Annotated in this window: 48 protein-coding genes; 40 read left to right on the plus strand and 8 right to left on the minus strand. The window is 66.7% G+C overall.

The window, feature by feature from the left end; translation table 11 throughout:
• The 4 genes from ACHWVH_RS18185 to ACHWVH_RS18200 all read left to right on the plus strand — a co-directional run.
• The coding region (locus ACHWVH_RS18185; protein WP_394687706.1) for a hemagglutinin repeat-containing protein at positions 1–423 on the plus strand (423 nt) is incomplete at its 5' end.
• A 21-nt stretch (positions 424–444) separates the two neighbouring features.
• Positions 445–756 carry a hypothetical protein gene (locus ACHWVH_RS18190; protein WP_295936035.1) on the plus strand — a complete coding sequence of 104 codons (312 nt, stop codon included), beginning with the start codon at positions 445–447 and terminating at the stop codon, positions 754–756.
• Between the two features lie 168 nt (positions 757–924).
• Entirely contained in the window at positions 925–1146 is a 222-nt protein-coding gene (locus tag ACHWVH_RS18195) for a hypothetical protein (protein ID WP_295936033.1), read from the plus strand.
• A 19-nt stretch (positions 1147–1165) separates the two neighbouring features.
• Positions 1166–1816, plus strand: coding sequence for a YceH family protein (locus tag ACHWVH_RS18200; protein WP_295936030.1), 651 nt, complete (start codon positions 1166–1168; stop codon positions 1814–1816).
• 159 nt (positions 1817–1975) lie between these two features.
• Here the strand turns inward: ACHWVH_RS18200 and ACHWVH_RS18205 are convergent, their stop codons facing one another.
• Both ACHWVH_RS18205 and ACHWVH_RS18210 read right to left on the minus strand, forming a co-directional pair.
• Positions 1976–2518 carry a DinB family protein gene (locus ACHWVH_RS18205; protein WP_267084035.1) on the minus strand — a complete coding sequence of 181 codons (543 nt, stop codon included), beginning with the start codon at positions 2516–2518 and terminating at the stop codon, positions 1976–1978.
• Between the two features lie 2 nt (positions 2519–2520).
• On the minus strand, positions 2521–3057 hold the full coding sequence (locus tag ACHWVH_RS18210; RefSeq protein WP_295924207.1) for a GNAT family N-acetyltransferase: 537 nt from the start codon (positions 3055–3057) through the stop codon (positions 2521–2523).
• 215 nt (positions 3058–3272) lie between these two features.
• On the opposite strand from ACHWVH_RS18210, the gene ACHWVH_RS18215 reads away from it, so the two are divergent.
• The 9 genes from ACHWVH_RS18215 (at position 3273) to ACHWVH_RS18255 (ending at position 19125) form a co-directional block, all read left to right on the plus strand.
• Entirely contained in the window at positions 3273–5054 is a 1782-nt protein-coding gene (locus ACHWVH_RS18215; protein ID WP_295924210.1) for an autotransporter assembly complex family protein, read from the plus strand.
• Complete coding sequence (locus ACHWVH_RS18220; RefSeq protein WP_394687707.1) at positions 5051–8890, plus strand: translocation/assembly module TamB domain-containing protein; 3840 nt, start codon at positions 5051–5053, stop codon at positions 8888–8890. The genes ACHWVH_RS18215 and ACHWVH_RS18220 overlap by 4 nt, the downstream gene beginning before the upstream one ends.
• 468 nt (positions 8891–9358) lie before the next feature.
• Positions 9359–13519 (plus strand): RHS repeat domain-containing protein, encoded by a 4161-nt coding sequence (locus ACHWVH_RS18225; RefSeq protein ID WP_295924216.1) that lies wholly within the window; start codon positions 9359–9361, stop codon positions 13517–13519.
• A 99-nt stretch (positions 13520–13618) separates the two neighbouring features.
• On the plus strand, positions 13619–13963 hold the full coding sequence (locus ACHWVH_RS18230) for a hypothetical protein (RefSeq protein ID WP_295924219.1): 345 nt from the start codon (positions 13619–13621) through the stop codon (positions 13961–13963).
• Positions 13964–14064: 101 nt separating this feature from the next.
• Positions 14065–14373, plus strand: a complete 309-nt coding sequence (locus tag ACHWVH_RS18235) for a hypothetical protein (RefSeq protein ID WP_295921357.1) — start codon at positions 14065–14067, stop codon at positions 14371–14373.
• A gap of 86 nt (positions 14374–14459) precedes the next feature.
• The gene (locus tag ACHWVH_RS18240) at positions 14460–15467 is read left to right on the plus strand and encodes an RHS repeat-associated core domain-containing protein (RefSeq protein ID WP_295924222.1); all 1008 of its coding nucleotides are present in this window, start codon (positions 14460–14462) and stop codon (positions 15465–15467) included.
• Complete coding sequence (locus ACHWVH_RS18245) at positions 15468–15839, plus strand: hypothetical protein (RefSeq protein WP_295924225.1); 372 nt, start codon at positions 15468–15470, stop codon at positions 15837–15839.
• Positions 15840–16131: 292 nt separating this feature from the next.
• Positions 16132–18201: a S46 family peptidase gene (locus tag ACHWVH_RS18250; RefSeq protein WP_295924227.1), complete on the plus strand. Its 2070-nt coding sequence runs from the start codon at positions 16132–16134 to the stop codon at positions 18199–18201.
• 309 nt (positions 18202–18510) lie between these two features.
• Complete coding sequence (locus ACHWVH_RS18255) at positions 18511–19125, plus strand: DNA-3-methyladenine glycosylase (RefSeq protein ID WP_295924230.1); 615 nt, start codon at positions 18511–18513, stop codon at positions 19123–19125.
• A gap of 240 nt (positions 19126–19365) precedes the next feature.
• Here ACHWVH_RS18255 and ACHWVH_RS18260 read toward each other — a convergent pair whose 3' ends face one another.
• Positions 19366–19911 carry a gluconokinase gene (locus tag ACHWVH_RS18260; protein ID WP_394687753.1) on the minus strand — a complete coding sequence of 182 codons (546 nt, stop codon included), beginning with the start codon at positions 19909–19911 and terminating at the stop codon, positions 19366–19368.
• A gap of 453 nt (positions 19912–20364) precedes the next feature.
• Entirely contained in the window at positions 20365–22791 is a 2427-nt protein-coding gene (locus ACHWVH_RS18265; protein WP_394687708.1) for an AAA family ATPase, read from the minus strand.
• A 746-nt stretch (positions 22792–23537) separates the two neighbouring features.
• Between ACHWVH_RS18265 and ACHWVH_RS18270 the strand changes: the two genes are divergently transcribed.
• The 5 genes from ACHWVH_RS18270 (at position 23538) to ACHWVH_RS18290 (ending at position 32843) form a co-directional block, all read left to right on the plus strand.
• Entirely contained in the window at positions 23538–26969 is a 3432-nt protein-coding gene (locus tag ACHWVH_RS18270) for a NahK/ErcS family hybrid sensor histidine kinase/response regulator (protein WP_394687709.1), read from the plus strand.
• A 122-nt stretch (positions 26970–27091) separates the two neighbouring features.
• Complete coding sequence (locus tag ACHWVH_RS18275) at positions 27092–28948, plus strand: sulfotransferase (protein ID WP_394687710.1); 1857 nt, start codon at positions 27092–27094, stop codon at positions 28946–28948.
• A 322-nt stretch (positions 28949–29270) separates the two neighbouring features.
• On the plus strand, positions 29271–31982 hold the full coding sequence (locus ACHWVH_RS18280; RefSeq protein ID WP_267113592.1) for a TonB-dependent receptor: 2712 nt from the start codon (positions 29271–29273) through the stop codon (positions 31980–31982).
• Between the two features lie 143 nt (positions 31983–32125).
• Positions 32126–32605, plus strand: coding sequence for a hypothetical protein (locus ACHWVH_RS18285; protein ID WP_150409502.1), 480 nt, complete (start codon positions 32126–32128; stop codon positions 32603–32605).
• A 103-nt stretch (positions 32606–32708) separates the two neighbouring features.
• Positions 32709–32843 carry a hypothetical protein gene (locus ACHWVH_RS18290; protein ID WP_394687711.1) on the plus strand — a complete coding sequence of 45 codons (135 nt, stop codon included), beginning with the start codon at positions 32709–32711 and terminating at the stop codon, positions 32841–32843.
• Between the two features lie 92 nt (positions 32844–32935).
• Here ACHWVH_RS18290 and mntP read toward each other — a convergent pair whose 3' ends face one another.
• From mntP to acs, 3 genes are all read right to left on the minus strand, one after another.
• On the minus strand, positions 32936–33511 hold the full coding sequence (gene mntP / locus ACHWVH_RS18295) for a manganese efflux pump MntP (RefSeq protein ID WP_017915357.1): 576 nt from the start codon (positions 33509–33511) through the stop codon (positions 32936–32938).
• 622 nt (positions 33512–34133) lie between these two features.
• Positions 34134–34799 carry a response regulator transcription factor gene (locus ACHWVH_RS18300; protein WP_010342764.1) on the minus strand — a complete coding sequence of 222 codons (666 nt, stop codon included), beginning with the start codon at positions 34797–34799 and terminating at the stop codon, positions 34134–34136.
• A 144-nt stretch (positions 34800–34943) separates the two neighbouring features.
• Positions 34944–36887 (minus strand): acetate--CoA ligase, encoded by a 1944-nt coding sequence (gene acs / locus ACHWVH_RS18305; protein WP_394687712.1) that lies wholly within the window; start codon positions 36885–36887, stop codon positions 34944–34946.
• Positions 36888–37102: 215 nt separating this feature from the next.
• On the opposite strand from acs, the gene ACHWVH_RS18310 reads away from it, so the two are divergent.
• The 11 genes from ACHWVH_RS18310 to ACHWVH_RS18360 all read left to right on the plus strand — a co-directional run bounded on the left by ACHWVH_RS18310 (position 37103) and on the right by ACHWVH_RS18360 (position 48488).
• Entirely contained in the window at positions 37103–38515 is a 1413-nt protein-coding gene (locus ACHWVH_RS18310; protein ID WP_394687713.1) for a DcaP family trimeric outer membrane transporter, read from the plus strand.
• A gap of 32 nt (positions 38516–38547) precedes the next feature.
• Positions 38548–38865, plus strand: a complete 318-nt coding sequence (locus ACHWVH_RS18315) for a DUF485 domain-containing protein (RefSeq protein ID WP_017915354.1) — start codon at positions 38548–38550, stop codon at positions 38863–38865.
• Positions 38862–40592 carry a cation acetate symporter gene (locus tag ACHWVH_RS18320; RefSeq protein ID WP_394687714.1) on the plus strand — a complete coding sequence of 577 codons (1731 nt, stop codon included), beginning with the start codon at positions 38862–38864 and terminating at the stop codon, positions 40590–40592. Before ACHWVH_RS18315 ends, ACHWVH_RS18320 begins: the two co-directional genes overlap by 4 nt.
• Positions 40593–40771: 179 nt before the next feature.
• Complete coding sequence (locus ACHWVH_RS18325; RefSeq protein WP_267098867.1) at positions 40772–41269, plus strand: M35 family metallopeptidase; 498 nt, start codon at positions 40772–40774, stop codon at positions 41267–41269.
• 96 nt (positions 41270–41365) lie between these two features.
• Entirely contained in the window at positions 41366–42055 is a 690-nt protein-coding gene (yjjG, locus tag ACHWVH_RS18330) for a pyrimidine 5'-nucleotidase (RefSeq protein WP_394687715.1), read from the plus strand.
• 305 nt (positions 42056–42360) lie between these two features.
• Positions 42361–43797, plus strand: a complete 1437-nt coding sequence (locus ACHWVH_RS18335) for a coniferyl aldehyde dehydrogenase (RefSeq protein WP_295924260.1) — start codon at positions 42361–42363, stop codon at positions 43795–43797.
• A 478-nt stretch (positions 43798–44275) separates the two neighbouring features.
• Positions 44276–45379 (plus strand): glycerophosphodiester phosphodiesterase family protein, encoded by a 1104-nt coding sequence (locus ACHWVH_RS18340; protein ID WP_017908349.1) that lies wholly within the window; start codon positions 44276–44278, stop codon positions 45377–45379.
• 93 nt (positions 45380–45472) lie between these two features.
• Positions 45473–46360, plus strand: coding sequence for a peptidylprolyl isomerase (locus tag ACHWVH_RS18345; protein ID WP_394687716.1), 888 nt, complete (start codon positions 45473–45475; stop codon positions 46358–46360).
• 11 nt (positions 46361–46371) lie between these two features.
• A complete protein-coding gene (locus ACHWVH_RS18350; protein ID WP_394687717.1) occupies positions 46372–47205 on the plus strand; it encodes a hypothetical protein in 834 nt (277 codons plus the stop codon).
• A 78-nt stretch (positions 47206–47283) separates the two neighbouring features.
• Positions 47284–48060, plus strand: a complete 777-nt coding sequence (gene xth, locus ACHWVH_RS18355) for an exodeoxyribonuclease III (RefSeq protein ID WP_267104171.1) — start codon at positions 47284–47286, stop codon at positions 48058–48060.
• On the plus strand, positions 48057–48488 hold the full coding sequence (locus ACHWVH_RS18360; RefSeq protein ID WP_267113585.1) for a GFA family protein: 432 nt from the start codon (positions 48057–48059) through the stop codon (positions 48486–48488). The genes xth and ACHWVH_RS18360 overlap by 4 nt, the downstream gene beginning before the upstream one ends.
• A gap of 64 nt (positions 48489–48552) precedes the next feature.
• On the opposite strand, the gene ACHWVH_RS18365 is transcribed toward ACHWVH_RS18360, so the two are convergent.
• Positions 48553–48804, minus strand: coding sequence for a GlsB/YeaQ/YmgE family stress response membrane protein (locus tag ACHWVH_RS18365; protein ID WP_017908994.1), 252 nt, complete (start codon positions 48802–48804; stop codon positions 48553–48555).
• 129 nt (positions 48805–48933) lie between these two features.
• On the opposite strand from ACHWVH_RS18365, the gene ACHWVH_RS18370 reads away from it, so the two are divergent.
• From ACHWVH_RS18370 to ACHWVH_RS18420, 11 genes are all read left to right on the plus strand, one after another.
• The gene (locus ACHWVH_RS18370) at positions 48934–49557 is read left to right on the plus strand and encodes a 4'-phosphopantetheinyl transferase family protein (RefSeq protein ID WP_394687718.1); all 624 of its coding nucleotides are present in this window, start codon (positions 48934–48936) and stop codon (positions 49555–49557) included.
• A 120-nt stretch (positions 49558–49677) separates the two neighbouring features.
• Positions 49678–51006 (plus strand): Fic family protein, encoded by a 1329-nt coding sequence (locus ACHWVH_RS18375; protein ID WP_267084011.1) that lies wholly within the window; start codon positions 49678–49680, stop codon positions 51004–51006.
• An 88-nt stretch (positions 51007–51094) separates the two neighbouring features.
• Positions 51095–51736: a 16S rRNA (guanine(527)-N(7))-methyltransferase RsmG gene (gene rsmG, locus ACHWVH_RS18380; RefSeq protein ID WP_267084010.1), complete on the plus strand. Its 642-nt coding sequence runs from the start codon at positions 51095–51097 to the stop codon at positions 51734–51736.
• Between the two features lie 89 nt (positions 51737–51825).
• On the plus strand, positions 51826–52623 hold the full coding sequence (locus ACHWVH_RS18385; RefSeq protein WP_017913880.1) for a ParA family protein: 798 nt from the start codon (positions 51826–51828) through the stop codon (positions 52621–52623).
• Positions 52623–53543, plus strand: coding sequence for a ParB/RepB/Spo0J family partition protein (locus ACHWVH_RS18390; protein ID WP_394687719.1), 921 nt, complete (start codon positions 52623–52625; stop codon positions 53541–53543). Before ACHWVH_RS18385 ends, ACHWVH_RS18390 begins: the two co-directional genes overlap by 1 nt.
• A gap of 36 nt (positions 53544–53579) precedes the next feature.
• Positions 53580–53888, plus strand: coding sequence for a helix-hairpin-helix domain-containing protein (locus ACHWVH_RS18395; RefSeq protein ID WP_017917017.1), 309 nt, complete (start codon positions 53580–53582; stop codon positions 53886–53888).
• A 40-nt stretch (positions 53889–53928) separates the two neighbouring features.
• Complete coding sequence (locus ACHWVH_RS18400) at positions 53929–54639, plus strand: suppressor of fused domain protein (protein ID WP_394687720.1); 711 nt, start codon at positions 53929–53931, stop codon at positions 54637–54639.
• A gap of 61 nt (positions 54640–54700) precedes the next feature.
• Complete coding sequence (locus ACHWVH_RS18405) at positions 54701–55666, plus strand: NAD-dependent epimerase/dehydratase family protein (RefSeq protein ID WP_017908745.1); 966 nt, start codon at positions 54701–54703, stop codon at positions 55664–55666.
• An 86-nt stretch (positions 55667–55752) separates the two neighbouring features.
• Positions 55753–56475, plus strand: coding sequence for a glycosyltransferase family 2 protein (locus ACHWVH_RS18410; RefSeq protein WP_010342743.1), 723 nt, complete (start codon positions 55753–55755; stop codon positions 56473–56475).
• Between the two features lies 1 nt (position 56476).
• Positions 56477–56818, plus strand: coding sequence for a lipid-A-disaccharide synthase N-terminal domain-containing protein (locus ACHWVH_RS18415; RefSeq protein ID WP_152244240.1), 342 nt, complete (start codon positions 56477–56479; stop codon positions 56816–56818).
• Positions 56819–57140: 322 nt separating this feature from the next.
• The gene (locus ACHWVH_RS18420) at positions 57141–57665 is read left to right on the plus strand and encodes an REP-associated tyrosine transposase (protein ID WP_394687721.1); all 525 of its coding nucleotides are present in this window, start codon (positions 57141–57143) and stop codon (positions 57663–57665) included.
• The last annotated feature ends 6 nt before the right edge of the window (positions 57666–57671 follow it).

A 57671-nucleotide genomic window follows, 5' to 3' on the forward strand; every position in this document is an offset into this window, starting at 1 on the left:
CAGGACATCGACCAGCAGGCGCTCACCGCCGGCGGCAACCTGGTGCTCAGCGCCGGCCACGACGTCAACCTGACCGCCGCCAAGCTCGACGCCGGCAAGGGTTTGGCGGTGGTCGCAGGCAACGACCTCAACAGCACCACGCTGACCACGGTCGACAGCAGCACCACCCTGGAGACGCGCAAGCGCTTCAAGCAGACCACCAGCACCCGCGACGAAACCGTCCACGGCAGCGAGTTCACCGCCGGCGGCGACATCGCCCTGCAGGCGGGCAACGATGTGAACCTGACCGCGGCCAAGGCGTTCACCGAGACCGGTGCGTTGGCGGTGTCCGCCGGCAACGACGTCAACCTGCTCGCCGCACAGGAGCAGCACGACGCCGTGCAGGACATGCAGAAGAAGAAAAAGGGCTTCTTATCCCACTAACACACCAAAGAATCCAAAGCCATGAAGTTTGATTTCGAGTTGATTGAAGAAAATCTACTTGCCATTATTGGTGAGTTGGCTGAGCAGACAGAGGTTGGTGCCGAATTTGCGGGTGATGAAATGTCACTAAGTGACCAAATAGAGCAAATGACGGAATGGGTTGAAGGCGCGGGTGAATACGGCTTGGCTTATGAAAACATTGTGTGCTTATTGGAGGGTTGTCCTTTTATTTTGCGAGGGCGTAATGCTGTCAAGTTATTAGAGCTGGGTCTTATATTTGGATTTAAAACAGATATGGATAGAGATAAAAATTTTGATAGGCGTGAGAGTTGATTTTTAAATGCCATCTGATCCATAAAATTTATAGCGGTATTATCGAATGCTGCCCGTCATGCTACATTTTTCAGCAGCGACCAGACCCGCCAGGGCAAGACCAGGGTCGTCACGACCACCACGACCCAGGACATCGAACAGCAAGCACTCACCGCCGGCGGCAACCTGGTGCTCAGCGCCGGCCACGACGTCAACCTGACCGCCGCCAAGCTCGACGCTGGCAATGGCCTGGCGGTGTTTGCCGGCAACTACCTCAACAGCAGCACCCTGACCACGGTTGACAGCAGCACTACCCTGCAGACGCGCAAGCGTTTCACGGGCACGGCACCAAGATCGGTACGGCAGCAGCCCGCAGAGCCGAAACTCTCAAGCAGTATGCTTCGCCCCTGACCAGCAAGACGCCAATACCATGACCGACACCCCCGCCGTCCCCGTCCTTTCCACCATCGAAGCCCGCGCCCTCGGCTGCCTGATCGAGAAGGAGGCGACCACGCCGGATGCGTATCCGCTCACAGTCAATGCGACGGTGGTGGCGGCCAATCAGAAGACCTCGCGTGAGCCGGTGATGACCTTGAGTCCGGGCGATGTGCAGCATGCGCTGCGGCAACTGGAGGGGCGCGGGTTGGTGCGGCAGCAGTTCTCTTCGCGCGCCGAGCGCTACGAGCATCGTTTGGCGTCGGCGCTGGATCTGACCCAGCAACAGGTGGCCTTGCTCGGCCTGCTGCTGTTGCGCGGCCCGCAGACGGTCAATGAGTTGCTGACGCGCGCCGAGCGCATGGCGCGCTTCGCCGATGCGGACGACGTCCGCCACCAGTTGGAACGGCTGGCGCAGCGTCAGTTGGCGGTGCAGTTGCCGCGTGCCAGCGGGCAGCGCGAGGACCGTTACATGCACTTGCTTGCCGGTCCGGTGGACGCGGAGGCACTGGCCGCCACGTTCAAGGCGCGGCCGACCGCACCGGGCAACGAGGAGTTGGAAGGGCGGGTGCAGGCGCTGGAGGCCGAGGTGGCAGAACTGCGCGAGATCGTGGCGCAGTTGCAGGCGCAGCTCGCGCACGAGTGACGCTGCGTGGATGGGCTTCTAAACGAAGCCTCTGGTTAACCAAAGAACGCTCATGTAGGAGCGGCGGCAGACCCCCCGCAAAACCGCGGCAAGGCGCGTTACTACAGGTGCCCTAAACATCAAGGCACGCACCAAGCGCAGCGCCCCGCGATCGCAGGATCACTCCACCTCCACCTGCGGAATCACCGCCAGCATGTCGGTGACACCGACATCGGCACCCGCCTGGCTGAGCAGGGTGGTCGCCTGCCCGCGGTGGTGAGTCTGGTGGTTGAAGAAGTGCAGCAGCAGGTCGCCGAAGCGCCGGCCGTGCGATTCGCCACGGGTGTTGCGATAGCGCAGCGCCACGTCGAGGTCGTCGGCATGCAGTTGCGACATCCACTCGGCGATCGTCGCATCCAGGGACTCGCGTTGCGTCCGCAGGTCCGCCAGGCAGTCGGCCTGCGGCGCATCCAGGGCGGTGGGGACCGGCTTGGCGGCGATGGCCTGCAGCGCCGGGTGCCGTGCCGGATGCTGGGCGAAGCGCTGCAGCCAGATCGTATCGGCCACCACCAAATGGTTGAGCGTGCCCAACAGCGACCCGAAGAAGGCGCCGCGCGGCTCGGTGATCGCGGCGTCCGGCAGGGTTGCGGCCGCGGCGTAGAGACGCTGGTTCATCCATTGGCTGTAGTTGGCGAACAGCCGCAGTGTGTGCAAGGTGTCCATGCTCAGGCGTGCTCCTCGGGTGCATCCAGCTCGCAATGATACAGTTCGACCTCGGCTGCCTCCGGACTCAGGCGCACCCGCCCCTGGGCGACGAAGCCCAGCGTGGCGAGCAGCCGCAGCGAGCGCGCATTGCCCGGAGCCACGATGGCGTAGACGCGCGGCAGCGCGAGCACGGTGCGCGCGTAATCCAGCACCGCGCGCGCCGCCTCGCTGGCGTAGCCCTGGCCCGCATAGGGTTGCAGCAGGGCATAGCCCAGATCAGGCGCGGGCAGGGTCGGACGCAGCACCAGCCCCGCCACACCAAGCCAGGCGCCGTCGTCGCGACGCTCCACCGCATACAGGCCGAAGCCGTGCTCGGCGTAGCTGCGCACCGAGCCATCGGCGAGATAGCGGCTGGCCTGCGTTTCGTCGCGCACGCCGCGGTCGCCGATGTGCGCCAGGAAGCCGGGGTCGTTGAGCAGGGCCAGCATCGGCGCGGCGTCGCGCTCGGGGTCCAGTCGGCGCAGTACGAGGCGCGCGGTGGCGATCACGGTGGACATGCGGCGTTCCTGCGGGTCGAGGCGTCAGCGTGGCGCCGTCGCCGTGGCTTGGCAAGGGCGCAGGCGCAGCGCGGTTCCCGGCGTAGACGCTCCGAATGCCGTGAGTCCGGAAAGCACGGATGCCCCTGCGCAAATGCCGTGCACCCGACATCCCGGTCACATGTAACAAACGTCTAGTTAACAGCTTCACATGGGGTGCCGGTATTCTGACGCCCATGCGACCCATCCCCCGTCTCGCCACCGTCCTGTCCCTGCTCTCCCTGGCCGGCCTTGCCGAGGCCCGCGGCGTCATCGAAAAGGTGCAGATCCAGGGCCTGAACAAGGACGAGGACGCAGCGATGATCGAGAACATCCAGGTCTCGCTGTCGCTGTACGACGCCATCGGCAAGGACCAGGGCGAGTCGCGCCTGGAGTACCTGCTGAGCCAGGCCGAACGGCAGACCCGGCAGGCGCTGGAGCCGTTCGGCTACTTCACTCCCAAGATCACCGTCGACGCGCCACGCCAGGACGACAAGCTGACCGTGGTGGTGCACGTGGACAAGGGCGAGCCGGTGCGGGTGCGCAATTTCCAGGTGGGCATCACCGGCCCGGCCGAGGACGACCGCTACCTGGGCGAGGACCTGAAGAACTTCCGCCCGCGCAAGGGCGACGTCTTCGTCAGCAGCGTCTACGAGACCAGCAAGGTCACCATCACCCGGCGCCTGGCCGAGCGCGGCTACTTCGATGCCGACTTCACCCAGCGCAAGGTCGAGGTGACCCGCGCCGACCACGCCGCCGACATCGACCTGAGCTGGGACAGCGGCCGCCGCTACAACATGGGTCCGATCCGCTTTCACCAGGACTACTTCAACCAGAAGCTGTTCGATCCGCTGGTGTACTGGAAGGAGGGCAGCTACTACCACGAGGGCAAGCTCGACCGCCTGCGCGAGTCGCTGGTCAAGCTCGACTACTTCAGCGTCATCGACATCCAGCCCAAGCCGGAAGAAGCCGACGCCAACGGCGATGTGCCGGTGGACGTCAATCTCACCCGCGCCAAGCGCAGCATCTACACCGCCGGCCTCAGCTACGGCAGCGAGAGCGGCGCCGGCGTGCGCCTGGGCGTGGACCGCCGCTACGTCAACGCGCGCGGGCACAAGCTCAGCACGCAGCTGGACTACGCGCAGAAGCGCAAGAGCTTCATCACCAGCTATCGGATCCCGGCGTTCCGCTGGCTCGACGGCTGGTACACCACCTCGCTGCGCGTCTACGACGAGCAGACCGATTACATCGATCTGCGCAACGTCAAGCTCACCGGTAGCCGCAGTGGCCAGATCAACGAGCACTGGACCGCGATCGCCTCGATCAACGCGCTGCGCGAGCGCTGGCGCTACGCCACCGACGAGGTGTTCGACGGCGCGCTGTACCAGACGTCGACACTGTTCTATCCGCAGATCGAAGCCGACTACGTCGGCGTGGACGACAAGGTGTTCCCGCGCAAGGGCTTCAGCGGCAACATCAGCTTGCGCGGTGGCGCCGAGGGTGTGGGCTCGGATGCCAGCTTCGTGCAGGCGCACATGCGGGTGAACTGGTTCCACGGCATCGGCGACAACGACCGCCTGATCCTGCGCGGCGAAGCCGGCAGCACCTGGACCGACGCGCTGGTGGCGATGCCGCCGAGCCTGCGGTTCTTCGCCGGCGGCGACAACAGCATCCGCGGCTATGCGTTCCGAGAAGTCGGCCCGCGCACGCCGCGGCCGGACCGTTTCGCGCTCGGCGCCAAGCATATCCTCACCGGCAGCGCCGAGTACGAGCATTACTTCAAGGGCGGCCCGTGGGGCGGCGCGGTGTTCGTCGACAGCGGCAGCGCCTTCGACGACACGCCGGACTGGCACACCGGCGTCGGCTTCGGCCTGCGCTGGCGTTCGCCGGTCGGCCCGGTGCGGGTGGATATCGCCCATGGCTTGAACGATCCCGATTCGCAGTTCCAGCTCTATCTCAACATCGGAGCCAACCTGTGAGCGCGCCGCTGGAGCCGACGTCGCCCACCGCACCGCCGCCGCGGCGCCCGCGCTTCTACCGGCGCAAGCGCTTCTGGTGGGGCTCGGCGCTGACCGTGGCCGGCCTGGTGCTGCTGGCGGTCATCGCGCTGTACTGGCTGCTGCAGACCGTGGCCGGGCGCGACGTGCTGCTGGCGCAGGTGGTGGCGCGGCTGCCGGCCGGCTCCACGCTCACCTGGGAGCGCGCCGAAGGGCCGCTGGCCGGTCCGCTGACCCTGCACAACCTGGACTTCCGCTACAACGAGATCCACTTCACCGCCGAGCGCGCCTATCTGGAGCCGGACATCCGCCCGCTGCTCGGGCGCAAGCTGCAACTGGATGCGCTGGAGCTGACCAACGCCACGCTCAACCTGGCCAAGAGCGACGAGCCGTTCGAACTGCCGCGCTGGCCGCAGTCGCTGCCGCAGATCGAAGTGCCGCTGGCGCTGCAGGCCGACCGCATCGCCATCGACGGCCTGCGCATCACCCAGGCGCAGCAGCCGATGATCGACATCCGCACGCTGCGCGGCGGCGTGGAAGTGGCCAGCGGCGAGTTCCACGCCACCCAGGTGGTGGTGAACAGCGACCGCGGCGATTTCCGCGTCAATGGCGATTACCTGCCGGGCCAGGACTACAAGGCCGACCTCACCGCCAGCGCGGTGCTGCCGGCCGCGCGCGGCCGCACCCCGGCGCGCCTGGGCCTGGTCGCGCGCGGCGACCTGGACAAGATGGAGGTGGCCATCGCCGGCAACGCCCCGGCGCCGCTGCGTGCCACCCTGGTGTTCACCGGCCGCACCGATCCGGTGTGGGAGTTCGCCGCCAGCAGCAAGGCGCTGGATCCGTCGCTGTTGGTGCCGCCGGCCGACGATGCGCCGGCGTCCGTGCCGCTGGCCTTCGATCTGCGTGCCAAGGGCAAGGGCGGCAATGCCGACCTGCAGGGCGAACTGTCGCGCGACGGGCAAAAGCTCGTGCTCGATCCCTCGCACCTGAGCCTGGACAACCAGGTGCTCACCGTCGCACCGCTGCAGCTGCGCGCCTTCGACGGGCAACTGCGCCTGCGCGGCACCGCCGATCTGCGCGACCCGGACAACGCGCAGCTGCGCTTTGCGGTCAACGCCAGCGGCATGAGCTTCGCCAGCGCGCCGGATCCGTCCACCCCGGACGCACCGGCGGTGCCGATCAAGCTGGTCGAGGCCAACCTGGGCGTGGCCGGCACGCTGAAGCAATGGGCCACCTACGGCGAGGCCAGCGTGGCCCGCGGCAAGGACAGTGCCAACCTGCTGCTGGACGTGCGCGGCGACGATCGCCAGGCGCAGCTGAAGCAAGTGCGCGCGACCATGCCCAGCGGCACGCTCGACCTGGACGGCAACGTGGCCTGGGTGCCGGAGTTGAACTGGGACGTGCAAGGCACGCTGGCCGGCTTCGACCCCGGCTACTTCGCACCGGGCTGGGACGGCAAGCTGTCCGGCACCTTCGCCTCGCAGGGCAAGCAATTGCCGGCGCGGCCGGACGGCAGTGCCGCCGGCTACCAGGCCACGCTCGACATCCCGCGCTTGAACGGACGCCTGCGCAGCCGCCCGCTCGACGCCAGCGCCAAGCTCGCCCTGCAGGGCAGCCAGGGCGAGGGCAAGCTGCAACTGAGCCTGGGCGACAGCCGCCTGCAGGCGCAGGGCAAGGTCGGCGACCAGCTCGACATCGACGCGCAGCTGCAGCCGCTGCAACTGGCCGACCTGCTGCCCGGCGGCGCCGGCAACCTGCGCGGCAGCGTCCAGATCAAGGGCCGCCGCGATGCCCCCGATCTCACCGCCGACCTCACCGGCAGCGGCCTGAAGTGGGACAGCTACAGCGCCGACAGTCTCAGCCTGCGCGGGCGCCTGCCCTGGCGCGGCAACGGCGGCGAACTGGCCCTGCGCGGTAGCGCGATCAACGCCGGTGTGCTGTTGCAGACGCTGAGCGTGGATGCGCGCGGTGCGGTGGAGAACCTGCAACTCGATGCCAAGACCGAGAACGACATGGGCGCATTGGCCCTGGCCGGGCAGGTGCGCCGCGATGGCGCGCGCTGGCAGGGCGCCTTGAACACGCTGCGTATCGCCCCGGCCAAGGGCGAACCGTGGCAGCTGCGGCAGGCGGCCAACTTCAGCGTGGCCGGCAGCGCCTTCAGCCTGTCCGAGAGCTGCCTGGCCCCGGGCAGCGGCGGCGCCTTGTGCGTGTCCGCCGACTGGCCGAAGCAGGGCCTGACCCTGCGCGGCGATGCCTTGCCGCTGGCGCTGGTGCAGCCGTGGCTGCCGCCCAACAGCGGCCGCAAGATGTACCTGCGCGGCGACCTGTCCATCGACGGCAGCTTCAAGCCGGCCGGCAACGCCTGGCAGGGTTCGCTGCGCCTGGCCTCGCGCGAAGGCGGCCTGCGCCTGGGCGACAACGCGCGCGGCGAACTGCTGCGCTACGACCAGTTCAGTTTCGTCACCGATTTCAGCGCCCAGCACATCCATTCCAAGCTCGGCATCGGCTTCCAGGGCGACGGCTTCGTCGACGCCACCGTCGACACCGGCTGGGACGCGTACGCGCCGCTGACCGGCGAGATCTACATGAACATGGCGCGGCTGTACTGGCTGGAGCTGTTCTCGCCCGATCTGGTGCGGCCCAAGGGGCTGGTCGAAGGCCACGTCAGCCTGCGCGGTACCCGCTCGCAGCCGGCGATGGGCGGCGACGCCACGCTCAGCAACTTCACCGGCGAACTGCCGGCGCTGGGCCTGACCCTGAGCGAAGGCAAGGGCCGCTTCGACGCGCAGCCGGACGGCTCGGCGCGCATCGTCGCCTCGGTGAAGTCCGGCGAAGGCACGCTCAACGTCGATGGTGGGCTGTCCTGGTACGGCGACCGCACGCCGCTGCAGTTGAACATCCGCGGCGCCAACGTGCTGGTGTCCAACACCGCCGAACTGCGCGCGGTGGCCAACCCCGACCTGCAGTTCGGCATCGCCAACAACACGATGATGCTGAGCGGCCAGGTCACCGTGCCCTCGGCCGATATCGATCTGGAGCGATTGGACCGCGGCACCTCGCTATCCGAGGACGTGGTGGTGCTGGACCCGGCCGATCCAGAGGCCGCGCCGAGTTCGCCGCTGGAAATGGACCTGCGCGTGACCCTGGGCGACCAGGTCAAGATGGCCGGCTTCGGCCTCAAGGGCGCGCTGACCGGCGCCATGCAAGTGCGCTCGCGGCCGGGCCGCGAAACCACCGCCACCGGCGGGCTGGACGTCAGCGGCAAATACAAGGCGTACGGCCAGGACCTGACCATCACCCGCGGCCAGCTCACCTGGAGCAACAACATCGTCTCCGACCCGCGCATCAACATCCGCGCGCAGCGCCAGGTCGGCGACGTCACCGCCGGCATCGACGTCACCGGCCGCGCCACCGCCCCGCATGCGGACGTGTGGTCGGACCCGTCGATGTCGCAATCGGAGGCGATGTCCTACCTGGTACTCGGCCGCAGCCTCAGCAACACCAGCAGCGCCGAGGCCGACCAGGTCACTGCCGCGGCCAGTGCCCTGTCGGCCGGCAGCGGCCTGCTCGCCTCGCAACTCGGCGCCAAGCTCGGCTTCGACGACGCCGGCGTCAGCCAGTCGCGCGCTCTCGGCGGCTCGGTGGTGGGCTTCGGCAAATACCTCTCGCCAAAACTCTACGTCAGCTACGGCGTATCGCTGATCGGCAGCGGCTCGGTGCTGACGCTGAAATATCTGCTCGGCCGGGGCTTCGATGCCGAAGTGGAATCGAGCACGGTGGAGAACCGTGGGTCGGTGAATTGGCGGAAGGAGAAGTAGCGAGCGTTTTATTCTGGCGGAAAAAGAAATTAATGCGGTTAGCTCCTTTCGCGGAATCTATGATCTTCCAAAGCAAGCGCTTGAACCAAATCTCAGCTGTTGAGATGTGCGTGGTGCAAGATAAGCAACTGCTGTCAGCACAAGATACCGATCGAACAAGGTCACACTCACGGTTCGCGGTCTGGTCTCACGCCGGCAACAAATGACTTCAGACAGGACGCATGGGCAATGCCTATTGCCGTCAGGCTGGGAGCTTAGCTGACAGCGCTGGGACCTGATCCCGGTCTTAACTGCGCTTGCATTTTCTGCTACGACAATCACCATGTTGCAGTGGTGCAATTCGTTGACAAATTCAGGCGATGTGAAGACAATTACAGAAGCACAGGGGTGCTCGATGCGTGGGCAGGCAGTTTGTTCGGCATAGAGCCACGGAAGAAAATTAGTTGCAGCGAAGCACAGGGGGATAAAGTGAGCTTCAAGATCGGTCATGTCTGCAGCGTCAGCGCTGTGGCGGTTGTATGCCTGTCTATTTTTGGCGCCCAGGCAACAGAGCCATATCAAGAATACCGTAAGCGCATTGAGTCTTCCCAGAATCTCACTGCACTAAAGAGTGATCTCTTTGGTGAGAGTGTGAGTTTATACAACGGCAAGACAGAATTCTCCGCGACGGACATCAATGTGCCTGGTAACAGTGCGCTCCCTGTTCGTTTGCAACGTCGTTTCAATGTCGAAATTCATTTGACTGGAACTTCGACTAACTTCAACTCCAACATTGAAGGCGCCGGAGCCTGGGACATTGATGTTCCATATATCTCCGGAACGTTTCCTGGTTCTGGTTGGTCGGATCAACGCTGCAGTGGATCGATGGTCCCGAGCGTTCCAGCCGCTTTTATGCTGACTGACGTTTGGCAGGGAAATACGGTCCATATACCAGGCGACGGCGATCGCACCATGTTGGGGCTGGAATCTCAAACGCCGAAGCCATCCGACGGCGTCGGGAGGAAATGGACCACAAGTCAGAGAGATGCGATTGACTGTATCCCGATGCAGAGTGGCCTTACTGGAGAAGGCTATCGGATCACAACGACGTCCGGTATCCGTTATTACTTCGATATCGCGACCAGTCGCCTGGCTGGCATAATGCAAAAAAAGTTGGGTTCTGCCAGCACTGCACAGGTGAGTCGAACAAAGATCTATCTTCTCGCAAGCAAGGTCGAGGATCGCTTCGGCAATACAGTGCAATATCAGTACAACGCAGATGGTCATCCAACGCGAATTTGGTCGAGCGACGGTCGAGAGATTTCACTATCCTACAATGGCGCGCAACTCAGCACTGCGACATCTGCAGGGCGAAGCTGGGTTTACGGTTATGGTACCGTTGAAGGACAGGTGCGTCTTACCTCTGTCACGATGCCGGACGGCAGCAGCTGGGGTTATGCATATTCGAATGCGCTCAGCCCCGAGTACATAGCGTGGGATGGGAACTCAAATTCGACATGCAGCGAGCAGCCACCAGCAGTGCCCGCAGAATTTTCTTTTTCGGTCACGCATCCGAGTGGAGCTGTAGGCAATTTTCAATTCAGCAACACACGCCGCTTTCGCAGTGGCGTACATATGAGTGCCTGTATAAAAAGAATCAATAACAATAATCAGCAGTACTACTATGAACTTGCAACGCCAAATTTTTTTGATGTTGTATCGCTTTATAGTAAAACGATCACTGGACCTGGTCTTTCTGCGCCATTGAAATGGACGTACAGCTATGGTGGCGGTCGTCAATCGCTGTGGGGTACGAGTGGATCGGCAGCGGCATATCCCTGTACGACGTGTCCAACTGAAAAGGAAGTGGTGCTGACCAATCCCGACCAGACAAAAATCAAGTATCGCTATGGCTTTCTTTACGCGCTAAATGAAGGAAGGCTGCTTGGTAGCACCGTGCTCGATGCCTCAGGAAATGTCGTCAGCGTCAGCAGAACCGATTATATGACGACCGACCAAGTTGCCAACCAGCCTTTCGCTCCGCGCTACGGCATTATTTACAACGGTGACGACCCCAGCACAGCGCAGGTGCGGCCTGTGATCGGCAGCAGTAAGCAGCAGGCGGGCGACACCTATACGTCTGTTAATAATAGCTTCGATGCAATGGCTCGGGTGCGTAACGTGACCCTTTCAAGCCCGTGGCACAGCCGGACCAATACCACGGAATACTACGACGACACAGGCCGCTGGATTCTTGGACAAGTAGCGAAGCTGAGCAACGACAATAGTGGCTTGGTCGTGTCGCAGACCAGCTATGATGGCAATGCCATGCCTTACCAGGCATGGGCATTTGGAAAGCTGCAGCAGACACTTTCGTATAATGCTGATGGCACTCTGGCGTCCGTTAAGGATGGCAATAATCAAATGACGGCACTTTCGTCATGGAAGCGTGGAGTGCCGCAATCGATCGGCTATGCCGACGGCAGCCATATGACTGCAAATGTCGACGATAACGGTTGGATTAGCTCGGTTACTGATCAGAACGGTTATGTCACGTCGTATGGCTATGATGCGATGGGCCGTGTCGCAAGTATTAACTATCCGAGCGGCGACAGCGTTCCATGGAATGCGATGACGCAGTCGTTTCAGCAGGTTCAGAGCGACGAATACGGGCTGGGCGCAGGCCACTGGCGTCAGACGATTTCCACCGGCAACGCTAACAAGGTCACATACTTCGACGCGTTCTGGCAGCCGATCGTCACCCGCGAGTATGACGCCGCCTCCACCGCATCGACTCAGCGTTTCCAACGCTTCGCTTACGACTACGAAGGCCGCATAACCTTTTCCTCTTATCCGGGCAGCAGCGACGCGCTCAGCACTGGCACTTGGAATACGTACGACGCCTTGGGGCGGAAGACATCCGTTTCTCAGGATAGCGAACTGGGCGGGGCACTGACCACGTTGACGGAGTACTTGCCAGGCAATCAAACCCGCGTGACCGATCCACGCGGCAACAAGACCCTGACCGGCTACCAAGTCTTTGATCAGCCCGATTACACCACGCCGGTCTGGATCCAGCATCCGGAAGGCGCTAGTACGGATATCAGCCGTGACCTGTTTGGCAAGCCGCTGTCCATCCGCCGCCACGACGCCAACGGCACCCTGTCGGTGACCCGCAGCTATGTCTACGACACCTACCAGCAGCTGTGCAAGACGGTGGAACCGGAAACCGGTGCCACCGCCAACGGCTACGACGCTGCCGGCAATCTGGTGTGGAGTGCGGCGGGCCTGTCGCTGCCCAGCACCACCTCATGCGATGCGGACTCGGCTTTTGCCTCCGGCCGCCGCGTCGATCGCAGCTACGACGTGCGCAACCGGATCAAGGCGCTGAGCTTCCCGGACGGCAATGGCAACCAAGCCTGGAGCTACTGGCCGGATGGCGCGGTCAAGCAGATCACCACCACCAACAACGGCGTCGCCACCTACAACAGCTACGCCTACAACAAGCGCCGCCTGCTGATCGCCGAAAGCCAGGGCCAGGCCGATGGCGAGACCTGGGCGTTGGGCTACGCCTACGATGCCAACGGCAATCTGGCCGCGCATCGCTATCCATCGGGACAGGCGGTGGATTACGCGCCCAATGCCCTGGGCCAACCGACCCAGGCGGGCAGCTATGCCACCGGCGTGAGCTACTACCCGAACGGCGCAATCAAGCAGTTCACCTACGGCAACGGCATCGTCCACACCCTGACGCAGAACGCGCGCCAGTTGCCGGACACCAGCCAGGATGCCTACGGCGGCATGGCGTTCCTCAGCGATGGGTATGACTACGATGCCAATGGCAACGTAGCGGCCATCAGCGACGGCGCGACCGGGCGCAATCAGCGCGGCAACCGCACCATGACCTACGATGGCATGGACCGGCTGATCAAGGCCGAGTCGCCGATGTTCGGCACGGCCACCTATAGCTACGACGTCCTCGACAACCTGACCCACGTCGTTGCGCCGGGTCGCGACCACTATTACTGCTACGACGCCAACTGGCAGCTCACCAACGTCAAGACCGGCAGTTGCGGCGGCAGTACGGTGATCGGCATGAGCTACGACTCGCAGGGCAACCTCAGCAACAAGAACGGCCAGGCCTTCGTGTTCGACTACGGCAACCGCCTGCGCCAGGCGACCGGCAAGGAGACCTATCGCTACGACGGCAACGGCCGCCGCACGTTGGCGCTGCAGAGCGCCGGCAACATCGGCTCGCTATACGATCAGTCAGGGGCGTTGCGCTTCCAGAAGAACCAGCGCCAGTCCAAGTCCACCGACTACATTCTGCTGGGCGGCAGCCTGGTCGCCGAAGCCGATTGGCCGCTGGGGCAGACGCTCTCGGTCAAGGACTACGTGAACTGGAACCCGGTCTCCGGCGCGACCCGCTACGTGGTGGAGGAGAGCGTGGATGGCGTGACCTGGACCTCGGTGTACGACGGCGGCCAGGGCAACTGGACCTCGTTGGCCAGGCCGGCAGGGACCTACTCGTATCGCGTGACTGCATGCACGGCAGACGGCAACTGCACCGCTGTTTCGAACGTGACGCACGACCAGCGGCCTGCGGTGGACATCGTGCCGTTGCTGTATCAACTGTTGTTGAATGGATAGGCGCTGAAGACTATTTGGCTGCAAATCGTTGCTTTCTTGCCGAAAATTTAGGCGGTAAGGCGCGATTACTATTGATTGTGAATCGACAAGGGGATATTTGTGATTTCGAAACTGGTTGGCTTTCTGTTAGCGCTCTTTGTATCCAGTGCTTGCTACCAAGCGCAGGCCGCCACACAGCTTGTATGGGTGGGAAAAATCACCTATGTGGAGAATGACTGGAATGGCGAGGGCTTGGCAATACATAGTTCTAGTAATGGCCCCTCAGGATGTCCGGCTGACCTGAATGATTTTGGGATAACTTCAAGCCATCCAGCGTACAAAGAGCTTACGGCGATGGCGCTGGCAGCTTTTACGACCAATGCGGACGTCGAGTTGATAGTTGATTCCGGAAATTGCGTCTTTGGTAACCGCACGAAAGTCATTTCAATAAGACTGAAGAAGTAAGAATTTGTCTGCGTTACTTATAGTTATTTGAAGAATAGTTATCGACGAAACCGGAGTGGAAAAGTAAACTACTTGCGGTTGATATAAGTTAAGGAGTGAGTGTGAACCTTAAGAGAATTGCCTTCCTGCTCTTTGCTTTCATGAGTTGGCAAGCATCAGCAAACGAATCGATGCAGAATCTCGACGTCGTGCAATTGGGCACATACCAGGCTCATGCCGACCATTTTGTCTGGCTGTCGGACACGCCAGCGGAATGCAAGGCCACATCCGGAAACCACGTTCTGCATTTTCAAGACGACCAACCAGGTGGCAAGGCTTTACTAGCGGTCTTGATGACGGCGTTAGTGAACAAGCGCAAGATCGATGTGCAGACCAATGGTTGCGATATCGTCGAGGTCTATTTGAAGTAAGCCCGCCCTGGCGGAGTCTGAATCGAGATTTCGCTGGGACGTTGCACCGTAATGTTGCTAGGGGAAGCGTTGTCGATCCGACTTCCATGAGTAAAGTCGACTCTACATCGCGCGTCTATGGTTCCAACTCGCAAGGACGAGTGATGTCAAATTTCCAGGGGATTCATGCGGCACTGCGCCTGATGGCTGTAGCCGCCCTTTCATTGCTCGTCGTCTTCAGCGCCTCGGCGCAGACGGTGCGCTATATCCATACTGATGCGCTTGGGTCTCCTGTCTTGGTGACGGACAAGGATCGCAACGTCATCGAACATAGCGAGTATGAGCCTTATGGCAGTCTGTTGAATCGTCCAATTGTGGATGGGCCTGGTTACACAGGCCACATTATGGATGCAACAACTGGGCTGACCTACATGCAGCAGCGGTACTATGATCCACTGTTGGGGGTATTCCTAAGTGTAGATCCGGTCACTGCTTATGATGGTGACCTGAATCATTTTAATCGCTATAGTTATGCGGTTAATAACCCTTACGGATTCATCGATCCTGATGGGCGAAAAGGGAAGGTCGCCTGGCTTGTTGAATTGGGTAGCACTCAATTACGTAAAGTTGCTCGCTTGACTCAAGAGCAAGCGGTTCGCGCTAGAAGAGCCGAGAAAAATATCGTAGCTGACCGCAGACAAGTTGCAAGTAAGATTGAAACAGCTGCGCATGGACGTGATGGACAGCTCAAGCATGCTGCTCATGAGCTTGAGGACGGAGAAAAGGGGCTGCCGCACTATCAAACAGATGGTGTAAGAGGACATTCGTTCTGGGGAAAGCTAGGAGTAGGCATGTTTGCAATAGCTGGTGCGCTTGATAAGGCCGCGGAGGCTGCAGATTTGCTTGATCCGACTGTTTCTCTTACTTCTGGGTCGGGCGACATTGTGAATCACAGAAAAACTTGGTATGGAGCCTATGAGCAAATTGATCCAAATGGCCCAAACTTTTTTCAAGCTGATGCACAGCGTGCTAGATCACAAGGTTTTCAAGGTGTTTTTCGTGTGGAAGGTCGAATTGAGGCAAAACAGCTTGACAAAAAGCTTAATGGAAAGTAGATGAAAATGCGCTTTTACCAAGTGCAAGTAGAGGGGAATTTTGTGCATGCTCCAGTGCTGGAGGGAAAGCTAGGCGGCTTTCAAACAACCTTCTTCTTGTCAGCTAACAACGCAAAAAATGCCATTCATAAAGTGCGCACAATGCTTGTTGATAGAATGGATCGCAATTCAGTTTTTAGAGAGGATCATGGTTTCTTCAAAAGTTATTTCTGGGTGAATGATATCTGGGAAATTAATGAAAATAAGATGCTTGAAAAGCATGGCGACAGTGGGTTCACTTTTTTTAGAATAAATTTTTATGAATTTTTATCCTTATCCATAAGGAGGTTTTATTTGGTTAAAGTGAAGCCTTGGTTGCTGATTGCAGGATAGATGTGCTTGAAATTAATAGTCATGCCTTGAGTTGGGGGTATGGTCATCTTGTCTGGGACTGCCATGCCTTCCATGTGGCCGTCTATAATTTCATAGGGCAATTGATTCATGGACAAAGCCGAAAAGTCTATGGTCGACAAAATTTATGAAGATCTTAATAAGCTTGTAGTCCGAATGCGAGCCAACTAATTTCAGAGCTTATTTTATTTAAACTATGCGCGCCCCGAGTAAACTTGCAGCCTCTCTCACCCTGAGCCTCGTCCTCACCCACACTGCCCACGCCGACGAAGGCATGTGGATTCCATCGCAGATGCCGGCGCTGACCAAGCCGCTGCATGAGGCAGGCTTCCAGGGCGATCCCCAGGCGCTTGCCGAGGTGACCCAGCCGCCGTTGAGTGCGGTGGTGAAGGTCGGGGGCGGCACTGGGTCGTTCATGTCCGGGGACGGGTTGTTGTTGACCAATCACCATGTCGCCTACGGGGTGATCCAGTACAACACCTCCGCCAAAGAGAACCTGATCGAGAATGGGTTCATCGCGCGGGATCGCGCCGACGAGCGGGCGGCCAATCCGGATTTCCGGGTGCTGGTGACCGTGGGTTTCGACAAGGTCACCGATCAGGTGCTGGGGCCGGCCAAGGGCAAGACCGGGCGCGCCTACTACGATGCGGTGGATGCGGCGAGCAAGCGCATCGTCGCCGACTGCGAGCACGAGGCCGGGGTGCGCTGCAGCGTCGCCAACATGTACTACGGCACCGATTTCTACCGGATCCGTCAACTGGAGCTGCGCGACGTGCGCCTGGTGTATGCGCCGCCGCGGGCGATCGGCAATTACGGCGACGAGATCGACAACTTCATGTGGCCGCGGCACAGCGGCGATTTCACCTTGCTGCGCGCCTACATGGGCAAGGACGGCAAGCCGGCGGACTACAGCGCCGATAACGTGCCCTACCAGCCGTCGGCGCATCTGCAGATCGCCACCGATGGGCCGAAGGCCGGCGATTTCGCGATGCTGGCCGGTTACCCCGGCATCACCTATCGGCACCGCACGGCGGCCGAGTTCGCCGAGCAGGTCGAGGCGACGCTGCCGCAGCGGGTGGCGGTGCTGGACCAGTTGATCGGGGTGATCGAGACGGCGGGCAAGGCCGATGCGGAGGCGCGTACGCGCTACGCCTCGCAATTGCAGTCGCTGAAGAACAACCGCAAGCGGGCCGCTGGTGAACTGGAAGGGCTGCAGCGCAGCGATGCGGTGCGGCTGCGCGCGGAGGACGAGCGCGGCATGCTTGCGGCTACCCATGGCAGCGATGTGCGCGATATCGCCGCGCTGCAGAGGGTGCTCGGCCAGGCCTCGGCGCTGCGCGAGCGCGACCTGCTGCTGGGCTTGATCGCCACGCAGACCCAGGCGCTGCGTTCGGCGCTGACGCTGGAGCGGCTGCGGCTGGAAGCGGGCAAGCCGGACGATCAACGCGAGAGCGGCTATCAGCAACGCGACCTGGCGCTGATCGAGGGCATGCTCAAGCAGGTGCAGCGGCGTTATTCGCCGACCGTGGAGAAGGCGCTGCTGACGACGCTGTTGACCCGCTACCAGCAACTTCCGGATGCGCAACGCGTGCCGGAGTTCGATGCGGCGTTCGGGCGGACCCCAGCGCAATTGCAGGCGGCGCTGGACAAGGCCTATGCCGGCACGGCGCTGGGCACCGAGGCCGAGCGTCTGTCGCGTTTCGCCGCGGCGCGCGAGGGCAAGGCACCCGCGGCCGATCCGTTGCTGGCGCTGGCCGCCACGCTGGTGCCGGCGCAGCTGCGGCTGGACGACGAACGCAAAGCGCGCGACGGCGAGCAGTTGCGCCTGCGCCCGGCCTACATGCGTGCGCTGTTCGCCTGGCGCAAGCAGCAGGGTCGTGCGGTGTATCCGGACGCCAACAGCACGCTGCGGATCAGCTATGGCCGCGTCGAGCCGCTGGCGCCGCGCGATGCGGTCAGCTTCGCGCCGCTGACCACGGTGGCCGGCATCGTCGAGAAGAACACCGGCAAGGAACCGTTCGATGCGCCCAAGCCGCTGCTGGCGGCGATCGCCAAGGGCGACTTCGGCAGCACGGTCGATCCGCAGTCGAAGACGCAGCCGGTGAATTTCCTGACCAATCTGGACACCACCGGCGGCAACTCGGGCTCGCCGGTGCTCAATGCGCGCGGCGAGTTGATCGGGTTGAACTTCGACAGCAACTGGGAAGCGGTCAGCGCCAGTTGGTGGTACGACCCGCGCTACAAGCGCGCGATCCATGTGGACATGCGCTATCTGCGCTGGTTGATGGCCAAGGTGTATCCGGCGCCGCAATTGCTCAAGGAGTTGAAAGTTCCGCAGGAGTGAGAGAGCGGGTTGGATGCATATGTCGCTTGGCATTGCATCTAGCGAAATAGGGCATGCCCTGTGTGCTCGCGTGGCGGCGGCATCGTCCGCCGTTGTTTCGGAAGAGTGAGATTTTAGCGCTTACCTCGATGCATTGTGCCGTCGGAGATCAGAAAGACGGTCCCGATACCGGACACCTTTATGCGTCGGGACTGAAGTCCCTCCCACAACGAGCATCATGCGCTGCGGTCGGGAGACCGACGTAATGGGTGTGGGCTGCGCCGGCCGCGGCTCACTCCGCGCCTGCGATGCAGGGCTTAGACTGATCCGATGGAACCTCTAGCCGCTACGCCACTGCCACGCGCGTTCTACGCGCGCGATGCGCGCGTGGTGGCGCCGGAGCTGTTGAACAAACTGCTTGTCACCGCCGACGGTCGCTGCGGACGCATCGTCGAGGTGGAGGCCTACTGCGGTGCGGAGGATCCGGCGGCGCATTCGTTCCGCGGCATGACCCCGCGCACGCGGGTGATGTTCGGCCCGCCCGGGCATCTGTATGTGTACTTCATCTACGGCATGCATTGGGCGCTCAATGCGGTATGCGGTGGCGCGCCTGGCCATGCGGTGCTGATCCGCGCCTTGGCGCCGGTGGCCGGGATCGAGGCGATGCAGTCGGCACGCGGAGAGGTGCGCGCAGCCGATCTCACCCGTGGGCCGGGGCGCCTGGCCAAGGCGTTGGGTGTTACGGGCACGGATAACGGGCTGGACCTGACGACGCGGCGGTCGCTCCTCTGGCTGGGGCAGGACGGGACGCCGCCGCCTGTCGCGCCAGTCGTCACCACACGAATCGGCATCAGCAAGGCGATGGAGGCGCCGTGGCGCTGGCATGTGCCCGACGAGCCGAACGTGTCGCGCTTTGTGGTGGGTCGGGCGAAGCGCCGCGGGTAGCGTGGCGCTTGTAGGCATCGTCGCACTACAGGCTGCAAGAAGGTCAGTGCCTTGCCCGCCGTCACGAGTGAAAGGCCGCAATGCGCTGGTGACGAAAGGCGCTTTGGCTCGGAGACGAACGCATTTCCTCAGGGACCTTCGCTTCGTTCGTCGCGGCTGAAGCCGCTCCTACGATGGGCAAGCTGAGTCAGCATCGCCACAAACGGGCGCATGGCTGAGGGTATGCCGACAAGGCACACGCTAGGCGATCGCGGCGCTCGCATCCAGTTGCGCGATGGCATCGGCCACGACTGTGGGGAACGGTGCGTCCACGTCCACCGAGATCACGTCTGCCTCGTCCAGCGGCAGTTCCAGCGTGTCGACTTGGCTTTGCAGCAGCGCCGGTGGCATGAAGTGGCCATGCCGCGCGGCCAGGCGTTCGGCGATGACATGCGCGGCCGCGTGCAGGAACACGAAACGCATCGGTACGCCTGTATCGCGCAACTGCTGCCGGTGTGCCTTGCGCAGGCCGGAGAAGGCCAGCACGAGGCTCTGCCCGGCATCGACCGACGCGCGCAGGCGCTGCGCCAGGGCCGCGACCCACGGTGCGCGTTGCGCGTCGCTGAGCGGGATGCCGTGCGCCATCTGTGCCTTGGCGGCGGCGCTGTGGAAATCGTCGGCGTCCAGGAAGGTGATCCCGTAGTGCGCCGCAAGCGCCTGGGCGATACTGGTCTTGCCGCTGCCGGAGACGCCCATCACGATGATGGCTTCGGCGCGCGGCGGCAGGGAAGAGGCGAGGTAAGTCACGTGGTGCGGTTCCGGTGTTGTCTTGCGGATGATGCCCGGGTGGGCGTTGCGCGGACGTGCAGCGCGGCTGCAACAAGGTAATGTGATTTTTTGCTCAGCGGCATCCTTTGCTTGCCGGCAGATGTGGCGCGTCGTGGAAGCCCGGTTCTGTCTGGCATCATGGCGTCGGGGCTGAAGCCCCTCGCACACGGACTCCAGCCAGGGCACCTGGCTGTGCTTGCTTCGTCGCGTCAGCCGTTGACGGTTTCTTGGGCGTTGTGTGGACGTACGGCGCTTCTGTAACCAGGTCGTGCGTTTCTTTCGCGCACCGGCGCCGGCATTTGCTGGTGGCGGGCGCGTCTGGAAAACCGGGTTCTGTCTGGGCCATGGCGTCGGGGCTGAAGCCCCTCCCACAGGAACTCTAGCCGGCACTCCTGGTTCCGCATCCCGCGCTTGCATCTTCCCGCGAGGTGTCTACGTCGTCGCGTTCGCCGTCTCGACCAGGTCGTCCCACTGCAGCCGCGTGCCGGAGGCGTCGTCGCTGTCCTGCAAAGCACGGCGGACGGCGCGGCGCATGGCGCGGCTGATCCAGTTGTGCAGGTCGCGGCCGGAATGGCCGTCGCTGCGATCGGCGATCCAGGCCGCCGCGGCGTCGGCATCGAGATCCAGCGGTTTGCCGCGCAATAGGTGCGCGACGATGGCGACACGCGCATCGCGGTCGGGCAAGGCGATGACGATCTGCCGGTCCAGCCGCGACAGCAGCGCCGGGTCGATCGCGGCGGCATGGTTGCTGGCGGCCAGCAGGAATACCTGCCCTGCATGGCTGGCGACGCCGTCCAGTTCCTGCAGCAACTGGCCGACGATCTCGCGGGTGAAGGCGTCGTCGCCGTCGGCACCGCGCGCCGGCGCGACGATGTCGAGCTCGTCGACGAACACGATGCACGGCGCCTGCGCCCGCGCGCGCTCGAACGCGGCCTGCACGCGCTGGCCGGACTGGCCGAGATAGCCGGCCTTGAGGTCGGCGCTGCTCAGGGCGATGAAGGCCAGGCCCGACTGGCTGGCGAGGATCCGCGCCACCTGGGTCTTGCCGGTGCCCGGTGGGCCGACCATCAGGATGCCGCGCGGCACCGGCACGCCGAGCGTGGCCAGGGTCTCGGCATTGCGCAGTTCCTTGCCCAGGCCGACGAATTCCTCGACGGTGGCCGCCGGCAGCACGATGTCGTCCCAGCCGAGCGTGGCGACGGCGGTAGAGCCTTTGCCGCGCAGCGCGCGCAGTTGGGCGAGCAGGGTGGGGTTGTCCAGCGCGCCGTCGACGCACTCGGCCGCGACCCGCGCGACCAGCGTGTGCAGGTCGCGGCCGGAGAGGCCGCTGCTGTCGGCGATCACTTGCGTGTCCGGCTCCAGCGCGAAACCGGCACGCCGCAGTTCGGCGCCGAGGATGCGGGCGCGCGCCGCGGCGTCGGGCAGGCCGATGGCGATGCTGGCGGTGAAGCGCGACAGGATCGCGTCGTCCAGCAGTGCCGGGCGGTTGGTCGCGCCGATCACCAGCACCTGCCCATGCGCGGCATGGAAGCCGTCCCATTCGGCGAGAAAGGTCTGCACCAGTTCGGCGCCGAAGCTGTCGCTGTCGGTGCCGCCGCGGCGCGCGAACACGCTTTCGCATTCGTCGATGAACAGGATCGCCGGTGCGTGCTCGCGGCAGCGCTGCCAGATCGCCTGCACCTTGGGACCGGTGTGGCCGACGTGCGCGGCCTTCAGGTCGGCCACGCCCAGCGCCTCGAAATGGCAGCCGGCGTGGCGCGCGAGCTTGCGCGCGATCAGGGTCTTGCCGGTGCCCGGCGGCCCGTGCAGGAGCATGCCCTTGGGCGCCGGCTGGCGCCCGGACACGAACAGGTCCACCAGCTTCAGGATCTGGTCGAGCGTGGTGTCGGGCAGGGCGACGTCGGCCCAGTGCCGTTGCACCGCATCCAGGCTCTGCAGCCGCTGCTGCAGCGCGCGTTGCTGGCCGCGCGCGACCTCCCAGGCCTGCACGTGGTCGTGCAGCGCGGCGATCGGTGCGACATCGACGGCGGCGTCTTCGGCCAGTGCCAGCGCCAGCGATTGCAGCGACGGCGGAGCGTCGGCGGCCAGATCGACGTCGAGGAGGATCAGGGCCGCTGCATGGCGGGCATCGGGCAGCACGATCAGCGCCTGCAGGCGCGGGTCCTCGCTGCCGTCGTGCAAGGCCAGCAGCCGCGCAGCGGACAGGTCGCCCTGCGTGGCAGGAATGGGCCAGCGCCCGTGCAGGGCGCGCTGCGGCCATGGCGCGCGGGTCACCGGATACGTCGTCCCTGCATCGCGCGACCCAGCATCGGCCACTTGCACCAGCGCCAGCGGCAGGCGTACGAACGCCTGCAGTGCGCGCCGCTCGGCGTGGCTGTGGTGCCAGGCGAGCAACTGCGCGCCGGCGACGACCAGCAGACCGTATGCCAGCAACGAGGGCAGCAGGCTTTGCAGCAGCAGGCCGCCATCGCCGTGCAGGCCGACCTGGCGCCACCAGACGAGGAAGCTGCGCGTCTCGCCCAGCCAGTGTGCGCTCGTCCACGGCAGGACCAGCACCAGCATGCCGATCAAGGCCGCGCGCCAGCGCCAGTCCGGCAGCAGCGGTCGCAGCAGCAGCGCCGGTCCCCAGGCGCGGCGGCGCTCGCGCCGTACCGCCGCCCGCGCCGCGATCCTGGCGTGCGCAGCGAACCGGCGCCGGATCGCGGCCACGGCCTGCTCCACCGCCGGCAGATGCCGCTCGATATCCGCATCGGCCTGCGCCTGGCGCGACTGCGCCTGCTGCACCTGCGTAAGCAGGCGCTGCGTCTGCTGTTGCAGCGACGGCGGGGGCGTCGGCACGGCGGCCGGGATGCCGGACATCAGCGGGAGCGGGCGCAGGTGGTCACCGCGCGCATCTTAGCCCGAGCGCCGGTGGGGCTGCGGTGGCTTGCTGTAGGTGGATATTGCCCGTGCTGGACACGGCAGGCACGCGCGTGAAGCGTTTGCTGCCATGGGAGGAAGCATCTTGGAGAAAGATAGGGCGCTAGGCGCACGTCGGGTCTTTAGACCATCGCGGCTTCGTTTGTCGCGGCTGAAGCTGCTCCTACGCGGGGCTTGCAGTTCCATGATGGCGGTTGCGGTTGCTTTGGTTGTTGCCTTTGCCTTATCGGGTTCCCTTCCGAAGCGGCGGCCAGCGCGGGGAAAAACCCGAAGGGCGGCGTACATGGATGTACGCCGTCCGCGGCAGGGGCAGGATGCCCCTTCCGCGGATCCCCGTGATGGACGCGGACCCGGAGCGCGCAGCGCGGAGGGCGCAAGGCAGGGTGTGCTTTCTTTTGGTTCCTTTTCTTTGCACAAGCAAAGAAAAGGAACTCGCCGCAAGGCGAAAGCTTTGCTTCTGCTAAAGAAAAACCAAAAGAAGCGCTTTCCACAGCCGAAGCAAAGCCTGCGGTATGCCTGCCAAGGGAAGCGCGGTTAAGTGTATGGGCAGCCGCCGCCTCACCTGCCCCGCGGCAACCAAGCATGGTGCACGCGCAACGCAGGCCAGACGCAGCGAGCCGAACTCCCGACTACGCCGAAACGCATCCCACCCTCTAGACTGCACGCATCGTCGTGGGGGCTCGCCTTTGGTTTCCAGTTGGATCCTGCTGCTGGTGTCGGTCGGCTATGCGGCGCTGCTGTTCGCGGTGGCGTGGTGGGGCGACCGCCGTCCGCTGTATCCGGAGCGGCCGTGGCTGCGGCCGGCGGTGTACAGCCTGGCGCTGGCCGTGTACTGCTCGTCATGGACGTTCTACGGCGCGGTCGGCAGCGCGGTGCGCAACGGCGCCGGCTATCTGCCGATCTACCTGGGCCCGCTGCTGATGCTGCTGTTCGGCTGGCGCATCGTCGAGCGCCTGGCGCTGATCGCGCGCAGCGAGAATACGGTGTCCATCGCCGACTTCATCTCCTCGCGCTACGGCCGCTCGCGGCGCCTGGCCGCGCTGGTGGCGGTGATCGCGCTGGTCGGCGTGGTGCCGTACCTGGCGCTGCAGTACAAGGCGGTGGCGATGAGCCTGCAGGTGCTCAGCGGCCAGTCCAGCGCCGGTGCGCCGTTCTACGCCGATCCGGCGCTGTACGTGGCGTTGGGGATGGCGCTGTTCGCCACGCTGTTCGGCACCCGCCAGGTCGATGCCACCGAGCACCACCACGGCATGATGCTGGCGATCGCGCTGGAGTCGGTGGTGAAGCTGCTGGCGATGGTGGCGGTGGGCGTGTTCGCCTACGTGTGGCTGTCCGCACGCGACGGCGGCCAGGTGCTGCAGTCCACGCGCACGCTGTTCCAGAACACCCCGCCGGTGGGCTTCATCTCGCAGACCCTGCTCAGCTTCCTGGCGCTGGTGTGCCTGCCACGGCAGTTCCACGTGGCGGTGGTGGAGTGCAGCGACGTCGGCGACATCCGCAAGGCGCGCTGGCTGTTCGGCCTGTATCTGGTGCTGATCTCGGCGATGGTGGTGCCGATCGCCGCCGCCGGCATCGCGCTGTTCGGCGGCGGCGACGTGGCCGACGACAGCATCGTGCTGGCGCTGCCGCTGGCCGAAAGCCGCACCGCGCTGGCGCTGGTCGCCTACGTGGGCGGGTTCTCCGCCGCCACCGGCATGGTCATCGTCTCCAGCATCGCGCTGGCGACGATGATCAGCAACGACCTGGTGATGCCGGTGCTGCTGCGCCGCCGCGGGCACCAGGCGGCCGGTGCCGACGTGGCCTCGAAGGTGCTGTGGATCCGCCGCCTGGCGATCCTGCTGCTGGCGCTGATCGCCTACGGCTATTACTGCAGCAGCAGCAACGACACGACGCTGGCCTCGTACGGGCTGATGGCCTTCGCCGCGGTGGCGCAGTTCGCGCCGGGCGTGATCGGCGGGCTGTACTGGCGCGGCGCCAGCCGCAAGGGCGTGGAGACCGGCATGGTGCTGGGCTTCGCCACCTGGATTTACACGCTGCTGCTGCCGGCACTGACCCAGGCCGGCTGGCTGGCGCCGGCGTGGCTGCTGGACGGGCCGTTCGGCATTTCCTGGCTACGCCCGCAGCAGTTGTTCGGCATGAGCGGCTGGGACCCGCTGGCGCATGGCACGTTCTGGTCGCTGCTGGTCAACGTCGGCACGATGATGCTGGTGTCGGCACGCTGGCGCCCGGGCCTGGACGAGCGCCTGCGCGCGGCGCCGTTCCTGGAGCCGTACTCGCAGCGCCCGGCGGTGGCCGGCGACTGGCTCGGGCAGGTGCGCGTGGTCGACCTGCAGGCGCTGGCCGAGCGCATGGTCGGCGAGCGTCATGCCCGCCGCGCCTTCGCCGAACAGGCGCAACTGCTCGGCCGCGAGCCGCAGCCCACTGCGGTGGCCGACCGCGTCTGGGTGCAGTTCACCGAACGCCTGCTTGCCGCCTCGATCGGCGCGGCCTCCGCGCGTCTGGTGCTGACCAGCCTGCTGCGCGGCTCGGGCATGGACCTGGGTGAGGTGGTGGCGGTGCTCGACGAGGCCGGGCAGGAACTGCGCTTCAACCGCGAGATCCTGTCCACCACGCTGGAGAACATCAGCGCCGGGGTCAGCGTGGTGGATCCGGCGATGCGCCTGACCGCATGGAACCGCCGCTACCAGCAGATGTTCGGCTATCCCGACGGCATGCTCTACGTCGGCCGGCCGGTCGCCGACCTGATCCGCTACAACGCCGAGCGCGGCGAACTCGGCGGCGGCCAGGTGGAAGACCAGATCGCCCGCCGCATCGCGCACATGCGCGCCGGCACCCCGCACGTGTTCGAACGCACCCGCAGCGACGGCAAAGTGATCGAGATGCGCGGCCAGCCGCTGCCCGGCGGCGGCTACGTCACCAGCTACAACGACATCACCGACTACAAGCGCGCCGAGCAGGCGCTGCTCGAGGCCAACGAGACCCTGGAGCAGCGCGTGGCCGAGCGCTCGCGCGCGGCCGAACTGGCGCAGCAATCCAAGACCCGCTTCCTGGCCGCGATCAGCCACGACGTGCTGCAGCCGCTCAACGCCGCACGCCTGTTCGCCTCGGCCTTGCGCGACGCGCACCAGAGCGAGGAGCAGCGGCATCTGGCCGAGCGCGTGGACGCCTCGCTGCGCGCGGCCGAGGAACTGCTCGACGGCCTGCTCGACGTGTCGCGGCTGGATGCCGGCGGCCTGCGCCCAACCATCGAGGACGTCGATGCCGGCCTGCTGCTGCGCGAACTGGCCGCGCAGTACAGCCCGATCGCCGCCGGCCGCGGCCTGCGCCTGCACGTGTACGCGCGCCCGCTGTGGGTGCGCAGCGATCGCCGGCTGCTGCGCCGGGTGCTGCAGAACTTCCTCGCCAACGCGCTGCGCTACACCCGCCAGGGCCGCATCGTGCTGGGCATGCGCCGCCGCGGCGCGGCGCTGGAACTGCAGGTCTGGGACACCGGCCCCGGCATCCCGCCGCACCACATGCAGCAGATCTTCGACGAGTTCCAGCGCTACCAGCAGCCGTTCGACTGGGGCGAGCAGGGGCTGGGCCTGGGCCTGTCGATCTGCCAGCGCATCTCGCGCCTGCTCGGCCACGACCTGGATGCGCGCAGCCGCGTCGGCCACGGCAGCATGTTCTCCATCAACGTGCCGCGGGCGGCGCCACCGCCGCAGGCGCTGCAACGCGCGCCACGCGCGGCGGCCGCAGCCGATTCGCTGGCCGGGCTGCGCGTGCTGTGCGTGGACAACGATCAGGAAATCCTCGACGGCATGCGCGCGCTGCTCGGCCGTTGGCAGGTGGAGGTGATCTGCGCCAGCACCGTCGACGAGGCGCTGGCGCAGGCCGCGTGCGCGCCGCAGATGATGCTGGTCGATTACCACCTGCACGACCGGCTCGACGGCCTGGAGACGCTGGATGCGCTGCGCGCGGCGATGCCCGGACCGGTGGCCGGCGCCTTGCTCACCGCCGACGGCCGCGACGAACTGAAGCTGCAGGCCCGCGAGCGCGGCTACCGGCTGCTGACCAAGCCGGTCAAGCCGGCCTCGCTGCGCGCCTTCCTCACCGCCTACCACGATCCGATCTAGGAGCGGTCGCGCGGCTTCGTAACGGCAATGTATGGGTTGTGTGGCAGCCGTCGGCGCGACCGGCGTGGCGCACGGCGCGGGCGGGCGGCTAAGGTGGAGGACCGCCCACGACCCGCCTGCGCATGACCTCCCTGGACGACACCGCGATCCCCCCGCTCCCGGACCTGCTGGCGGCGCTGGAGGCCGGCCAGGCGCGGACCCTCGAACGCGGTGCCCGCGCCTACCTGCGGCAGCGCCCCGACGATGTCCTGGCCAGCAGTCTGCTGGCGATGAGCCTGCAGATGCAGGGCCAGCCGGCGCCGGCCGCCGCGGTGTACCGCAGGCTGGCCGAGCGCGAGCCGCACGAGGTCGCGCACTGGAACAACCTGGGCACGGCGCTGCGCGAGGCCGGCGACCCTGGCCCGGCCGCCGAGGCCTATCTGCGCGCCCGCGCGCTGGCGCCGGACGATCCGCTGCCGCACCACAACCTCGGCCTGCTGGCGATGGACGCCGGCGATTACGCCGCGGCCCGCGAACACCTGCTCGATGCCCACGCGCTGGCGCCGCAGGCGCCGCCGCTGTGCGTGCACGCGGCGATGGCCTGCCATGAGTGCGGCGACTTCCAGCGCGTGCAGGCGCTGATCGCCGACTGGCGGCAGTGGCCGCCGCTGGATCCGGACACTACCGTGGAACTGGCCTGGCTGCTGTCGCAGGGCGGCGAGACCGACACCGCCTGCGACCTGCTGCGCGCCTGTGCCAAGGGGCCAATGGCGCAGCCGGCGCGGGCCTGGTCGCGGCTGGTGCTGGTGCTCGAGCGCGCCAACCGCCTGCCGCAGGCGCGCGAGGCCGCCGCGCAGCTGCCGCCGCCGGAACGGATCGACGACCCGGACGTGCGCCAGGACGCCAGCAATGCGCTGGCGGTGCTGGCGATGCGCGAGGGCCACTGGCAGCGGGCGCATGCGCTGCTGCTCGGGCTGTTGGCCGATGGCAGTGCGGTCGACCGGCGCAAGCAGAGCAACCTGTTCTTCGCCCTGGCGCGGGTCTGCGATCGCCTCGGCCTTCACGACGAAGCGCTGCATGCCTGCGCGCAGGGCCATGCCGGCCAGGTCGAGGGCCTGGCCGCGCTGGTGCCGGAGCTGGCGGCGGCGGACGCACCGCCATTGCCGGTCGCGCAGGCCCGCTGGGATCCGGCACGCCATGCCGCGGCGCGGCCGGTGACCGCGCCGGCCATGGCCGACTCGCCGATCTTCGTGGTCGGCTTCCCGCGCTCGGGTACCACCTTGCTGGAACAGATGCTCGACGCCCACCCGCAGTTGATGGCGATGGACGAGCGGCCGTTCCTGCAGGGACTGGCCGACCGCCTGGAGGCGCGCGGCGTGGCCTGGCCGGACGGACTGGGCGAGCTCGACGATGCCGCCTGTGACGCGCTGCGCGCCGAGTACTGGCAGGCGGTGCGCGGGGTGGTGCAGCTGCAGCCGGGCCAGCGCCTGGTCGACAAGAACCCGTTGAACCTGCTGCGCTTGCCGCTGATCCGGCGCCTGTTCCCCGAGGCGCCGGTGATCCTGGCGCTGCGCCATCCCTGCGACGTGCTGCTGAGCTGCTACATGCAGGCGTTCCGCTCGCCGGCATTCGCCCTGCTGTGTGCCAGCCTGCCGCGGCTGGCGCGCGGCTATGCCGACGCGATGGAGTTCTGGCTCTACCACGCCGCCCTGCTGCAGCCACGCACGCTGGAGTTGCGCTACGAGGACCTGGTGGCCGATCCGCAGGCGCAGGTGGCGCGTCTGGGGCAGTTCCTGCAGCTGCAGCAGCCGGAGCGGCTGCTGGACTTCCAGCGCCACGCGCGGGCCAAGGGCTTCATCAGCACGCCCAGCTACGCGCAGGTGGTGGAGGGCATCAACCGCAAGGCCCTGGACCGCTGGCACGCCTATCGCGACGCCTTCGCGCCGGTACTGCCGATGCTGCAGCCGTTCCTGCGACGCTGGGACTACCGCGTCGACTGAGCGTTGCGTGTTGTCTGAACCGTTCCCGTCTGCTGGTTGAACGGCAAAAACGCAGCGTGCGCTGTACCGCGCTTGAAGCGGTGTTTTTGTCAGGGGATGGCGCACGTTGGCACACCGAAACAACACCCTTCTTATAAAAAACTAACAAGTGCCTGACGGTCCTGTAATGGACCGCTGGCCCGAGGCATCCATTTCACCCGCCGCGCGTTTCCGCGCCCGGGATGGTTCGCGCCTGCGTGCAGCCGGCGCTTGTCGCACATCACATGAGGTCTTCCCGATGTCCGTAGCAAAGAACAGACTCGCTCACGCCGTTTGCCTGGCCATGGCGACGCTTCCCGCCACGCTCTATGCGCAGAGCGCCACGCCGGCGGCGTCCGCGTCCGGCGACGCGCCGGTGACCCTGGACAAGCTCACCGTCACCGGTTCGCTGGTGCGCCGCGTGGATGTGGAGACCGCCAGCCCGGTCGCCGTGGTCGATCGCCAGCAGATCCAGCAGAGCGGCAAGCAGACCCTGGGCGATCTGCTGCAGGCGCTGCCCGGCATCGCCGGCGCCGCGACCAACCCGCAGGTCAACAACGGCGGCGGCGACGGCGCCTCGACCATCTCGCTGCGCGGCCTCGGCGACGAGCGCACGCTGATCCTGATCGACGGCCACCGCATCCAGAACAACGACGTCAACTCGATCCCGGCCAACATGATCGACCATGTCGAAGTGCTGAAGGTCGGCGCCTCGGCGATGTACGGCTCCGACGCCATCGGCGGCGTGGTCAACTTCATCCTGCGCAAGAACTTCGAAGGCGGCGAAGTCTCCGCCAACTACGGCCAGACCAGCCGCGGCGACGGCGCGCGCCAGGGCGGCAGCTTCACCTTCGGCAAGACCTGGGACCGCGGCAACGTGGTGGTCGGCCTGGACTACAACAAGCAGAAGGAAGTCTCCACCGCCAACCGCGCGTTCTCCAAGTACGCGATGTACCTGTCCAGCGGCAGCGTCTACAAGGGCGGTTCCGCACGGACCCCGACCGGCTACTACAAGCTGCCGGCGGCGACTCTGGCGGCCAACGGTTGCAAGCCCGATGGCGCGCTGACCGGCAACGGCAACGGCGGCTACAAGTGCTACAGCTCCTCGGCTGATTCGTACAACTACGAGGCACAGAACCTGCTGCTGACGCCGCAACAGCGCGTCGGTGGCTTCGTGCTCGGCAGCTTCAACATCACCGACTCGATGCAGGCGTACGTCAACGCCTACCACAACCACACCATGTCCAACTTCGCGATCGCGCCGCTGCCGCTCGACGCGCAGAACGACGGCATCACCGTCGCCGCCAACAATCCGTACAACCCGTTCGGCGTGGAGTTCGGCCCCAACGGCTACGAGTATCAGACGCGCTTCACCTCGCTCGGCCAGCGCGAAGGCTTCTACGACACGGCCACCGATCAGGATGTGATCGGCCTGAAGGGCGGCATCGGCGACAGTAGCTGGGTGTGGGACGCCAACTTCAACTACGGCCACTACCGCCAGCGCAACTGGAGCCACGGCTACGTCGATTACGCCGCGTTGCAGAACGCGATCAACAGTGGGCAGGTCAACATCCTGGATCAGGGCAGCCCGGCCACGGTCGCCTGGCTGAACAGCAACGAATCGATTCCGCGCCAGGAAACCACCACCATCATGCGGCAGTGGGAAGCTAGCGCCAACGGCAGTCTGTGGGAGATGCCGGCCGGTGCCGCGCAGCTGGCAGTCGGTGCGCTGTACCGCAAGGAGAGCCTGAGTTCCAGCGTGTCGGCCAACGCGCTGATCAACAGCGACAACACTTGCGCGGTTTCCTCCGAAGCCTGTGCTTCTCCGCTGAGCGGCAGCTTCAACGTCAAGGAGGCCTATGCACAGCTGTTCATGCCGGTGCTGGAGCAGTCCTCGCCGATCGGCGCGCTCAACCTGACCCTGAGCGACCGCTACTCCGACTACAGCAGCGTGCGCTCGGGCAATAACAGCGCCTCGTTCCAGGTGGAGTGGCGGCCGATCCACGACCTGCTGGTGCGCGGCACGGCGGCGCAGGTGTTCCGCGCGCCGACCATCACCGACATCTACCAGGGCCCGACCGCCGACGCGCCGAACTTCATCGACCCCTGCGTCGGCTACAGCGGCAGCGGCCACGCCACTGCCTGCGCCGGTGTGCCGGCCGGCTGGAGCGGCACAGGCCTGTCGCAGACCAACGCGATCAAGTCCGGCGCCACCTACGTGGGCTACCAGCTCAAGCCGGAGAAGGGCACCTCGTTCGACTACGGCCTGGTGTACAGCCCCGAGTACGTACCGGGCCTGTCGGTCAACCTCGACTGGTGGAAGGTCAAGCTCGACGACCTGATCCAGCCGATCTCCGCGCAGACCGTAGCCGACCTCTGCTACAACGATGACAACAGCCCGTACTGCAGCTACCTCCACCGCTACGCCGCCGGCACCCCAAGCGCCGGCAACATCGACCACATCCAGACGCCGGTGGTCAACATCGGCAAGCTCAACACCCAGGGCATCGACCTCGGCGCGAGCTACGCGCTGCCCGCTACCGACTACGGCAAGTTCACCGTGACTGTGGACAGCACCTACCTGCACCGCTACGACATCGACACCGGAGACACGGTGGTGCACATGGCCGGGCGCTACAACTCGTCCTATGGCAACTACGCGCATTGGCGCGCGCATGCGCTGTTCGGCTGGAAGCTGGGCAACTGGGATGCGAGCTGGACCACCCGCTGGGTCGGCAAGATGCAGGTCGGCAGCGGCGACCTGAGCCAGAACATGTCCGCCGACGGGCATGACAAGGGTGTGGTGCTGAACTACGGCAGCTACATGTACCACGCGCTGCAGGTGGGCTACGACATGGCCGGGGCCAACCTGCGCCTGGATCTGGGCGTGGACAACCTGACCAACAAGCAGCCGCCGATGATGTACCAGAACAACGTGTTGAACGCGAACACCGACGTGAGCACCTACGACACGCTCGGCCGCTACTACTGGATGCGTGCTACGTACAAGTTCTGATGCGTAAGGGTTTTTTATAAGGGAAATGGCGTTGGTGCCCCTTGATGGGGCGCCGATTCCAGGCGTGGTGTTTTGTTGTCTGCTTTTTGCTTGTGGGGATCTCCTCGGTACTTTCTTTAATTTCAACGGCAAGGATTCAGCTCATGAAATTTGCATATGGTCTGTTGGGAGTAGTTCTGTCCGCCGCATCGTTCGGCGCAAGCGCCACCGTCGTCACCGACAGGGTCGATGAAATCTTCATTCAATGTGCCGACTGCGCTGTGGCGAAAAATACGGACGCCGTGCTGGGCTACGTGAAGATCGCGCTTAGTGCCTACGCATCCGCAGCAAGCAGTAACGGTTGGGGGCCGGTCAAGGTCGGCAATCAAGTCCAGATCGAGAAGTACACGCAGACACCTGGTGGCTATCTCCTTGTCGACCACTACTACACGATCAAGAATCTTCCGGTCACCTCTTTCAATGACTTGATCGATGGGGGTGTCGAGCGGGATTCGGATGTCAGAGCCGTTCCTGCGAGGGCGCAGGCGGAAGCGTCAATGAAAGGCGATGTTGCCAGCTTCGTCGAAAGTTTCGCGGATTCTGGTGGCGTAACGACGATTTATGGATTCTTCCCGCAGAACTGATGAATGTTGATTGCGCCGCGCCACCCAATTCCATGGGGGGCGTGGCGCAATGCCATTGCACTGGCGGCGGCGTGGACTCGCCAATGGAGCATGCTTACGCTCGATGCCTGGTACTACGCCGGAGCGCCTGCTGATCTTCCCGCCGTACTGGATGTTCCTGCATGCCGGCCTGCCGCCGCGCAGCGGCGACAAGTACATCCTGTCCACCTATCTCGAATTCACCGCCAAGCCGGCTTGATCCAAGGCGCCGTCGGTGTGGGATGGGCGCGCACGTCGTCGCACATCCCCACTCCCGAATCCCCAATCCCGGCCGCACCAGCGCCCCGTCGATCAACCTGCACCATGCAGATGTTCGAACAGGATGGTGCAGCCGATCGCGATCAGCAGAGCGCCGCCGACGATCTCCGCGCGCTTGCCGGCGAGCGCGCCGAGCGCGCGGCCGAGCATGATGCCCAGGGTGACCATGGTCAGCGTGCACAGGCCGATGATCGCCGCGACCTCGACGATGTTCACGTCGAGGAAGGCCAGGCCGACGCCGACCGCCATCGCGTCGATGCTGGTGGCGAAGCCGGTGGCGGCCAGGTTCCAGAAGCCGTGGCGCTTGGGCGCGGCCTCCTCGGGCGTGTCGGACTCCGGCTTGAGGCCGGCGACGATCATGTGCACGCCCAGTGCGCCGAGCAGGCCGAAGGCGATCCAGTGGTCGAAGGCGACCACGTACTTGGACGCGGCCTGGCCGAGTACCCAGCCCAGCGCCGGGGTCAGTGCCTCGATGCAGCCGAAGATCAGGCCGGCACGCAGCGCGTCGGCCCAGCGTGGGCGTTGCATCGCCGCGCCCTTGCCGACGGCGGCGGCGAACGCGTCGGTCGACATGGCGATGCCGAGCAGGAGAATCGAAAGAAACGACATGGGGGACCGTACCGGGACAGGCGACAACGACGAGCGCGCGCGCCCGGCCTTCGCCTTGCGCACTCGCCGCTGGTCTCGCCAACCGAACTGGCTGCCCGTACCACGGCGCATCGGCCGAGTCTGTTGATACGGGCGCTGTCCGCGCAGGGCGGACAGCAGGCTACTCCCCAAGGGGACGCGCAGTCTAACAGCGCCCAACTGCGGCGAACATCCCTGGAACGCACGCGAACCTGCAGCTTATCTTGATAGCTGCGGCTATATCGACGGTGGCTCTGCGGCGGTACGGCACGCGTGTGTGCGTGATAGGTCGAGGATGCCCACTCCCTGCGCATGTGGCTCTCGCCGTGGCACTCAGCCATAGAGCGCGAGGTGCGAATGTGTGCGCCACTTCAGGACAGCGCCACGGACGCGTCCTCATTTCCCGGATGCAGCAATCGACGCATCGCCGCCGCGTGGGGTGGCTTCCGTCGCGCCGAAGAGTGCGACTGGCGCTCAGCGTTCAGCACGTCGGGACTGAAGTCCCTCCCACAAGGAGGCGCCCAGCGTGCCGCGTGCGCAATGCCAACGTGCGCGCACGCGCCGCATCCGCTCCGCTCGCGCCTTCGCCAGGCGTCGCCGCGGCTCAGTCCTCTTCCGGCGGCAGCACGATGGCGTCGCTGTCGATGGCCAGCTTGCCGGCCAGCAGCACCGCCTGGGTGCGGTTGGTGACGCCGAGCTTGCGCAGGATCGCGGTGACGTGCGCCTTGATCGTGGCCTCGGACACGCCCAGGTCGTAGGCGATCTGCTTGTTGAGGCTGCCGGCGCCGAGCATCTGCAGCACCCGGAACTGCTGCGGCGTCAGTTCGCGCAGGCGCTGCCCGACCTCGCGTTCGGCGCGGTCGGTGGGCGGCACGTTGTGCGCTTCCGGCGGTGCCCAGTGCTCGCCGTCCAGCACCGTGCCCAGGGCCAGGCCGATGGTGTCCGAGTCGGCCGACTTGGGAATGAAGCCGAACGCGCCGTGGTCCAGCGCGCGCCGCATCACCGTCGGCTCCTCGCGCGCGGACACCACCACCACCGGCAACTGCGGATGCAGCGCGCGCATGTGCACCAGCGCGCTGAAGCCCTGCGCGCCGGGCATGTTGAGATCCATCAGCAGCAGATCGGCATCGGCATGGCGATCGGCCAGCGCGTACAACGCCTCGACGCTGTCGGCCTCGTACAACTGCACCCCCGGCATCACCCGCTGCACCGCCCCACGCAGCGCCTCGCGGAACAGGGGATGGTCGTCGGCGATCAGCAGGGTGGGCATGGGTGAGGCCGGGAATGGGGAAACGGGAATGGGGAATGGGAACGGCAAAAGCGGAGTGTCGGGTGCCTAAGATCTCGAAGCGACCGGGGAACGGCTTTTCCCATTCCCCATTCTCGACTCCCCATTCCCGACGCGCGTAGCGCGTCAGCGCGTGAGTCGTTCGTTCACCAACGAATCCACCACCGACGGATCGGCCAGGGTCGAGGTGTCGCCGAGCTGGTCGGGGGCGTTCTCGGCGATCTTGCGCAGGATGCGGCGCATGATCTTGCCCGAGCGGGTCTTGGGCAGGCCGAGCGCCCACTGCAGGTGGTCGGGGGCGGCGATCGGGCCGATCTCGTTGCGCACCCAGGCCACCAGTTCCTTGTGCAGGGCCTCGCTCGGTTGCTCCTCGGCGACCAGGGTCACGTAGGCGTAGATGCCCTGGCCCTTGATGTCGTGCGGGAAGCCGACCACCGCCGCTTCGGCGACCTTGGGGTGGGAAACCAGCGCGCTCTCCACTTCGGCGGTGCCGATGCGGTGGCCGGAGACGTTGATGACGTCGTCGACGCGGCCGGTGATCCAGTAGTAGCCGTCGGCATCGCGGCGGCAGCCGTCGCCGGTGAAATAGCTGCCCGGGTAGGTGCGGAAATAGGTGTCGATGAAGCGCTGGTGGTCGCCATAGACGGTGCGCATCTGCCCCGGCCAGGAATCGCGCAGCACCAGGTTGCCCTCGGTGGCGCCTTCCAGAATCTCGCCGTCGGCGCTGACCAGCGCCGGCTGCACGCCGAAGAACGGCAGCGTCGCCGAGCCGGGCTTGAGGTCGATGGCGCCGGCCAGCGGGGTGATCAGGATGCCGCCGGTCTCGGTCTGCCACCAGGTGTCCACGATCGGGCAGCGGCCGTCGCCGACCACGTCGTAGTACCAGCGCCAGGCTTCGGGATTGATCGGCTCGCCGACGCTGCCGAGCAGGCGCAGGCTCGTGCGCGAGGTCTTCTTCACCGGCGCCTCGCCCTCGCGCATCAGCGCGCGGATCGCGGTCGGGGCGGTGTAGAAGATCGTCACCTGGTGCTTGTCGATGACTTCCCAGAAGCGCGACACGCTCGGGTAGTTGGGCACGCCCTCGAACATCAGCGCGGTGGCGCCGTTGGCCAGCGGCCCGTAGACGATGTAGCTGTGGCCGGTGACCCAGCCCACGTCGGCGGTGCACCAGTAGATGTCGTCCTCGCGCAGGTCGAACACGGTCTCGTGGGTGTAGGCCGCGTACAGCAGGTAGCCGGCGGTGGTGTGCAGCACGCCCTTGGGCTTGCCGGTGGAGCCGGAGGTGTAGAGGATGAACAGCGGATCCTCGGCGTTCATGCGCTCGGGTTCGCACTCGGCCGGCTGGGTGTCGACCACGTCGTGGAACCAGCGGTCGCGCGGGGCCTGCATGTCCACCGCGCCGCCGGTGTGGCGTACCACCAGCACGGTTTCCACGCTGGTGGTGCCGGGCAGCTTCAGCGCCGCGTCCACGTTCGCCTTGAGCGGGATCTTCTTGCCGCCGCGCAGGCCTTCGTCGGCGGTGATGATCAGCTTGCTGCCGCAGTCGATCACGCGGTCGGCGATCGAGTTGGGCGCAAAGCCGCCGAACACCACCGAGTGGATCGCGCCGATGCGCGCGCAGGCCAGCATCGCCACCGCCGCGTCTGGGATCATCGGCAGGTAGATGGTGACGCGGTCGCCTTTCTGCACGCCCAGCGCGCGCAGGGCGTTGCCGAGCCGGCACACGCGCTCGTACAGCTCGCGATAGGTGACGCGGTAGGACGGCGCGTCCGGGCTGTCCGGCTCGAACAGCAGCGCGGTCTTGTCGCCGCGGGTGGCCAGTTGCCGGTCCAGGCAGTTGACGCTGGCGTTGAGTTCGCCGTCGTCGAACCAGCGGATATGGAAGTCGTCCAGGGCGAAGCTGATGTCCTTGATCCGGGTCGGCTTCTTGAACCAGTCCAGGCGCTCGGCCACCTTGCCCCAGAACGCCTCCGGCTGTTCCACCGATTCCTTGTACTGGGTCTGGTACTGGGTCTTGTCGACCCGCGCACGGGCGGCGAACTGCGGATCGACGGGATAGAGATCGGCCATGGTTCCCTCTGCATTGAACGGGGCGCCGCATGCGGCGGCGCGTCAACGCGCAGTGTGCCGCATCCGGCGTTAAGCGCACACGCGCCGGGCCTTAGACGATGGTCGTAACTCAGCCGACGTTCGACTAATGGCCAATAGGCGCGCCGGCCGCGCTCGCGCACGCTGGGCTACGGCCGTGCGCATGCGTGCGGCCATCCATTATTCGGGAGGGAGTAATGAGCAACCGCATCGCATCCTTGGCGCGTCGCCCGTTGGCGGCCGCGCTGTTGGTGGCCCTGGTCGCGCCCGGCGCGGCCTTCGCCCAAGGCAAACCCTCGGCGCGCGAACAGGCGCTGGAGACCCGCGTGGCCGAGCTGGAACGGCAGGTGCAGCAACTGCTGTCGGCGCAGCAACAGCAGCAGGGACAGATCGCGCAGACCCAGACCGAGGTCGCCGCGGTCCGCTCGACCCAGGCCGCGCCGCCGCCGCCACCCCCGGCACCGCCGGCCGGCAAGGCGCCGATCCAGGTCACCACCATCACCCCGGGGGCCACGCCCGGCACCACCTTCAAGGTCGGCGGCTTCATCAAGGCCGACTTCCTGGCCACCCGCACCGGCGACGGCCAGCTCGCCGACGACGCCACCGGCCGCGCGCTGTACCTGCCCGGGCAGACCCCGGTGGGCGGGGCCAAGTCCGGCACCGACTACAACGCGCATGCCAAGTTCTCGAGGATCAACTTCGGCGTGGACAGCGTCACCGAAGGCGGCAACAAGGCCGGCGCGCTGGTGGAACTGGATTTCTTCGGCAATGCATTGGGCACCCAGACCGCCACCAATACCTACGGCGCCACCCTGCGCCACGCCTACATGTACTGGAACCACTGGCTGGCCGGCCAGACCTGGTCCAACTTCATGGATCCGGCGGCGCTGCCGGAAGCGGCCGACTTCATCGGCCCCACCGACGGCGTGGTGTTCGTGCGCCAGGCGCAGCTGCGCTACACCAACGGCGGCTTCAGCATCGCCCTGGAGAATCCGGAAACCACGCTGTACACGCGCAGCGTGGCCGGCGTGGTCAGCACCGCCAGTTCCGACCGCGGCGCGCTGCCGGACCTGACCGTGCGCTACGGCTGGAAGGGCGACTGGGGCAGCTTCGGCGTGGCCGGCGTGGTCGGCCAGCAGAAGGTCGACAACCGCGCCACCGGCGCCGATGCCAGCAAGGCCTCCGGCGGCCTGACCCTGGGCGGCAAGTGGGTGGCCAGCGACAGCGACAGCCTGTTCTACCAGCTCACCGGCGGCGAAGGCATCGGCCGCTACATCGGCCTGGGCATCGCCCAGAACGCGGTGTACGCCGCCGCCGACCGCGATCTGGACACGGTCGGGGTGGTCGCCGGCTACGTCGGCTGGCGCCACGCGTTCTCGCCCAAGCTGCGCACCAACCTGATCTACGCGCGCAGCGACTACGACAACGACACCGCGCGCACCGGCCTGGCCGTGACCAAAAGCGTGCAGAGCATCCGCGGCAACGTCTTCTACTCGCCGTTGCCCAAGGTCGATATCGGCGCCGAGCTGATGTACGGCAAGCGCGAGATCGAAAGCGGCGCCACGGGCGACATCACCCGCCTGCAGTTCACCACCAAGTACAGCTTCTGATCCGCGCCGCGGCCACTTACCGGAGCCATCTCATGAGCCTCTCCAACGACGCGCTGATCGCCAAGATCGACGCCAATCCGAAGTACCACGCGCTCAAGCGCCAGCGCAACGCGCTGGGCTGGACGCTGACCGTCCTGATGCTGCTGGCCTATTTCGGCTTCATCGGCCTGATCGCTTTCGACAAGGCCTTCCTGGCCCAGCCGATGGGCAGCGGCGTCACCACCATCGGCATCCCGATCGCGATCGGGGTGATGGTCTTCACCATCGCCATCACCGCGATCTACGTGCGTCGCGCCAACACCGTGTACGACCAGCTGACCGCCGACATCCTCGAGGACGCCCGCCAATGAGCAAGCACCTGCGCTTCCTCCTGCTGCTGCTGGCCGCGCTGCTGCCGGCCGGCGCGGCCCTGGCCGCCGGCGGCGACGTCGGCCCGACCGACAAGCAGCCGACCAACTGGGTGGCGATCGGCATGTTCGCCTTCTTCGTCGCCGGCACGCTGTGGATCACCAAGTGGGCGGCGAAGAAGACCCGCTCGGCGTCGGACTTCTACACCGCTGGCGGCGGCATCACCGGCTTCCAGAACGGCCTGGCGATCGCCGGCGACTACATGTCGGCGGCCTCGTTCCTGGGCATCACCGCGGCGGTGATGACCAACGGCTACGACGGCCTGATCTACGCCATCGGCTTCCTGGTCGGCTGGCCGATCCTGACCTTCCTGATGGCCGAGCGCCTGCGCAACCTCGGCAAGTACACCTTCGCCGACGTGGCCGGCTACCGCTTCGCGCCGACCGCGATCCGCAGCTTCGCCGCCTCCGGCACGCTGGTGGTGGTGCTGTTCTACCTGATCGCGCAGATGGTCGGCGCCGGCGCGCTGATCAAGCTGCTGTTCGGCCTGGACTACTGGGTGGCGGTGAGCCTGGTCGGCGTGCTGATGATGGTCTACGTGCTGTTCGGCGGCATGACCGCCACCACCTGGGTGCAGATCATCAAGGCGGTGTTGCTGCTGACCGGCGTGACCTTCATGGCCGTGGCGATCATGTGGCACTTCAACTTCAGCTTCGAGGCGCTGTTCGCCGAGGGCGTGCGGGTGAAGACCGCGGTGGCGGCCAACGGCGGCGCCTCGCCGGAAGAGGCAGCCACTGCCGGCCTGTCGATCATGGGCCCGGGCGGCTTCGTCAAGGATCCGATCTCGGCGATCTCCTTCGGCATGGCGCTGATGTTCGGCACCGCCGGTCTGCCGCACATCCTGATGCGCTTCTTCACCGTCCCCGACGCCAAGCAGGCGCGCAAGTCGGTGCTGTGGGCCACCACCTGGATCGGCTACTTCTACATCCTGATCTTCATCATCGGCTTCGGCGCCATCGCCCTGGTGTTGACCAACCCGCAGTTCGCCGACGTCGCCACCGGCACCATTCACGGCGGCAAGGGCGCGGCCAACATGGCGGCGGTGCTGGTCGGCAACGCGGTGGGCGGCAACGTGTTCATGGGCTTCATCTCCGCGGTGGCCTTCGCCACCATCCTGGCGGTGGTTGCCGGCCTGACCCTGTCCGGCGCCTCGGCGGTGTCCCACGACCTGTACGCCACGGTGATCAAGAAGGGCAATCCCGCCCCGGGCTCGGAGCTGAAGGTGTCGCGCGTCACCACCATCGCACTGGGTGTGATCGCGGTGCTGCTCGGCATCGTGTTCGAGAAGCAGAACGTGGCCTTCATGGTGTCGCTGGCCTTCGCCATCGCCGCCTCGGCCAACTTCCCGGTGCTGATCCTGTCGTTGCTGTGGAAGAACTGCACCACCCGCGGTGCGGTGATCGGCGGTTTCCTGGGCCTGATCTCCTCGCTGGTGCTGACGGTGCTGTCGCCGTCGGTGTGGGTGGACACGCTGGGCAACCCGACCGGTTCGGCGCCGTTCCCGTACACCTCGCCGGCGCTGTTCTCGGTCACCATCGGCTTCGTCGGCATCTGGCTGTTCTCGGTGCTGGACCGCAGCGCGCAGGCCGGCAAGGAACGCGCCGCGTTCAAGGCGCAGCAGATCCGCGCCGAGACCGGGCTGGGCGCCTCGCGCGGGTCGGGGCACTGAGCCATCGACACGGCTGCCATCGACCAGGACGCCGGCCTCGTGCCGGCGTCCTGCGTTGGCCCGGGCGCTGATCGCATCAGCTTCTGCATCTGCCGATCTAGGGTGCCGACCGAGTGTTGGCTTGCGCACGCCGCCGCACGCTGGCGTCACGGCCATGTGTCCGATGACGAGGCAAGACGATGACACGCGCATTGAACCAGCAGGAATTCCAGGTCGCCGATCAGGCGCTCACAAACGCCGTGGCCCTCTGCAACCAGGTCCTCGGATTGTCGGACCAGGCGCTCGCCGGGTTGGTCGGCAAGCACTTCGACAGCCGCGGCACGGCCGCGCATCTGGACGGCTACCGTCGGGACTACCGACAGATTGTCGCGGCGCTGCAGCGTCTGGACCGTAAGGTCGCGTTCGAGTTCGACGAACACGAGGCCAAGAACACGATCGCATACGTCTGGCCGAACAATCCGCAGCGGATCTACCTGTGCGCGGCGTACTTCACCCTGGATGCGGTGGAGCAGGCGGGGACCCTGGTGCACGAGGCGTCGCACTGGACGGCAGTGCGGGGCACCGACGACCATGCCTACGGCGAGCGGCAGGTCCGGGCGCTGTCCTATACCCTCAAGCGCAACACGGCCGATGCCTACGAGTTGCTGGTCGAGGACCTGGCGCGGACGGGCGGATGAAGGCAGCGGACGGCGGCGCAGCGCTGCGCCGCCGTCCGTGCGCGGGAGGCCGTCGCGGCGCTACCATGGCCGCCCGCCGCTGCATCGTCTCGCCGCATGCGCTACCGCTGGATCCTGTTCGACGCCGACGACACGTTGTTCCACTTCGATGCCTTCGCCGGCCTGCAGCGGATGTTCGCCGGCTACGGCGTGCAGTTCGGCGAAGCCGAGTTCGCCGAGTACACGGCGTGCAACCGGCCGCTGTGGGTGCAGTACCAGAACGGCGCGATCACCGCGTTGCAATTGCAGCAGCGCCGTTTCGCCGACTGGGCGCAGCGCCTGCAGACCGCGCCGGAGACCTTGAACACGGCGTTCCTGGCGGCGATGGCCGAGCTGTGTGCGCCGCTGGACGGAGCGGTGGACCTGCTCGACGCCTTGCGTGGGCGCGCGCGCCTGGGCCTGGTCACCAACGGCTTCGGCGCGCTGCAGAACGCGCGCCTGCAGCGTACCGGGCTGCACGACCGCTTCGAAGTCATCGCCATTTCCGAGGTGGTGGGCGTGGCCAAGCCGCACCCGGGAATCTTCGCGCACGCGCTGGCGCAACTCGGCGCCCCCCCGCCGGCGCAGGTGCTGATGGTCGGCGACAACCCGCAGGCGGACATCGCCGGCGGCCTGGCCGCGGGCCTGCACACCTGTTGGTTCAATGCGCACGGCGCCGCCGCGCCGGAGGACATCGTGCCGCACCACCAGGTCGCCTCGTTGGCGCAATTGCAGGCATGGTTGCTGGAAGAGCCGGCGGCGCTGTAGCACATCTGCTCGCGTGCCTGGCGCCATCGGGTCGGGACCGAAGTCCCTCCCACAGGTGGAAACTTCAGTTCGCGGCGATGCCGGCGCGCCCCTCGTGGGAGGGGACTTCAGTCCCGACCCCGGAAGGGTGGGGGTTGCCGGTCCCGAGACGGGATGCCGCATCATCTCGCCCGGTCGCTGCTGCTCTCTTGTGGGAGGGACTTCAGTCCCGACGCGAGCCACCGTCAGACCCGGGGTCTCGGTCGCATGCTGCCGACCCCCGACGTGGCGCACGGCAGCCGCGACCGCCGTCGTATAGTGCGCCCATGCCGATCTCCGACGCCGACGCCGCTTCCGCCGACACGCCACTGGCCGCCTTGCCAGTCACCCTGCAGCGTCTGCGCGCGGCCTGGCAGTCGGCCAAGCCGGAGCGGGCGCAGCGCCGCGAGGACCTGCTGCGGCTGCGCGCGGCGCTGAAGCGGCGGTTGCCGGAGATGGCCGATGCCATCGCCGCTGATTTCGGCCACCGCTCGCGCCACGAATCCCTGATCGCCGACGGCATGACCGTGCTTGGCGAGATCGATCATCTGCTGCGTCATCTGAAGCGCTGGATGCGCCCGCAGCGGGTCGGCGCCGGCTGGCGGCTGTGGCCGGCGCGTGCGGAAGTGCGGCCGGTGCCGGTCGGCGTGGTCGGGGTGATCGCGCCGTGGAACTACCCGGTCAACCTGGCGCTGATCCCGCTGGCCACCGCCATCGCCGCCGGCAACCACGTCTACCTGAAACCCTCCGAGCACACCCCGCGCAGCGCGCAGTTCCTGCAGTCGCTGCTGGCCGAGGTGTTCCCGCCGCAGCGGGTGGCGGTGGCGCTGGGCGGGGCCGAGGTGGCGTCGGCGTTCGCGGCGTTGCCGCTGGACCACCTGGTGTTCACCGGCTCCACCGCGGTCGGGCGCAAGGTGATGGCCGCCGCCGCCCCCAACCTGACCCCGCTGACCCTGGAACTGGGCGGCAAGTCGCCGGCCATCGTCTGCGCCGACTACCCGCTGGACCAGGCCGCCGCGCGCCTGGCCACCGGCAAGTGGTTCAACGCCGGGCAGACCTGCATCGCCCCGGACTACGTGCTGATCGACGCTGGCCGCGAGGCGGCGCTGGTACAGGCGCTGCGTGCGCAGGTGCTGGCGCGCTACGGCGATTTCGCCAGCGCCGAGGATTACACCCGCATCGTCAACGAGGGTCAGTACCGGCGCCTGCGCGGCTACCTGGACGATGCCCGCGCGCGCGGCCTGGAGGTCATCGAACTGGCCACGGTGGCGCGCGAACGCGCCGAGCGGGAGCGGCTGATCGTGCCCACGCTGGTGCTGCAGCCGGGCGACGACGCGCTGCTGATGCAGGAGGAGATCTTCGGCCCGATCCTGCCGGTGCGCAGCTACCGCTCCCTGGACGCGGCCATCGCCGAGATCAACAGCCGCGACCGGCCGCTGGCGCTGTATCCCTTCAGCCATGACCGCGCGCGGATCGAGACGATCCTGCATGCCACCATCGCCGGCGGGGTCACCGTCAACGACAGCCTGCTGCATTTCGCCGCCAACGCGCTGCCCTTCGGCGGCATCGGCCCCAGCGGCATGGGCGCCTACCACGGCCGCGCCGGCTTCGACGCCTTCAGCAAGGCGCTGCCGATCCTGTGGCAGTCGCGCCGCGCCGGCAGCGACCTGCTGAAGCCGCCGTACGCGCGGATCGCGCGCATGCTCTCGTTCCTGGTGCGGTGAGCGGGGCATAGCCGACGTCCAGATGCGGGTGCATGGCGTGGCGATAGGGCACCTGCGTGCAGGCGCGGCTTGAGCTGCGAAGAAGCATTACCGGTAGAGCGTCGCGGCTGAAGCCGCTCCTGCAAGGCCTGCCTCGGCCGCCACCGGCGAAGCCTCCGATGCAGCGCCATGCCCCGTGGCCTCGCACGCGCGATCCACCCCTGGGCCGTGTCCGCAGCCCCGTTACCGGGAAGCAGTGCGACTCAGACTGCAGCAAATCGCGGCGCAGTCCACAGTCCAACGCGGGGTCGCACCTCGGAAATAAATAATTCACAGTAAGTTATTAGGTTCTCGCCCGACGCCGCCGCCGATCACGGCGGCTCAGGCTCCTGCGCGAGACGTCCGTGCGGAGCGCAACACACGAGATGCCGCCATGCGTCGACCTGACCGGCGCTCGTCCCCCGTGTCTCCCCTTTCCCTCAGAACCGGACGCAGCCCAATGAAGATCGCATTCGTTCCCTCGCCCCTGGCGCGCGCCTGTCGCGTGCTCGCCGCCCTGACGGTCCTGGCCGTCGTGCCGCAGCTGGCCATGGCCAACTGCAACGACACCGTCGGCACCAAGATGAGCAACATCCTGTTCGGCGACAGCAGCGGCGACACCGTCGTGCTGGCCCACCGCGGTCTGTGGGGCAAGTACGGCAACTTCCCCGACATGCCGGAAAACTCGCGCGGTGCGCTGCAGCTGGCCAACGACCAGTGCATGGACGGCGTGGAACTGGACATCAAGATGACCAGCGACGGCGTACCGGTGGTGCTGCACGACTGGAACCTCGGCCGCACCACCAACGTGTGGACCAGCCGTGCCGGCGAAACCAAGTACGACCCGATGAGCAACCAGGGCTACAACCCGTCGATCACCGTGACCCCGTGGTCGGTGGTCAGCGGCCTGTTCCTGCTGACCCCCGACCGCCGCACCACCACCGGCTACCACGTGCCGCGCGTGGATGACCTGTTCTCCTACTTCAAGGCGCATGGCCTGAAGACGCCCATCGTGTTCGACATCAAGGACGCCGCCTCGGTGCGTGCGGTGTCGCGCGCGGCCGATGCCGCGTTCTCGGTGGGTGCGTCCAACTTCGTCGCGGCCAAGGTCAATGCCACCCTGTATCCGAGCCGCTCGGCGTTCCGCGCCGACACCACCAGCATGGTCGGCATTCCGGTGTTCACCACCAACATGCTGACCAAGATCAATGTCGACAACGCCATATCGGCCTGGAGCGATACCAAGGAGGCGATGGAGATCAACGTCAAGCAGCTCGGTGGCCTGCTGCAGGGCCAGGCCGACCGCGTGCGCGAGCGCGGCGTGCGCGTGGGCGTGTTCCAGGCGATTCCGGACAGCCCGCTGGCCGGGAAGTTCTACCAGAACAGCGGCGCCTGCTGCTATCAGCTGTCGGACCTGTACTTCTCCTACTCCGGCGGCCGCGACACCGCCGACAACCGTGGCGATCTCAACTTCATCGTCAACCAGGAGGCGTTCAGCCTGATCACCACCGACGACCCGAAGGCGGCGATCGCGTACCTGAAGGCACGCGGCAAGCACGACTGAGTCCTTGCATGTCCTGGCGGCCGGCCTGCGGTCGGCCGCCTTTTGCGGCTGCGGCGCTTCTGCGTCGCGCGCCGCCCTCTCCTGGAGAAGCGCATGTCCCTGTCTTTCGCCAAATCAGCCGTGGCCAGGTCCATCACCTTGGCCACCTGCGCGCTGGCCGCGTTCGCCGCCCTGGCCGCGCCGGCCCCCGCCGAGCCCGCCACCGCCGACCCGGTGGTACTGCGCGTCGGCGCGCAGCAGTTCACCGCCAGCGAGTACCGCGCCCTGGCCGGCGACGCCACGCGCGGCGTTGCCGGCATCGACGACGACTCCGTGGTGCGTCGCTTCGCCGACCGCGCCATCCTGCTCGACCAGGCGCGGCAACAGCATCTGCAGGACGATCCGGTAGTGGCCGCGCGCCTGCGCCGCGCAGCCGACGCGATCCTGGCCGAGGCCGCGCAGGCACGGCTCAGCGCCGACGCGCACATCGACGAGGCGATGCTGCGCCGGCAGTTCGCCGCGCATCCGGACGACTACACCGAATATCACCTGCGCCATCTGTTCGTCGCGCTGCATCCGCAGGGCGGGCCGCGCAGCGGGCACACCCTGACCGAGGCGCAGGCTCTGCAGCGCGCCGAAGCGCTCAAGCGCCAGCTCGACGGCGGCGCCGATTTCGCCACGCTGGCGATGCGCGAGTCCGACGACACCGCCACCGCCGGCGAGGGTGGGCAGTTGTCGCCGACCTTCGGCCGCTACCTGGCCGACGCCTTCGACGCGCCGATCCGACAGCTCGCGGTGGAACAGGTCTCCGCGCCAGTGCGCGGCCCCGACGGCTACCACCTGATCCGGCTCGATGCGAAGACCGCGGCGCGCTTCGACGCGGTGCGCGGGCAGATCGACCTGCAACTGCGCGAGCAGGCGGCGGCCGACGCCATGCAGCGCCTGCGCCAGGCGCAGCCGATGGCGTTCGACCGCGCCGCCTACGCGGCCGCGGCGCGCTGAGCATGGCGGCGATGCGGCGTCCGCTGCGTTGGTTCGCCGGCGCGGTGGTGGTGGGAATGGTCGCGCTCGCGGCGAAGCTGATGCCGCCGACGGCCGCACCCACCGTTGCCGCGAACAAGGCGCAGGCACCGGCGCTACCGCGCTCGGCAGCACCGTCGCCGTTGGCGGTGTCCGCGACCACGCCGCCCGATGCGGCGCTGGCGGCCGGCGCCAGCGAGGCGCAGCGTCTGACCGCTACCGCGCTGTTGGCGCTGGATTGTCGGCAACGCGCGCAAGCGCCGCCGTCCCGCCCGGTGGTGCTGCCGGGCGCAGACGCCGAGGGCGCCGCGGCCGTCGCGGCACGCCGGGCGGCCGAACGGCAACGTCTCGCGGCCTGTCGCGGCGTCGCCGGGCTCGATGCCGCGCAGATCGAGGCGATGCTGCGCAGTGCGGCCGCGCGCGGCGATGCCGATGCGCAACGCCAGTTGCTGGCGCAGCGCGTGGCGCAGTTGGTCGCGCGCGCCGGCAGCGTCGACGCGGAAGGGCAACGCGCTCCGCTGTCGGCCGCCGACGAGCGCGATGCCGAGGACGTGGTGACGCAACTGGAAGACCGCGCGCTGCACGGCGACCGCACGTCGATCGGCGCCTTGGCGCAACTGCTGCGCGCGCCCTGGCTGGCGGTGGCCGATCCGCCGTACGCCGCGGCCTGGCAACTGGCCGCGCGGCAGGCGCCGGAGCGGCCGTTCCCGCCGCCGGAACAGGCGCTCGGTGCCGAGGAACTGCTCGACGGCTTGAACGAGGCGCAGCGCCAGCAGGCGCTGAGCCTGGCGCCGGCGCTGTTCGCGCAGTGCTGCGCGCGGCGCTGAACGGCCTGGTGCCCGCGGTTTGGCCGCCGCGGCGGCTGCGGTCAGAATAGCGGCCGGCTTCCCCGTCCCGGATTTCCCTTGAAGATCGCCAGCTGGAACGTCAACTCGCTCAACGTGCGCCTGCCGCACCTGCAACAGTGGCTGGCCGCGTTCGCGCCGGACGTGGTCGGGATCCAGGAGACCAAGCTGGAGGACCACAAGTTTCCCGACACGGCGCTGGCCGAGGCCGGCTACCGCAGCGTGTTCGCCGGGCAGAAGACCTACAACGGCGTGGCGATCCTCTCGCGCCTGCCGATCGGCGACGTGCAGATCGGCGTGCCGGGCCTGGAGGACGATCAGAAGCGCGCCATCGCCGCCACCATCGGCGACCTGCGCATCGTCAATCTGTACGTGGTCAACGGACAGGACGTGGGCACCGACAAGTACGCCTACAAGCTGCGCTGGCTGGAGGCGGTGCACGCCTGGCTGGCCGACGAGCTGCAGCGGCATCCGCGGCTGGTGGTGCTGGGCGACTTCAACATCGCCCCGGACGCGCGCGACGTGCACGACCCGCTGGTGTGGAGCGACAACCACATCCTCACTTCCACCGCCGAGCGCGGCGCCCTGCACAAGCTGCTCGGCCTGGGCCTGCACGACGGCTTCCGCCTGCACCATGCCGACGGCGGCATCTTCAGTTGGTGGGACTACCGCCAGGCCGGCTTCCGCCGCGACCTGGGGCTGCGCATCGACCTGACCCTGGTGTCCGAGGCGCTGAAGGCGCGCACCCGCGGTGCCGGCATCGACCGCGAACCGCGCAGCTGGGACCGCCCCAGCGATCACGCGCCGGCCTGGGTCGAACTGGAGCCGGCGGCATGAGCGAGCGCCACGTGCGCCGCTGCATCGACAAGGTCGGCGATACCGCGATCGCGCCGCTGCACCGGCTCAGCTGCCACTGCGGTGCGGTGCAGATCGACCTGGAGCTGCCGCAGGGCATCGTCGACCCGCGCCGCTGCAACTGCTCGCTGTGCCGGCGCCGCGGCGCCATCGTCGCCTCGGTGCCGCTGACGGCCCTGCACGTCCGCCAGGGCGAGCAGGCGCTGCGCCTGTACCAGTTCCACACGCATACCGCGCAGCATTATTTCTGCGGCACCTGCGGGATCTACACGCATCATCGGCGCCGCTCCGATCCCAGCCTGTACGGCTACAACGTCGGCTGCCTGGAGGGCGTGAATCCGTATGCGCTGGCCATTGCGGTGCCGGTCGAGGACGGCGTGCGCCATCCGGCCGACCGCGCTGCGCCGTGAGCGGGGCCGCAAATGCAAAACGCCCGGCGAACCGGGCGTTTGCGCAAGCGGCGAGGGCGCTGTGTCAGCGCGCGCGGCCGCGGGTGAACAGGTTGACGATCGCCAGCAGGATGATGGCGCCGATCAACGAGTACAGGAACGTCCACAGGGTGATCGCCTGGTTGATGCCGCCGCCGAACAGCCAGCCGGCGATCAGCGCGCCGACGATGCCGACCACGATGTTCAGAATGATGCCCTGCTGTGCGTCACGGCGCATGATGATGCTGGCCAGCCAGCCCACGATGCCGCCGACGATCAACCAGATGATGATGCCCATGCGTCAGACTCCTCGGTTCGGCCCGCACCAGGAGCGGTGGGGTGCGCGTCATTTAAGGAGCGCCGCCGTGAAGCGGCCGTATAGCGTCGGCCCCGCCGCGCAGCGGCCATTGCGCTTTGTGGGCGCGGCGTGAGCGCACCGACGCCGCCCGTGGCCGACGGCGCCGAGCCGCCGGACTGGCGCCTCGGCCCGGTGGCGCTGTGGCTGCGCCCGCATCCGCCGCGGACCTCCGGCGAGGCGCAGGCGCGGCGCCTGCTGGCCGGCGAACTGGCGGTGCCGGCGGCGCAATTGCCGCTGCGCCGCGACGCCCGCGGCCGGCCCGGCCTGCATGCACCGCTGGCGCACGTGGACACCGGTTGGAGCCACAGCGGCGACTACCTGCTGGTGGCGGTGGCCGCGCACGCGCGGCTGGGGGTGGACATCGAGCGCCAGCGGCCACGGCCGCGCCTGCTGGAACTGGCGCAGCGCTTCTTCCACCCGGACGAGGTCGCGCTGCTGGCGGCGCTGGCGATGCCGGCGCGCGAGGCGCTGTTCTTCCGCCTGTGGTGCGCCAAGGAAGCGCTGCTCAAGGCGCATGGCCACGGCATCGCCTTCGGCCTGCACCGGCTGCGCTTCGCCGAGGACGCCGGCGGCGCGCTGCGCCTGGTCTGGTGCGACCCGGGCCTGGGCGCGGCCGAGGCCTGGCACCTGCACGAATGGGAGGCCGCACCCGGCTACCGGGCGGCGCTGGCCTGGTGGCCAGGGCTGCCGTAGGTTCCATCCTCTGGATCGTGTTGCAGCCCTGTGATTCCGATGTCGACCTCGTTGGCTGGGCAGGTCGTGCTTTGGTGTAATTTGATGTAAAAAGATATACGTTTTTTATAGGAAAACGCGATGAAGCTCCCTGTGCCGCCCCCAGCCAGCTGGCGTCTTCTTGTTAATGAACCTGAGCGCATGATGAGGGTGTTCAGGTCGAAGATCGGTCCCGAGGTGGCTGGAAGCTACGAACACTGGGACAAACTCAGGCATAGAGTCGCGCCAGACGGCCTCACCACAGAAGAATGGTGGGCTGGCATCAAGTGGAGCCGTCAAGCGCTGGCACGCGAACTTGATCTGGTGGACAAAGACGACGAGAACTTCGTCGTTTCCATTACCGATTCGATGCAGCGCAGACTTCACTACATTGATCGCGAGGCGGCTGGGGCGATCAAAGGAATGGAGAGCAGCGGTGGACAGAATAGATTTCTGATCCGTTCGCTGATCGAGGAGGCCATGACGTCGTCCCAGCTTGAGGGAGCCGCTACCACCCGCGCGGTTGCAAAAGAGATGCTATCGACTGGCAGACTGCCGCGCGATCAGTCGGAGCGAATGATCTACAACAACTACCTCGCGATGAACATGATTCGCGACAGGGGGAAGCGGCCAATCACGCCCGAGGAGGTGCTGGAGCTGCATAGCATCCTGACGGACGGGACGCTGGAAAGCGCGGAATATTCTGGTCGATATCGTTCGGTGGGAGACAATGTCGTCATCTACGACCGAGGTTCCCCGCCGACGCTGCTGCATGTCCCGCCGCCTGCAATCCAAGTGGCGGACAGGATGAGACGGCTTTGCGCGTTCGCGAACGACACGGCGAGCGAAACCTTCATCCATCCTGTCGTGCGCGCCATCGCAATTCACTTCCAGATCGGCTACGACCATCCATTCGTTGATGGGAACGGACGGACGGCCAGGGCGCTCTTCTACTGGAGCATGATGAACTCCGGTTACTGGTTGACCGAATATCTGTCGATTTCGAGCGTATTGAAGAAGTCGCCCGGGAAATACATGCGGGCGTATCTCTACACCGAGAGCGATGGCGCCGATCTGAGCTATTTCGTCTCGCAGCAGTTGGAAGCGATCGAGCAGTCCATCCAGGCGTTGCACACGTATATCGCGAAGAAGCAGCAGGAAGATCGGCTTGCGCGTCACGTGCTGCGCAAGGCGCATGTGGGCGACGCTGTGCTGAATCACAGGCAGCGCGCCTTGCTGGCCAATGCACTGAAGGATCCTGACCGGCCATACACCGTGGCCGGGCATCGGTCGGCGCACACGATCACCTATCCAACAGCGCTGGGCGACCTGAATTCCCTGGTCGCCGCGGGCCTGCTCTACAAGCAACGGGTCGGCAAGGCGTTCGAATACTACCCGGTACCTGGCCTCGCACGGATGTTGGGAGCCTGACCGCCCCAGGCGGGTGCTGATCCTCTATGCGTTCCGGGAAATGCCTCGGCCAGAGTGCGGCAGCGGCGGCACCTGCGATAATCCGCCGATGACCGATGCCTCTCTTCCCGATTCCGTCCGCGTCGCGCTCGAACAGGGCCTGCACGCGCAAGGCCTGGACGTGGCCGCGCTGGCGCCGCCGCTGCTGGCCTATCTGGCGCTGCTGACGCGCTGGAACCGCACCTACAACCTGACCGCGATCCGCGACCCGCACGAGATGGTGACCCGCCATCTGCTGGATTCGCTGGCGATGCAGCCGTTCGCCCAGGAGGGCGCGCTGGCCGACCTGGGCACCGGTCCTGGGCTGCCCGGCATTCCGCTGGCGATCGCGCGGCCGCAGCTGCGGGTGACCCTGGTCGAAAGCAACGGCAAGAAGGCGCGGTTCCTGCGCGAGGCGGTGCGCCAGCTGCGCCTGGACAACGCGCGCGTGGCCGAGTCACGCGCCGAGGCGCTGGACGAGGCCGGCGCCTACGACCTGCTGACCGCACGCGCGCTGGACACCCTGGCCGGCATCGTCGCCGTCGGCGGCCACCTGCTGCGCCCGGGCGGGCGCCTGCTGGCGATGAAGGGCGTGCGCCCGGACGAGGAGATCGCCGCGCTGCCGCCGGGTTGGGTGGCGCCGACGGTGCACCCGCTGCAGGTCCCCGGCCTGGGCGCCGACCGCCACCTGGTGGTGGTCGAGCGCGGTTGAGCGGCGGCCGCGGCCGGCCCCGATTTCCGCCAGGGGGGGCTGTGACCGCATAATGCCCGGTCCCACCCCATCGCCGACGAGGCTCCCGCATGGCCCGCATCATCGCCATCGCCAACCAGAAGGGCGGCGTCGGCAAGACCACCACCGCGGTCAACCTGGCCGCGTCGCTGGCGCGGCAGTCGCAGCGCGTGCTGCTGGTGGACCTGGACTCGCAGGGCAATGCGACGATGGGCAGCGGCATCGACAAGCGCGAGCTGGCCGCCTCCACCTGCGACGTGCTGCTCGGCGAGAGCAGCGCCGAACAGATCCGGGTGACCGCGCCGGAAGGCTTCGACCTGCTGCCGGGCAATATCGATCTCACCGCCGCCGAGATCCAGCTGATGGACCAGCCGGCGCGCGAGCAGCGGCTGAAGACCGCGCTGGCGCCGCTGCGCGAGGCCTACGACTTCATCCTGATCGACTGCCCGCCGGCGCTGTCGCTGCTGACCCTGAACGCGCTGACCGCCGCCGACTCGGTGATCGTGCCGATGCAGTGCGAGTACTACGCGCTGGAAGGGCTGACCGCGCTGCTGGAGACCATCGAGGCGCTGCGCGCCGAGCTGAACCCGGCGCTGGAGATCGAAGGCGTGCTGCGCACCATGTTCGACGTGCGCAACAACCTGGCCAACGCGGTATCGGCGGAACTGACCAACCACTTCGGCGACAAGGTGTTCCGCACCATCGTGCCGCGCAACGTGCGCCTGGCCGAGGCGCCCAGCCATGGCCAGAGCATCGTCGGCTACGACCGCACCTCGCGCGGCGGCGTCGCCTACCTGGGACTGGCTGGCGAGATCGTGCGCCGCCGCAACGAACGCAATCGGCCGATGCCGGCCATGGAGACCATCTGATGAGCGCCAAGCCCCCCGCCCTCGGAGCGAAGAAGCGCGGCCTCGGCCGTGGCCTGGAAGCGCTGCTGGGGCCGAAGGGCGCGGCCGCGCCGGCGCCGACCGCCGAGCTGCAGCCGGGCGAGAGCCTGCGCCGCCTGCCGGTCGGGCAGCTGCAGCCGGGCAAGTACCAGCCGCGCCAGGAGATGGACGAGGCCAAGCTGCAGGAGCTGGCCGAGTCGATCAAGGCGCAGGGCGTGATCCAGCCGATCGTCGCCCGCGAACTGGCGCCGGGCAGTTTCGAGATCGTCGCTGGCGAACGCCGCTGGCGCGCCTCGCAACTGGCCGGCCTCAGCGAGGTGCCGGTGGTGGTGCGCGAGCTGGACGACCGCACCGTCATCGCCATGGCGCTGATCGAGAACATCCAGCGCGAGGATCTCAACCCGCTGGAAGAGGCGCAGGCGCTGCAGCGGTTGATCGACGAGTTCTCGCTGACCCACGCCGAGGCCGCCGAGGCGGTGGGCCGCTCGCGCGCGTCGGTATCCAACCTGCTGCGCCTGCTGGAACTGCCGCCGGCGATCCGCGCGCTGCTGGAAGCGCGGCGCCTGGAGATGGGCCATGCGCGCGCGCTGCTGACGCTGTCGCCGGAGTTGGCCAGTCGCCTGGCCTCCGATGCCGCCGACCAGGGCTGGTCGGTGCGCGAGGTCGAGCACCGTGCGCAGCAGTTCGCCGCCGGCAAGGTGCCGAGCAACCGCAAGGCCAAGCCGGTGCGTACCGCGCCGCAGGCCGACATCGCCTCGCTGGAAACCGAGCTGTCCGAGTCGCTGGGTACCAAGGTGTCCATCGCTCACGGCCGCGGCGGCAAGGGCAAGCTGGTGATCCACTACACCGATCTGGACACGCTGGACGGCGTGCTCGAGAAGCTGCGTCCGCGGCAGGCCTGAGCGCCGCCGCCCGCGTCCGCCAGGACCACCCCCGCCATGCATCCCAGCAAGGTCGACCGCCACCACCTGCTGCGCCTGACCGACCTGCCCAACGTCGGGCCGGCCTGCGAGAAGGACCTGCGCCTGATCGGCATCCGCGTGCCGGCGCATCTGCAGGGCCGCGATCCCTACGACATGTACGCACAGCTGTGCCTGCGCACCGGGGTGATGCACGACCACTGCGTGATCGACGTGTTCCTGTCGATCGTGCGCTTCATGCAGGGCGAGACGCCGCGTCCGTGGTGGGAATTCAGCAAGGAGCGCAAGGCGGCGCTGGCCAAGGACGCGCCGCTGACCCTGCGCTGAGGCCGCGCGCCGCGGCGCTGGCCAGCAACCGGAGCATTGCATGAGCAACGAGGACACGCAGATCAGCCCGGGCGGCAGCCCGATCCTGCAGCATCGCGAGGAAAAGCCGTTCGCGCTGGCGCGCGGCGAGTCCTGCCTGGAGCAGATCGGTGCGCACATCGAACGTCACCTGGGGCCAATTTCCGTCGTCCTGCACGAAATCAGCTCCGACACCGTGCACCTGGATGTGCACGTGGTGCCCGCCACCGACGAGGTGCCGTATCTGCGGTTGGTCACCTCGGGGATGAGCGACCTGCCGATGGCCGTGCCCGAGGGCCTCGACGCGCCGCGCTTCATGGAGCTGGTGCTGACCCTGCCGCCGGACTGGCCGATCGAGTACGAAGATTTCCAGGAGGAATGTCATTACTGGCCGCTGCGCCTGCTCAAGACATTGGCGCGCTTGCCGCATAAGCAGGACACCTGGCTAGGCATTGGACACACGCTGTCCAATGGCGACCCGGCCATGCCCTACGCCCCAAGTGTCGGCTTCGATAGCGCTATGCTGTTCCCGCAGGTGACCGCATCCGACGCCTTCGATGAACTGACGATCGACGCGAACAAGGCCATCGTGTTCATGGCGGTGATGCCGTTGTATCCGGAAGAGATGGCGTTCAAGCTCGAGCGCGGCACCGAGGCTTTGCTTGATCGATTCGATGCGGCAGGTATCCAGGACGCCATCGATCCTCACCGCGTCAACGTGGGCTTGCTCTGAGCGTTGCTTTCCCACGTCCAGCTTCCTCCCCTCCGCCTTCGGTTTTGTCAGGATCTCCGCCATGCCCATCCTCGTCACCGGCGCCGCCGGCTTCATCGGTGCCCACACCGTCCGTGCGCTGCGCGCCGCCGGGCAACTGGTGGTGGGCCTGGACAACTACAACGACTACTACGACCCGCAGCTCAAGCGCGACCGCGTCGCCGCGCTGTGCGCGAACGCGGACATCCGCACCCTGGACCTGACCGACCGCGACGGCCTGGCCGCGCTGTTCGACGAGGTGCAGCCGACCCGCGTGGTGCACCTGGCCGCGCAGGCCGGGGTGCGCTATTCGCTGCAGAACCCCTATGCCTACGTCGACAGCAACCTGGTCGGCTTCGTCAACATGCTGGAGCTGTGCCGGCACCGCGGCGTGGAGCATCTGGTCTATGCCTCCAGCAGCTCGGTGTACGGCGATTCGGCGACGCCGCCGTTCTCCGAGGATCAGCGCATCGACCAGCCGCGCTCGCTGTACGCGGCGACCAAGGCCGCCAACGAGCTGATGGCGCACACCTATGCGCAGCTGTACGGCCTGCGCGCCACCGGGCTGCGCTTCTTCACCGTGTACGGCCCCTGGGGCCGTCCGGACATGGCGCCGCTGCTGTTCAGCCGCGCGGTGCTGGCCGGGCGCCCGATCGAGGTGTTCAACCACGGCCGCATGCGCCGCGACTTCACCTTCGTCGCCGACATCGTCGCCGGCGTGCTCGGCGCGCTCGATCACCCCTCCAGCGAGCCGGTGCCGCATCGCGTGTTCAACCTCGGCAATCACACTCCGGTGGAACTGGAGCGCTTCATCGCGGTGATCGAGGACGCCGCCGGGCGCAGCGCCGAGAAACAGTATCGGCCGATGCAGCCGGGCGACATGATCGAGACGATGGCCGATACTGCGCGGGCCCACGCCGCGTTCGGCTTCGATCCGAGTACCCCGATCGAGGTCGGCCTGCCGCAGGTGGTGGCCTGGTGCCGGGAGTATTTCGGCGCCGCCGCCTGACGCTTCATCCGCGGATCATCGGTCCGCGGCACAATGCCTGCCGCTTTTTCCCCCACGCGCGCCCCGCGCCCAGCCTTGCCGAATCCATGAGCCAGCTTTCCCTCTCCGTCGTCGTCCCGGTGTTCAACGAGCGCGACAACGTGCCGCCGCTGGTCGCCGAGATCGTCGCCGCGCTGCGCGGCACGATCGATTTCGAGATCGTCTACGTCGACGACCATTCGCGCGACGACACCCTGGCGGTGCTCGAAGGGCTGAAGGCGTCCACGCCGGAGCTGCGCGTGCTGCACCATGTCAGCCAGAGCGGGCAGAGCACGGCGGTGCGCAACGGCGTCAAGGCTGCGCGCGGGCTGTGGATCGCCACCCTGGACGGCGACGGCCAGAACGATCCGGCCGACATCCCCAAGCTGCTGGCCGCGCGCCAGGCCGCCGAGCCGCTGGTCAAGCTGTTCGCCGGCTGGCGGGTGTCGCGGCAGGATTCGGGCAGCAAGCGCTGGGCCTCGAAGTGGGCCAATGCGATCCGCGCGCGCATGCTGCGCGACGACACCCCTGACACTGGCTGCGGCATCAAGCTGTTCGAGCGCGAGGCGTTTCTGGACCTGCCGTACTTCGACCACATGCACCGTTACCTGCCCGCGCTGATGCAGCGCGCCGGCTGGCAGACCCTGAGCGTGCCGGTCAATCACCGCCACCGCACCTCGGGCGTCTCCAAGTACAACAACCTCAACCGCGCCCTGGTCGGCATCCGCGACCTGCGCGGCGTGGCCTGGCTGATCGCGCGCAGCCGCCGCACCGCGGTGCAGGAGCGCTGAGATGGACGCGCATTTCCTCAACGAACCGATCCAGGCGCTGTACTGGACCGGGCTGCACGTCACCGGCTGGAAGCTGATCGGCTACGTCGGCGCGCTGATGTTCGGCGGCCGCTGGCTGGTGCAGTTCGTCGCCTCCAAGCGCGCCGGCAAGCCGGTGATCCCGCGTCTGTTCTGGTACATGAGCGTGATCGGCAGCCTGATGACGCTGAGCTACTTCATGTTCTCGGCCAAGCAGGACTCGGTGGGTGTGCTGCAGAACCTGTTCCCCGCCTTCACCGCCTTCTACAGCCTGTACCTGGACATCAAGCACCGCGGCTGGCACCGCGACCGCGCGACGCACTGAGCGCGGCGCCGCTGCGCGCGATTGCAGGGGCGCGTAATCCCCCCCGATCGCAGCTGGCCACTGTGGGAGGGACTTCAGTCCCGACGCGCGCACCTTCCACACCTCAGTGGTCCTACTGTCATCGCCGCCGATGACGCCAAGGCCCCACATGTGGGAGGGACTTCAGTCCCGACGCCTGAATCTTCCAGGTCTCGGTAGTGCCGCCCTCCGCGGCACACGGCAGCGAGCACCGGATTTCTGACGCTACGCGCGCAGGTTTCCTTACGCCTGCCACAGTCCATCCCCGATGGTGTCGCGTCATCCGCCTTGCAACCCTGGCGTCATGCACACCCGACTGCCCCGAGGCTACCGCGCGCTGCGTGCCGGGCGCTGGAGCGAGACCGGCCGCACCTATCTGGTCACCACGGTGACCTGGCAGCGCCAACGCCTGTTCGAGGACTGGCGATGCGCCTGGGCGGCCGCGTCCTGCCTGGGCCATGCCAACACCTGGGTCGGCGCGCAGTTGCTGTGCTGGGTGCTGATGCCCGATCACTGGCATGGGCTGGTCATACTCGAGCGCGGTGCTGCTCTGCCAACCGTCATGCGCGAGGCCAAGGGCCGCGCCGCGAGGTCAGCCAATCACGCGCGCGGCCGTGGCGGCGCGGTGTGGATGGAGGGGTTCCACGATCGCGCACTGCGCGATACGCGGCAGTTGCTGCCGGCCGCGCGCTACATCGTCGCCAACCCGCTGCGCGCAGGGCTGGTTCGCCGCGTCGGCGACTACCCGTACTGGGATGCGGTTTGGCTGTGTCCGGCCGCTACCGCGCCGTGCGCGGCATCATGCTCGGGTGCAGGTGCGACGGCGTGATGCCGC

Origin of the sequence: uncultured Xanthomonas sp. (assembly GCF_964278005.1) — a bacterium.
Taxonomy (GTDB): Bacteria; Pseudomonadota; Gammaproteobacteria; order Xanthomonadales; family Xanthomonadaceae; genus Xanthomonas_A; species Xanthomonas_A sontii.

Excerpts from the sequence above, each read along its gene's own strand:
- ACHWVH_RS18190 (WP_295936035.1), top strand. The coding sequence starts at position 445 with ATGAAGTTTGATTTCGAGTTGATTGAAGAAAATCTACTTGCCATTATT.
- ACHWVH_RS18200 (WP_295936030.1), top strand. The coding sequence starts at position 1,166 with ATGACCGACACCCCCGCCGTCCCCGTCCTTTCCACCATCGAAGCCCGC.
- ACHWVH_RS18205 (WP_267084035.1), bottom strand. The coding sequence starts at position 2,518 with ATGGACACCTTGCACACACTGCGGCTGTTCGCCAACTACAGCCAATGG.
- ACHWVH_RS18210 (WP_295924207.1), bottom strand. The coding sequence starts at position 3,057 with ATGTCCACCGTGATCGCCACCGCGCGCCTCGTACTGCGCCGACTGGAC.
- ACHWVH_RS18215 (WP_295924210.1), top strand. The coding sequence starts at position 3,273 with ATGCGACCCATCCCCCGTCTCGCCACCGTCCTGTCCCTGCTCTCCCTG.
- ACHWVH_RS18240 (WP_295924222.1), top strand. The coding sequence starts at position 14,460 with ATGAGTAAAGTCGACTCTACATCGCGCGTCTATGGTTCCAACTCGCAA.
- ACHWVH_RS18245 (WP_295924225.1), top strand. The coding sequence starts at position 15,468 with ATGAAAATGCGCTTTTACCAAGTGCAAGTAGAGGGGAATTTTGTGCAT.
- ACHWVH_RS18250 (WP_295924227.1), top strand. The coding sequence starts at position 16,132 with ATGTGGATTCCATCGCAGATGCCGGCGCTGACCAAGCCGCTGCATGAG.
- ACHWVH_RS18255 (WP_295924230.1), top strand. The coding sequence starts at position 18,511 with ATGGAACCTCTAGCCGCTACGCCACTGCCACGCGCGTTCTACGCGCGC.
- ACHWVH_RS18265 (WP_394687708.1), bottom strand. The coding sequence starts at position 22,791 with ATGTCCGGCATCCCGGCCGCCGTGCCGACGCCCCCGCCGTCGCTGCAA.
- ACHWVH_RS18275 (WP_394687710.1), top strand. The coding sequence starts at position 27,092 with ATGACCTCCCTGGACGACACCGCGATCCCCCCGCTCCCGGACCTGCTG.
- ACHWVH_RS18280 (WP_267113592.1), top strand. The coding sequence starts at position 29,271 with ATGGCGACGCTTCCCGCCACGCTCTATGCGCAGAGCGCCACGCCGGCG.
- ACHWVH_RS18285 (WP_150409502.1), top strand. The coding sequence starts at position 32,126 with ATGAAATTTGCATATGGTCTGTTGGGAGTAGTTCTGTCCGCCGCATCG.
- ACHWVH_RS18290 (WP_394687711.1), top strand. The coding sequence starts at position 32,709 with ATGCCTGGTACTACGCCGGAGCGCCTGCTGATCTTCCCGCCGTACTGG.
- mntP (WP_017915357.1), bottom strand. The coding sequence starts at position 33,511 with ATGTCGTTTCTTTCGATTCTCCTGCTCGGCATCGCCATGTCGACCGAC.
- ACHWVH_RS18300 (WP_010342764.1), bottom strand. The coding sequence starts at position 34,799 with ATGCCCACCCTGCTGATCGCCGACGACCATCCCCTGTTCCGCGAGGCG.
- acs (WP_394687712.1), bottom strand. The coding sequence starts at position 36,887 with ATGGCCGATCTCTATCCCGTCGATCCGCAGTTCGCCGCCCGTGCGCGG.
- ACHWVH_RS18310 (WP_394687713.1), top strand. The coding sequence starts at position 37,103 with ATGAGCAACCGCATCGCATCCTTGGCGCGTCGCCCGTTGGCGGCCGCG.
- ACHWVH_RS18315 (WP_017915354.1), top strand. The coding sequence starts at position 38,548 with ATGAGCCTCTCCAACGACGCGCTGATCGCCAAGATCGACGCCAATCCG.
- ACHWVH_RS18320 (WP_394687714.1), top strand. The coding sequence starts at position 38,862 with ATGAGCAAGCACCTGCGCTTCCTCCTGCTGCTGCTGGCCGCGCTGCTG.
- ACHWVH_RS18325 (WP_267098867.1), top strand. The coding sequence starts at position 40,772 with ATGACACGCGCATTGAACCAGCAGGAATTCCAGGTCGCCGATCAGGCG.
- yjjG (WP_394687715.1), top strand. The coding sequence starts at position 41,366 with ATGCGCTACCGCTGGATCCTGTTCGACGCCGACGACACGTTGTTCCAC.
- ACHWVH_RS18335 (WP_295924260.1), top strand. The coding sequence starts at position 42,361 with ATGCCGATCTCCGACGCCGACGCCGCTTCCGCCGACACGCCACTGGCC.
- ACHWVH_RS18340 (WP_017908349.1), top strand. The coding sequence starts at position 44,276 with ATGAAGATCGCATTCGTTCCCTCGCCCCTGGCGCGCGCCTGTCGCGTG.
- ACHWVH_RS18345 (WP_394687716.1), top strand. The coding sequence starts at position 45,473 with ATGTCCCTGTCTTTCGCCAAATCAGCCGTGGCCAGGTCCATCACCTTG.
- ACHWVH_RS18350 (WP_394687717.1), top strand. The coding sequence starts at position 46,372 with ATGCGGCGTCCGCTGCGTTGGTTCGCCGGCGCGGTGGTGGTGGGAATG.
- ACHWVH_RS18360 (WP_267113585.1), top strand. The coding sequence starts at position 48,057 with ATGAGCGAGCGCCACGTGCGCCGCTGCATCGACAAGGTCGGCGATACC.
- ACHWVH_RS18365 (WP_017908994.1), bottom strand. The coding sequence starts at position 48,804 with ATGGGCATCATCATCTGGTTGATCGTCGGCGGCATCGTGGGCTGGCTG.
- ACHWVH_RS18375 (WP_267084011.1), top strand. The coding sequence starts at position 49,678 with ATGAAGCTCCCTGTGCCGCCCCCAGCCAGCTGGCGTCTTCTTGTTAAT.
- rsmG (WP_267084010.1), top strand. The coding sequence starts at position 51,095 with ATGACCGATGCCTCTCTTCCCGATTCCGTCCGCGTCGCGCTCGAACAG.
- ACHWVH_RS18385 (WP_017913880.1), top strand. The coding sequence starts at position 51,826 with ATGGCCCGCATCATCGCCATCGCCAACCAGAAGGGCGGCGTCGGCAAG.
- ACHWVH_RS18390 (WP_394687719.1), top strand. The coding sequence starts at position 52,623 with ATGAGCGCCAAGCCCCCCGCCCTCGGAGCGAAGAAGCGCGGCCTCGGC.
- ACHWVH_RS18395 (WP_017917017.1), top strand. The coding sequence starts at position 53,580 with ATGCATCCCAGCAAGGTCGACCGCCACCACCTGCTGCGCCTGACCGAC.
- ACHWVH_RS18400 (WP_394687720.1), top strand. The coding sequence starts at position 53,929 with ATGAGCAACGAGGACACGCAGATCAGCCCGGGCGGCAGCCCGATCCTG.
- ACHWVH_RS18405 (WP_017908745.1), top strand. The coding sequence starts at position 54,701 with ATGCCCATCCTCGTCACCGGCGCCGCCGGCTTCATCGGTGCCCACACC.
- ACHWVH_RS18410 (WP_010342743.1), top strand. The coding sequence starts at position 55,753 with ATGAGCCAGCTTTCCCTCTCCGTCGTCGTCCCGGTGTTCAACGAGCGC.
- ACHWVH_RS18415 (WP_152244240.1), top strand. The coding sequence starts at position 56,477 with ATGGACGCGCATTTCCTCAACGAACCGATCCAGGCGCTGTACTGGACC.
- ACHWVH_RS18420 (WP_394687721.1), top strand. The coding sequence starts at position 57,141 with ATGCACACCCGACTGCCCCGAGGCTACCGCGCGCTGCGTGCCGGGCGC.